At 71.8% G+C, this 49,333-nt stretch carries 33 protein-coding genes and 14 pseudogenes; 17 read left to right on the top strand and 30 right to left on the bottom strand.

Annotated elements, in window-relative coordinates; genetic code table 11:
* Window positions 1-345 precede the first annotated feature (345 nt).
* Window positions 346-892 (top strand): annotated as a pseudogene (locus ABD794_RS03350) (AIM24 family protein); the annotation flags it as partial.
* A 59-nt stretch (window positions 893-951) separates the two neighbouring features.
* On the opposite strand, the pseudogene ABD794_RS03345 reads toward ABD794_RS03350, so the two are convergent.
* Window positions 952-2,155 (bottom strand): annotated as a pseudogene (locus ABD794_RS03345) (RNA-guided endonuclease InsQ/TnpB family protein).
* Between the two features lie 246 nt (window positions 2,156-2,401).
* Here ABD794_RS03345 and ABD794_RS03340 point away from each other — a divergent pair.
* Window positions 2,402-3,178 carry an AIM24 family protein gene (locus ABD794_RS03340; protein WP_344960819.1) on the top strand — a complete coding sequence of 259 codons (777 nt, stop codon included), beginning with the start codon at window positions 2,402-2,404 and terminating at the stop codon, window positions 3,176-3,178.
* 102 nt (window positions 3,179-3,280) lie between these two features.
* Window positions 3,281-3,754, top strand: coding sequence for a MarR family winged helix-turn-helix transcriptional regulator (locus tag ABD794_RS03335; RefSeq protein ID WP_344960818.1), 474 nt, complete (start codon window positions 3,281-3,283; stop codon window positions 3,752-3,754).
* Between the two features lie 142 nt (window positions 3,755-3,896).
* Here the strand turns inward: ABD794_RS03335 and meaB are convergent, their stop codons facing one another.
* Window positions 3,897-4,853 carry a methylmalonyl Co-A mutase-associated GTPase MeaB gene (gene meaB, locus ABD794_RS03330; protein WP_344960817.1) on the bottom strand — a complete coding sequence of 319 codons (957 nt, stop codon included), beginning with the start codon at window positions 4,851-4,853 and terminating at the stop codon, window positions 3,897-3,899.
* A 12-nt stretch (window positions 4,854-4,865) separates the two neighbouring features.
* Window positions 4,866-6,089: an acetyl-CoA C-acetyltransferase gene (locus ABD794_RS03325; protein WP_344960816.1), complete on the bottom strand. Its 1,224-nt coding sequence runs from the start codon at window positions 6,087-6,089 to the stop codon at window positions 4,866-4,868.
* A gap of 145 nt (window positions 6,090-6,234) precedes the next feature.
* Here ABD794_RS03325 and mce point away from each other — a divergent pair, with 145 nt between their 5' ends.
* The 5 genes and pseudogenes from mce to ABD794_RS03300 all read left to right on the top strand — a co-directional run bounded on the left by mce (window position 6,235) and on the right by ABD794_RS03300 (window position 14,192).
* Window positions 6,235-6,675 carry a methylmalonyl-CoA epimerase gene (gene mce, locus ABD794_RS03320; protein WP_344960815.1) on the top strand — a complete coding sequence of 147 codons (441 nt, stop codon included), beginning with the start codon at window positions 6,235-6,237 and terminating at the stop codon, window positions 6,673-6,675.
* Between the two features lie 171 nt (window positions 6,676-6,846).
* Window positions 6,847-11,352, top strand: a pseudogene (scy, locus tag ABD794_RS03315) (polarized growth protein Scy).
* A gap of 123 nt (window positions 11,353-11,475) precedes the next feature.
* Entirely contained in the window at window positions 11,476-12,414 is a 939-nt protein-coding gene (locus ABD794_RS03310; protein ID WP_344960814.1) for a coiled-coil domain-containing protein, read from the top strand.
* 69 nt (window positions 12,415-12,483) lie between these two features.
* Complete coding sequence (locus ABD794_RS03305; RefSeq protein ID WP_344960813.1) at window positions 12,484-13,419, top strand: ATP-binding cassette domain-containing protein; 936 nt, start codon at window positions 12,484-12,486, stop codon at window positions 13,417-13,419.
* Between the two features lie 2 nt (window positions 13,420-13,421).
* Window positions 13,422-14,192, top strand: a complete 771-nt coding sequence (locus tag ABD794_RS03300; protein ID WP_344960812.1) for an ABC transporter permease — start codon at window positions 13,422-13,424, stop codon at window positions 14,190-14,192.
* Between the two features lie 18 nt (window positions 14,193-14,210).
* On the opposite strand, the gene ABD794_RS03295 is transcribed toward ABD794_RS03300, so the two are convergent.
* Window positions 14,211-14,525, bottom strand: coding sequence for a hypothetical protein (locus tag ABD794_RS03295; RefSeq protein ID WP_344960811.1), 315 nt, complete (start codon window positions 14,523-14,525; stop codon window positions 14,211-14,213).
* 37 nt (window positions 14,526-14,562) lie between these two features.
* Between ABD794_RS03295 and ABD794_RS03290 the strand changes: the two genes are divergently transcribed.
* From ABD794_RS03290 to ABD794_RS03280, 3 genes are all read left to right on the top strand, one after another.
* Window positions 14,563-15,381, top strand: a complete 819-nt coding sequence (locus tag ABD794_RS03290; protein WP_344960810.1) for a hypothetical protein — start codon at window positions 14,563-14,565, stop codon at window positions 15,379-15,381.
* Between the two features lie 171 nt (window positions 15,382-15,552).
* A complete protein-coding gene (locus ABD794_RS03285) occupies window positions 15,553-16,749 on the top strand; it encodes an ABC transporter ATP-binding protein (RefSeq protein ID WP_344960809.1) in 1,197 nt (398 codons plus the stop codon).
* Window positions 16,746-17,645, top strand: a complete 900-nt coding sequence (locus tag ABD794_RS03280) for an ABC transporter permease (RefSeq protein ID WP_344960808.1) — start codon at window positions 16,746-16,748, stop codon at window positions 17,643-17,645. The genes ABD794_RS03285 and ABD794_RS03280 overlap by 4 nt, the downstream gene beginning before the upstream one ends.
* A 27-nt stretch (window positions 17,646-17,672) precedes the next feature.
* On the opposite strand, the gene ABD794_RS03275 is transcribed toward ABD794_RS03280, so the two are convergent.
* The gene (locus ABD794_RS03275; protein ID WP_344960807.1) at window positions 17,673-18,011 is read right to left on the bottom strand and encodes an ATP/GTP-binding protein; all 339 of its coding nucleotides are present in this window, start codon (window positions 18,009-18,011) and stop codon (window positions 17,673-17,675) included.
* Window positions 18,012-18,227: 216 nt separating this feature from the next.
* Between ABD794_RS03275 and ABD794_RS03270 the strand changes: the two genes are divergently transcribed.
* A complete protein-coding gene (locus tag ABD794_RS03270) occupies window positions 18,228-19,253 on the top strand; it encodes an LLM class flavin-dependent oxidoreductase (protein WP_344960806.1) in 1,026 nt (341 codons plus the stop codon).
* 110 nt (window positions 19,254-19,363) lie between these two features.
* Here ABD794_RS03270 and ABD794_RS03265 read toward each other — a convergent pair whose 3' ends face one another.
* A complete protein-coding gene (locus tag ABD794_RS03265) occupies window positions 19,364-19,756 on the bottom strand; it encodes an SCO5389 family protein (RefSeq protein WP_344960805.1) in 393 nt (130 codons plus the stop codon).
* A 210-nt stretch (window positions 19,757-19,966) separates the two neighbouring features.
* On the opposite strand from ABD794_RS03265, the gene nucS reads away from it, so the two are divergent.
* Window positions 19,967-20,626, top strand: coding sequence for an endonuclease NucS (nucS, locus tag ABD794_RS03260; protein ID WP_344960804.1), 660 nt, complete (start codon window positions 19,967-19,969; stop codon window positions 20,624-20,626).
* Window positions 20,627-21,026: 400 nt separating this feature from the next.
* Here nucS and ABD794_RS03255 read toward each other — a convergent pair whose 3' ends face one another.
* The 3 genes from ABD794_RS03255 to ABD794_RS03245 all read right to left on the bottom strand — a co-directional run bounded on the left by ABD794_RS03255 (window position 21,027) and on the right by ABD794_RS03245 (window position 25,268).
* Window positions 21,027-23,609, bottom strand: coding sequence for an ATP-binding protein (locus ABD794_RS03255; RefSeq protein WP_344960803.1), 2,583 nt, complete (start codon window positions 23,607-23,609; stop codon window positions 21,027-21,029).
* A 293-nt stretch (window positions 23,610-23,902) separates the two neighbouring features.
* Entirely contained in the window at window positions 23,903-24,247 is a 345-nt protein-coding gene (locus tag ABD794_RS03250; RefSeq protein WP_344960802.1) for an STAS domain-containing protein, read from the bottom strand.
* Between the two features lie 172 nt (window positions 24,248-24,419).
* Window positions 24,420-25,268: a 3-hydroxyacyl-CoA dehydrogenase family protein gene (locus ABD794_RS03245; RefSeq protein WP_344960801.1), complete on the bottom strand. Its 849-nt coding sequence runs from the start codon at window positions 25,266-25,268 to the stop codon at window positions 24,420-24,422.
* A gap of 249 nt (window positions 25,269-25,517) precedes the next feature.
* On the opposite strand from ABD794_RS03245, the gene ABD794_RS03240 reads away from it, so the two are divergent.
* A complete protein-coding gene (locus ABD794_RS03240) occupies window positions 25,518-26,090 on the top strand; it encodes a cob(I)yrinic acid a,c-diamide adenosyltransferase (RefSeq protein WP_344960800.1) in 573 nt (190 codons plus the stop codon).
* A 119-nt stretch (window positions 26,091-26,209) separates the two neighbouring features.
* On the opposite strand, the gene ABD794_RS03235 is transcribed toward ABD794_RS03240, so the two are convergent.
* Window positions 26,210-26,767 carry a hypothetical protein gene (locus ABD794_RS03235; RefSeq protein WP_344960799.1) on the bottom strand — a complete coding sequence of 186 codons (558 nt, stop codon included), beginning with the start codon at window positions 26,765-26,767 and terminating at the stop codon, window positions 26,210-26,212.
* A 158-nt stretch (window positions 26,768-26,925) separates the two neighbouring features.
* On the opposite strand from ABD794_RS03235, the gene ABD794_RS03230 reads away from it, so the two are divergent.
* The 3 genes from ABD794_RS03230 (at window position 26,926) to ABD794_RS03220 (ending at window position 31,236) form a co-directional block, all read left to right on the top strand.
* Window positions 26,926-28,095 (top strand): sensor histidine kinase, encoded by a 1,170-nt coding sequence (locus ABD794_RS03230; RefSeq protein WP_344960798.1) that lies wholly within the window; start codon window positions 26,926-26,928, stop codon window positions 28,093-28,095.
* Window positions 28,092-28,751, top strand: coding sequence for a response regulator (locus tag ABD794_RS03225; protein ID WP_344960797.1), 660 nt, complete (start codon window positions 28,092-28,094; stop codon window positions 28,749-28,751). Before ABD794_RS03230 ends, ABD794_RS03225 begins: the two co-directional genes overlap by 4 nt.
* Before the next feature lie 193 nt (window positions 28,752-28,944).
* Window positions 28,945-31,236 carry a glycosyl hydrolase family 18 protein gene (locus ABD794_RS03220; RefSeq protein WP_344960796.1) on the top strand — a complete coding sequence of 764 codons (2,292 nt, stop codon included), beginning with the start codon at window positions 28,945-28,947 and terminating at the stop codon, window positions 31,234-31,236.
* 405 nt (window positions 31,237-31,641) lie between these two features.
* Here the strand turns inward: ABD794_RS03220 and ABD794_RS03215 are convergent, their stop codons facing one another.
* From ABD794_RS03215 to ABD794_RS03120, 20 genes and pseudogenes are all read right to left on the bottom strand, one after another.
* Window positions 31,642-32,094, bottom strand: coding sequence for a DUF2550 domain-containing protein (locus ABD794_RS03215; RefSeq protein WP_344960823.1), 453 nt, complete (start codon window positions 32,092-32,094; stop codon window positions 31,642-31,644).
* Between the two features lie 118 nt (window positions 32,095-32,212).
* Window positions 32,213-32,590 carry a F0F1 ATP synthase subunit epsilon gene (locus ABD794_RS03210; RefSeq protein ID WP_344960795.1) on the bottom strand — a complete coding sequence of 126 codons (378 nt, stop codon included), beginning with the start codon at window positions 32,588-32,590 and terminating at the stop codon, window positions 32,213-32,215.
* Window positions 32,591-32,704: 114 nt separating this feature from the next.
* A complete protein-coding gene (gene atpD, locus ABD794_RS03205) occupies window positions 32,705-34,147 on the bottom strand; it encodes a F0F1 ATP synthase subunit beta (RefSeq protein WP_344960794.1) in 1,443 nt (480 codons plus the stop codon).
* Window positions 34,148-35,068 carry a F0F1 ATP synthase subunit gamma gene (locus ABD794_RS03200; protein WP_344960822.1) on the bottom strand — a complete coding sequence of 307 codons (921 nt, stop codon included), beginning with the start codon at window positions 35,066-35,068 and terminating at the stop codon, window positions 34,148-34,150.
* A 6-nt stretch (window positions 35,069-35,074) separates the two neighbouring features.
* Window positions 35,075-36,644 (bottom strand): annotated as a pseudogene (gene atpA, locus ABD794_RS03195) (F0F1 ATP synthase subunit alpha); the annotation flags it as partial.
* A 116-nt stretch (window positions 36,645-36,760) separates the two neighbouring features.
* Window positions 36,761-37,580: pseudogene (locus ABD794_RS03190) on the bottom strand (F0F1 ATP synthase subunit delta).
* A gap of 9 nt (window positions 37,581-37,589) precedes the next feature.
* Window positions 37,590-37,967 (bottom strand): F0F1 ATP synthase subunit B family protein, encoded by a 378-nt coding sequence (locus ABD794_RS03185; RefSeq protein ID WP_425585910.1) that lies wholly within the window; start codon window positions 37,965-37,967, stop codon window positions 37,590-37,592.
* 216 nt (window positions 37,968-38,183) lie between these two features.
* Window positions 38,184-38,434: pseudogene (locus tag ABD794_RS03180) on the bottom strand (ATP synthase subunit c family protein).
* Between the two features lie 78 nt (window positions 38,435-38,512).
* Window positions 38,513-39,326: pseudogene (atpB, locus tag ABD794_RS03175) on the bottom strand (F0F1 ATP synthase subunit A).
* A 264-nt stretch (window positions 39,327-39,590) separates the two neighbouring features.
* Window positions 39,591-40,030, bottom strand: a pseudogene (locus tag ABD794_RS03170) (Cg1360 family ATP-synthase-associated protein).
* A gap of 254 nt (window positions 40,031-40,284) precedes the next feature.
* A pseudogene (locus tag ABD794_RS03165) lies at window positions 40,285-41,630 on the bottom strand (MraY family glycosyltransferase).
* A gap of 114 nt (window positions 41,631-41,744) precedes the next feature.
* Complete coding sequence (locus ABD794_RS03160) at window positions 41,745-42,188, bottom strand: hypothetical protein (protein ID WP_344960821.1); 444 nt, start codon at window positions 42,186-42,188, stop codon at window positions 41,745-41,747.
* Window positions 42,109-42,945 (bottom strand): annotated as a pseudogene (locus ABD794_RS03155) (hypothetical protein); the annotation flags it as partial. The pseudogene ABD794_RS03155 and the gene ABD794_RS03160, both read right to left, overlap by 80 nt.
* A 136-nt stretch (window positions 42,946-43,081) precedes the next feature.
* On the bottom strand, window positions 43,082-43,744 hold the full coding sequence (locus tag ABD794_RS03150; protein ID WP_344960791.1) for an arsenate reductase/protein-tyrosine-phosphatase family protein: 663 nt from the start codon (window positions 43,742-43,744) through the stop codon (window positions 43,082-43,084).
* A pseudogene (locus ABD794_RS03145) lies at window positions 43,741-44,389 on the bottom strand (L-threonylcarbamoyladenylate synthase). The gene ABD794_RS03150 and the pseudogene ABD794_RS03145 overlap by 4 nt, the downstream one beginning before the upstream one ends.
* A gap of 43 nt (window positions 44,390-44,432) precedes the next feature.
* Complete coding sequence (gene prmC, locus ABD794_RS03140; protein WP_344960790.1) at window positions 44,433-45,278, bottom strand: peptide chain release factor N(5)-glutamine methyltransferase; 846 nt, start codon at window positions 45,276-45,278, stop codon at window positions 44,433-44,435.
* Between the two features lie 49 nt (window positions 45,279-45,327).
* Window positions 45,328-46,405, bottom strand: a pseudogene (prfA, locus tag ABD794_RS03135) (peptide chain release factor 1).
* A 103-nt stretch (window positions 46,406-46,508) separates the two neighbouring features.
* Window positions 46,509-46,733 (bottom strand): 50S ribosomal protein L31, encoded by a 225-nt coding sequence (rpmE, locus tag ABD794_RS03130; protein ID WP_344960789.1) that lies wholly within the window; start codon window positions 46,731-46,733, stop codon window positions 46,509-46,511.
* A gap of 143 nt (window positions 46,734-46,876) precedes the next feature.
* Window positions 46,877-47,963: pseudogene (locus ABD794_RS03125) on the bottom strand (LCP family protein); the annotation flags it as partial.
* 362 nt (window positions 47,964-48,325) lie between these two features.
* Window positions 48,326-49,333, bottom strand: a pseudogene (locus ABD794_RS03120) (transcription termination factor Rho); the annotation flags it as partial.

Raw genomic sequence — 49,333 nt, 5'->3', positions numbered from 1 at the left:
TCCCCCTCACCGGGCCCAACCGCACGTCCACCCCTACTTTCCACCTTTTTCCACGTCACCAACCCATCCTGAACCTTCTCACATACTTAATCGCCTCCTCTCCCTCTACCCCCCGACTCTGCCACTCTTCCCCCACCAGACCCTGTCTTATCGGCCTTCTAACGCCTCAATGCCCCCCACTGCCCGTCCGCCGTCTCTTCCATGATCGGCTTTGCCCATGCCCTCTTTGCCCCAAGTACCTAAGATGCTTTCTGCCGCGCCCCGTCCCCCCCCACGGCACTACTTCCCTCATATACTCCTAATTTGCACGTGTGCTGCCCCCCCCCTTGCCGTCGTCACTGAGGTGTCCCGTTCACGCCCAGCATCACCGGCGGCCAGGGCGGTGTGATGGGCATGATCGGGCGACGGGTCGCGAACGAGGCGACGCCGCTGATGACCGTGGAGGGCAACGGCTCGGTGATGTTCGGCCACGGCGGCCACCATGTGCATGTGATCGAGCTGTCCGGCGACACGCTCTATGTGGAGGCGGACCGGCTGCTGGCCTTCGACGGCTCGTTGCAGCAGGGCACGATGTTCATGGGGTCGCAGGGCGGTGTGATGGGCATGGTGCGCGGCCAGGTGACCGGGCAGGGTTGTTCACCACGACGCTCAAGGGACATGGCGCGGTGGCGGTGATGGCCCACGGCGGCTTCATCGAGCTGCCGATCCACCCGGGCGGCCGGTCCATGTGGACCCGCAGGCGTATGTCGCGCACCGCGGCGATGTGCGCAACAAGCTGTCGACGGCGCTCGGTTGGCGGGAGTTCGTCGGCCGGGGCTCGGGCGAGGCGTTCCAGCTGGAGCTGTCGGGCAGTGGAACGGTGTATGTGCAGGCGTCGGAGGAGAAGCTTTGACCGCTCCCCCGGCTGAAGTCGAAGGATTCCAACTTCAGGGGTTCCGGGGGATTCCTGGCTCAGGCAGCCGCCCGGGGCAGCGCCCCAGAGGGTCTTACGCCGTCAGCACCAGCCGGGTTCAGACCAGCCCGGACCAGCATCACACGGGCGGAGTTCTTGTCCCTGGGGGATACGACTCCGCACGTTATGCAGGTGTACGTACGTTCCGAAAGAGGAAGTGCGTGCTTGGTTCTCGCTCCGCACGATGCGCAATCCATGGTCGTGTGCGCGGGATGAACAAGGCGCACGTCGCGCCCGTGCTTGCGGGCCACCTCGATCAGGGCTCGTTTAGTGGCACCGATGGCGGCGTCCGCCGCCTTGCGCGCCATGGTGGTCCTGGCGAGGAACTTGGGCCTGAAGTCCTCCACCGCAATGATGTCGTGGTCACGGACCACGCCCTTGGCCCACTTGCGTGCCGTGTCCTGACGCTGCCGGGCCACTTTCCTGTGCAGCTTCGCGGCCTGCTGCTGCGCCTTGCGGTACCCCCGGCTCTGCGCTCTTCCCTTGGGACGTTCTCGCCGGGACATCATCCGCTGGTAGCGGGCAAGTTGTTCGGCGGCCTTCTTACCGTGTTCGGCATGCGGAAGGTCGTGAGCGTCCGAGGTCGTGGTCGCGGTCTCCTTCACACCCCAGTCGATGCCGATCACTGCACCGGTGACGGGCAGGGGCTGCACCTCGACAGGGACGACGAAGGCGGCATACCAGTGCCCGAGGGTGTCCCGGTAGACACGCACGCTGGATGGCGCGGCAGGCAAGTCCCGCGACCAGACCACGGTCACGCCGATGCCGCCGGCCAGATGCAGTCGGCCGCCCTTCAGCCGGAAGCCTCGCCGGGTGCAGTTCAGGGTCGGGCTGTCCCTTGTCCTTCTTCTTGTACTTCGGCATCCCCGCCCGCTGCCGCACCGGTACACGATTCTTGATGTCTTTCAATGCCTTGGTACGGGACTTGCCGAAGTCACGGATGAGTTGCTGCTGAGGAACACTGGCGCCCTCCGCCAGCCATGGGGTTACGGCACGGGCCCCGGTCAACAGCCTGTCCAGTCGCGCCGGTCCACACTTCTCACCCTCACGGTGAGCCTTCTTGGACCTGGCAACGCATTCGTTCCAGATCCAGCGGCACCGGCCCCACTCCCCGATCAGCAACCGTTCAGCACCGGACGACACACGAAGCCGGTAGGTGTACCGGGCATGACCGGCACCCTCGGGCCCCTGAGACATCGCCATGACACCAGTGTGACACTACGATGCCTGCCATGGACCGTGAAGTGCGCATCACGCTCAGACTTCCCGCCGACCTCCACGCATGCTGGTCGGCGAAGCCAAGTCGTCCCGAGATCGCTCAATTCGGAGATCCTGCACCGCCTGGAAGTCGAGCGCGACGCCACCGCGGAACATGACGAACGGCCCTGACGGTAGCTTGTCCTGCTTTACTCCCCGGCTCGGAGGCCGGGACACCCTCGGAGGTCCACGATGAACGCCCCGGTCATCCATGACGCGCAGACCCTGCCCGTCAACGACAACGTCAACTCCTACGCGTTCAGCGTGGACTTGAACGGCCAGTGGTTCCTGCAGAAGGGGAAGATGGTCGCCTACTTCGGGCAGATCAGCTTCCACGGCATCGGCCACGGGCCGCTGGACCGGATCATCCAGTCCAGCTTCCACTCCCCGCTGCACGCGCAGGACTGGGTGGTGGCCGAGGGCCACGGCAAGATGGTGCTCGCGGACCGGGCGTTCGACGTCAACTCCTACGACCTGGAGGACGGCAACCTCACCGTCCGCTCGGGCAACCTGCTGGCGTTCGAGCCGTCGCTGGCGCTCAAGCAGTCGATCATCCCCGGGTTCGTGACGCTGATCGGCACGGGCAAGTTCGTGGCCGCGTCCAACGGACCGGTGGTCTTCGTCGAGCCGCCGATCCGGGTGGACCCGCAGGCGCTGGTGGGGTGGGCGGACTGCCCGTCGCCCTGCCACCACTACGACCACCAGTACATGCGGGGCGTGCTGGGCGGGGTGCGGATGCTCACCGGGTTCGGCGGTGCGTCGGGCGAGGAGCACCAGTTCGAGTTCGTGGGCGCCGGGACCGTACTGCTGCAGTCCAGTGAGCAGTTGATGGCGGAGCGGCCGACGGGGACGCCGCCGGACGAGGCGGGCGTCCCGCACGGGGGCGCCCCGTCAACCCATGCGAACCAGCCAAGTGCACCGCGTCTCCCCGGCCAGCTCGGGGACCTCCAGCGCCGCTTCGGGCTGTGAGCGGTACCCTGCGGAGTGTGACGTCGAACGCTTGACCTCTCGTTCCAGCTTCCTCAACTCCCAATTGGTTCGCTTTTCAACATTCTTAGGTAGAATTTCTCTATGGACACCGAGAACGGCACACGCTGGCTCAGCGACGAGGAACAGCGCACCTGGCGGGCCCATCTGGACGTCAGCCGACTGTTGATGCACCGGCTCGAACGGGATCTCCAGCCGTTCGGTCTGACCAACAACGACTACGAGATCCTCGTCAACCTGTCCGAGTCGGAAGACCACCGGATGCGGATGAGCGACCTCGCCGCGGCGACCCTCCAGTCGAAGAGCCGTCTCTCGCACCAGATCACGCGCATGGAGAACGCCGGGATGGTCCGGCGGGAGAACTGCGAGTCGGATCGGCGGGGGTTGTTCGCGGTGCTGACCGAGCAGGGGTGGGAGACGATGCGGAAGGTTGCGCCGCACCATGTCGCGTCCGTGCGCGAGCACTTCATCGATCTGCTCTCGGCCGAGGAGCTGAAGGCGTTGCACGCCTCGCTGAAGCCGGTGGCCGAGCACTTGCGCTCCGCGCGGGGGAAGTGACCCCGCCCCGCCCTTTCACCGTTTCCGCAGCAGCACGCTGCGCGCGCTGTCCTCAAGCGCCGGACGGGCTAATTCAGCCCGTCCGGCGTTTGAGGACACCCGCGCGGAGCGCGAAGAAACGGTGAAAGGGCGGGACCGGGGCCTATCCCTCCGTAAGGCCCGCCACCAGCTCGTCCGCGGCCGCGTACGGGTCCAAAGAACCCTCCGCCACCCGCCCCGCCAACGCCCCCAGCCGCCGATCGCCGGACAGATCCGCGATCCGCGAGCGCAGAGCCGCCACCGCGATGCGCTCGATCTCGTGCGCCGCCCGCGCCGACCGGCGCTCCGCGAGCGCCCCCCGCTCCTCCATCCACGCCCGATGCTTCTCCAGCGCCTCGACGACCTCCTCCACGCCCTCGCCCCGCGCGGCGACCGTCTTCACGATCGGCGGGCGCCAGTCCCCGGGAGAACGCGCCTCGCCCAGGCCGAGCATGTGGTTGAGCTCGCGCGCCGTCGCGTCCGCGCCGTCCCGGTCGGCCTTGTTGACGACGTAGACGTCGCCGATCTCCAGGATCCCGGCCTTCGCGGCCTGGATGCCGTCGCCCATCCCGGGGGCGAGCAGCACCACCGTCGTGTCGGCCTCCGAGGCGATCTCCACCTCGGACTGGCCGACGCCGACCGTCTCGACGAGCACCACGTCGCAGCCGGCCGCGTCCAGGACGCGGATCGCCTGCGGGGCGGCCCAGGCGAGGCCGCCCAGATGGCCACGGGTGGCCATGGAACGGATGTAGACCCCGGGGTCGGAGGCGTGCTCCGACATCCGCACCCGGTCGCCGAGCAGCGCGCCGCCGGAGAACGGCGAGGAGGGGTCCACGGCGAGGACCCCGACCCGCTTGCCGCGCCGCCGGTAGGCGGAGACCAGTGCCGAGGTCGAGGTCGACTTGCCGACGCCGGGCGAGCCGGTGAGGCCGACGACGTACGCGCCGCCGGTGAGCGGCGCCAGCGCCGCCATGACCTCGCGCAGCTGCGGGGACGCCCCCTCCACCAGCGAGATCAGCCGGGCGACGGCGCGCGGCCGGCCGGCTCGGGCCTGCTCGACGAGGGCGGGGACGTCCACCACGGGTGACTCCCCTTACTTGCCGGAACCGGAACCGGGGACGCGGATGATCAGCGCGTCGCCCTGCCCGCCACCACCGCAGAGCGCCGCCGCGCCCGTCCCGCCGCCGCGCCGCTTGAGCTCCAGGGCGAGGTGGAGGACGGTGCGGGCGCCGGACATGCCGATCGGGTGGCCGAGCGCGATGGCGCCGCCGTTGACGTTCACCTTTTCCGGGGATACGCCCAGATCCTTGATTGACTGCACCAGGACGGCCGCGAACGCCTCGTTGATCTCGATCAGATCGAGGTCGTCGACGGTCAGCCCCTCCTTGCGCAGGGCGTGCAGGATCGCGTTGGACGGCTGGGACTGGAGCGAGTTGTCGGGGCCGGCCACATTGCCGTGGGCGCCGATCTCGGCGATCCACTCCAGGCCCAGCTCCTCGGCCTTGGCCTTGCTCATCACGACCACGGCGGCGGCGCCGTCGGAGATCTGCGAGGCGGTGCCCGCGGTGATGGTGCCCTCGCGGCCGAAGGCCGGCTTCAGCTTGGCGAGGGTCTCGACGGTGGTGTCGGGGCGGACGCCCTCGTCCTTGCTGAAGACGACCGGCTCGCCCTTGCGCTGCGGGATCTCGACCGGGGTGATCTCGGCGTCGAAGAGGCCGTTCTTCTGGGCGGCGGCGGCCCGCTGGTGGGAGCGCGCGCCCAGCTCGTCCTGCTCGGCCCGGCGGATGCCCAGGCGGGTGTTGTGCTTCTCGGTGGACTCGCCCATCGCGATGCCCTCGAACGGGTCGGTGAGCCCGTCGTACGCCATGGCGTCGAGCATCTCGACCGCGCCGTACTTGTAGCCCTCGCGCGACTTCGGCAGCAGGTGCGGGGCGTTGGTCATCGACTCCTGGCCGCCGGCCACGACGATGTCGAACTCCCCCGCGCGGATGAGCTGGTCGGCCAGGGCGATGGCGTCAAGGCCGGACAGGCAGACCTTGTTGACGGTCAGCGCCGGGACGCTCATCGGGATGCCGCCCTTGACGGCCGCCTGGCGGGCGGGGATCTGCCCGGCGCCGGCCGTGAGGACCTGACCCATGATCACGTACTGCACCTGATCGCCGCCGATGCCCGCCCGGTCCAGCGCGGCCTTGATGGCCACACCGCCCAGGTCCGCCGCGGAGAACGTCCGCAGCGAGCCGAGAAGACGTCCCATGGGCGTCCGCGCGCCCGCGACGATCACGGATGTGGTGCCGGTCGAACCGTTCGTGCCAGCCATGGACGGGGCTCCTTCGGGCGGGGTTTGACGTCGGTGTCGAGGGTGATTTCGTCAATGTACTGAGCGGTACCCACGCGGTCACCGGCCCGTCGGTGTGATCGCGCGCACGTTGCGTGACCGCTCGGCGCGGCGGTGCACTGGTTCCATGCTGACGCGCATCGACCACATCGGGATCGCCTGTACCGACCTCGACGCCACCGTCGAGTTCTACCGTGCCACCTACGGCTTCGAGGTGTTCCACACGGAGGTCAACGAGGAGCAGGGAGTACGCGAGGCCATGCTGAAGATCAATGAGACCTCGGACGGGGGCGCCTCGTACCTCCAGCTCCTCCAGCCCATCCGCGACGACTCGCCCGTCGGCAAGTGGCTGGCGAAGAACGGCGAGGGCGTGCACCACATCGCCTTCGGCACCGCCGACGTGGACGGCGACGCCGAGACGATCCGGGACAAGGGCGTACGCGTGCTGTACGACGCCCCGCGCACCGGCTCGATGGGATCCCGCATCACCTTCCTGCACCCCAAGGACTGCCACGGGGTGCTGACGGAACTGGTCACCTCGGCGCCCCGTCCGGCCGAGGACCACTGACCCACACCTGCCCCGGCCGGTAGAGTGCAGGTTCGGCCGGGGTACGGGTGGGGCCCGGCCCAGGCTGTGCCGATGATCTGACACCATTTCTTCGGAAGGGCGGGCTCCGGGTTCCACCACCACGCACGGGGCCGGCCACCGACGCGACCAGGGGGACGGATGGACCGCGCAGTGCGGGGCTACGAGCGCCAGGACAGCCAGCGGGCTGAAACCGACCACCTCTCGCAATTCGAGGCCGAGATGGAGCGGCTGAAGAAGGAGCGGGAGAAGGCGGTCCAGCACGCCGACGACCTCGGCTACCAGGTCGAGGTGTTGCGCGCCAAGCTCCATGAGGCGCGCCGCGCCCTCGCGCACCGTCCCGCGTACGACGCGGCCGGTCTCGACTACCAGGCCGAGCAGCTGCTGCGCAACGCCCAGATCCAGGCGGACCAGTTGCGCGCGGACGCCGAGCGCGAGCTGCGCGAGGCCCGGGCGCAGACCCAGCGCCTCCTCCAGGAGCACGCCGAGCGGCAGGCCCGGATGGAGGCCGAGCTGCACTCCGAGGCCGTGGCCCGGCGCCAGCGGCTGGACGAGGAGCTCAACGAGCGCCGGGCGACCGTCGAGTCGCACGTCAACGAGAACGTGGCCTGGGCCGAGCAGCTGCGCTCGCGCACCGAGTCGCAGGCGCGCCGGCTGATGGAGGAGACGCGGGCCGAGACCGAGCAGTCGCTCGGCACCGCCCGCGCCGAGGCCCAGCGGCTGACCGAGCAGGCCCGTACCCGGCTGGCGGCCGCGGCCGAGGAGGCCCGCGCCGAAGCCGAAGCGATCCTGCGCCGGGCGCGCACGGACGCCGAGCGGCTGCTGACCGCCGCGTCCCAGCAGGCCCAGGAGGCCACCGACCACGCCGAGCGGCTGCGCACGGACGCGGGCACCGAGTCCGACCAGGCGCGTACGGCCGCCGCCGAGCTCACCCGGGCCGCCGAGGCGCGGATGCAGGAGGCCGACACGGCGCTGCGCGAGGCGCGCGCCGAGGCGGAGAAGCTGGTCGGCGACGCCGAGCGGGCCGCGGCCGGCCGGCTGGCCGAGGCCGAGGCGGAGAACGAGCAGCGCACCCGCACCACGCGCGCCGAGATCGCCCGGGTCGTCAGCGAGAAGACCAAGGAGGCCGAGGCCCTGCGGGCCGAGGCCGAGCAGCTGCGCGACGACGCGGCGGCGAAGGCCGAGCGGCTGGTCGCCGAGGCCGCGGAGAACGCCCGCAGCAAGGCGGCCGAGGACTCGGCGGCCCAGCTGGCGAAGGCCGCCCGGGCCGCGGAGGAGATGCTCTCCAAGGCGTCCGAGGACGCGCGGGCCACCACCAGGGCGGCCGCCGAGGAGGCCGAGCGGATCCGCACGGAGGCGGAGTCCGAGGCCGAGCGGCTGCGGGCGCAGGCCGAGGAGTCGGCCGAGCAGCTCAAGGCCGGGGCGAAGGACGACACCAAGGAGTACCGCGCCAGGACCGTCGAGCTCCAGGAGGAGGCGCGGCGGCTGCGCGGCGAGGCGGAGCAGCTGCGCGCGGACGCGGTCGCCGAGGGCGAGCGGCTGCGCGGCGAGGCGCGCCGCGAGGCGCTGCAGAAGGTCGAGGAGGCGGCGCACACCGCCGAGGAGCTGCTGGCCGAGGCCAAGGCCGACGCGGAGGAGACCCGGTCGGGCGCCACGGCCGAGGGCGAGCGCGTGCGGGCCGAGGCGGCCGAACGGGCCGCCGCCCTGCGCAAGCAGGCCGAGGAGCTGCTGGAGCGGGCCCGCACCGAGGCCGAGGAGATGGCCGAGGAGGCCGAGGACCACGCCGAGCGGGTCCGGGCCGAGGCGGACGGGGCCGCGAAGGAACTGCGCGAGGAGGCCGAGCGGGCCGCCGAGGAGCGCCGCGAGGAGGCCGCCGAGGAGCTGACGCGGCTGCACACCGAGGCCGAGCAGCGGGTCGAGGCCGCCGAGGAGGCGCTGCGCGAGGCCCGTACGGAGGCCGAGCGGCTGCGCCGGGAGGCGGCCGAGGAGGCCGAGCGGCAGCGCACGGAGGCGTCCGAGCGGGCGCGCGCGCTGCGGACGCAGGCCGAGGAGGAGGCCGAGCGGCAGCGCACGGAGGCCGCCGAGGAGGCGGCCACGGTGCGGTCCGAGGCCGAGGCGGCGGCCGAGCTGCTGCGGGCCGAGGCGGACGAAGAGGCGGAGCTGCTGCGGTCCGAGGCCCAGGAGGCGGCCGACCGGCTGCGGGCCGAGGCGAACGCGGCGGCCGAGCGGACGGCGGCGGAGGCCGCCGAGGCGCTGGAGGCCGCCAAGGAGGAGGCCGCGCGGCGCCGGCGCGAGGCCGACACGCTGCTGGGCGACGCACGCGCGGAGGCGCAGGCGGAGCGCGAGGCGGCGCACGAGCAGAGCGAGGAGTTGCTGGCCTCGGCGCGCAAGCGGGTCGCCGACGCGCAGGAGGAGGCCGAGCGCCTGGTCGAGGAGGCCGAGCAGCGCGCGACCGAGCTGGTGTCGGCGGCGGAGCAGACGGCCCAGCAGGTGCGGGAGTCCGTAGCCGGCCTGCACGAGCAGGCGAGGAGGAGATCGCCGGGCTGCGTTCGGCGGCCGAGCACAGCGCCGAGCGGACCGTCAACGAGGCGCAGGAGGAGGCGGACCGGGTCCGCGCCGAGGCGTACGAGGAGCGTGAGAGCGCCCGCGAGGACGCGGTGCGCATCCGTGCCGAGGCCCAGTCGGCCGCGGAGGCCGCCCGGGACCTGGCCGAGCGCACGGTCGACGAGGCGATCGCCGAGGGCGAGCGCGTGGAGGCCGAGGCCGCCCGCGTGCTGGAGGAGGCCCGCGAGACGGCCAACAAGCGCCGGGCGGACGCCGCGGAGCAGGCGGACGCGCTGATCGCCGAGGCCACGGCCGAGGGCGAGCGGCTGCGCGCCGAGGCGTCCCGGACGCTGGTGGAGGCGGAGGAGACCGCCGAGGCCGAGCGCGCGCAGGCGGCCGCGGACGCGGAGCGGATGCGCGCCGAGGCGCGGACCCTGGTGGACGAGGCGCGGGACGCGGCGGACGCGCACCGGGTCGAGGCCGCCGGGCAGGCGGACGCGCTGCTGGCCAAGGCGACCGCGGAGGCGGATCGGCTGGTCTCGGACGCGTCGGCGCGGGCGCAGCAGATGCGCACCGACGCCTCCGACGCGCTGGCGCAGGCCGAGCAGGACGCGTCGCGCGCCAAGGCCGAGGCCCGCGAGGACGCGAACAAGATGCGCGCGGACGGCCGCGCGGAGGCCGAGCGCATCGTCAACGAGGCGGCGGAGCTGACCTCTTCGGCGCAGGACGACGCCGACCGCATCGTCGACGAGGCGCGGGAGGCGGCCAACCAGCGCCGTACGGAGGCCGCGCAGCAGGCGGACGAGCTGATCGCCGAGGCCACGGCCGAGGCGGAGCGGATGGCCGCCGAGGCCCGGGCCGAGGACGAGAAGCTGCGCGCCGAGGCGGCCCGCAACGCCGAGGAGGCGCGGCGGGCGGCCGACGAGCACCGGGCGCGGGCCGCGGCCGAGGCGGAGCGGACGGTCGCGGACGGGAAGGCGGAGGCCGAGCGGCTGCGGGCGGACGCCGCGGAGGCGCTGGAGACGGCCCGTCAGGAGGCCGCGCGGACGGCCGACGAGGCGCGGGACGCGGCCAACAAGGCCCGTACGGAGGCCGCGCAGCAGGCGGACGAGCTGATCGCCGAGGCCACGGCCGAGGCGGAGCGGATGGCCGCCGAGGCCCGGGCGGCGCTGGCGGCGGCGCAGGAGAACGCCAACAGCACGCGCGCCGACTCGGCGAAGGTCAAGGCCGACGCGGTGCTGGAGGCCGAGCGGGTGCGCGCCGAGGCCCGTGAGGCGGCCGAGCACACGGTCGACGAGGCGCGGGACGCGGCCGCCCAGCGGCGTACCGAGGCCGCCGAGCAGGCGGACGCGCTGATCGCCAAGGCGCAGGAGGAGGCGGTCAAGACCGCCGCCGCGGCCGAGGAGCAGGCGGACGCCATGGTCGGTGCCGCCCGCCGGGAGGCCGAGCGCCTCGTGGCGGCGGCCACGGGCGAGGGCAACGCGCTGGTGGAGCAGGCCCGTACGGACGCGGACACACTGCTGGCCGAGGCCCGCGGGGGACGCGACCGCCATAAGGGACCGGGCGGACGAGCTGCGGACCCGCATCGAGAGCGAGGTCGAGGAGCTGCACGACCGCGCGCGCCGGGAGGCGTCCGAGGCGATGCAGTCGGCGGGCGAGCGCTGCGACAAGCTGGTCGCGGCGGCGACCGAGCAGCTCGCGGAGGCCGAGGCGAAGGCCAAGCAGCTGCTGTCGGACGCGAGCGGCGAGGCGAGCAAGGTGCGCATCGCCGCGGTGAAGAAGGCCGAGGGGCTGCTGAAGGAGGCGGAGCAGAAGAAGACCACGGCGGTGCGCGACGCGGAGCGCATGCGTACCGAGGCCGCGGCCGAGTCGGAGCGCCTGCGCACCGAGGCCGAGCAGGAGGCCCGGCGTCTTGTCGAGGGCGGCCGTGGCGAGTTGGAGGCACTGGTGAAGCGCCGCGAGGACATCCAGGCGGAGATTTCCCGTGTCCAGGACGTGTTGGAGGCGTTGGAATCATTTGAGTCCCCCGGGGCAGGCGGCTCCAAGGAGGGCGGGGTGAAGGCGACGGCCGGTGCCGGCGCTACTCGTTCGGGTGGCAAGCAGGACCGGAAGTAGCCACTCATTCGAGGGGAGAAATTCCCAATCCCCCAACCCAGTACGCGAATCCGCTCCATCCGACGCCGCTCACCGCCCTAGGATTCCCTTATCACCTCACCGGTCTCTTTCGACAGGAACCTCATGAGCGACACTTCCTCCCCCTTCGGCTTCGAGCTCGTGCGGCGCGGATACGACCGCGGCCAGGTGGACGACCGCATTACCAAGCTCGTCGCCGACCGTGACAGCGCGCTGGCGCGCATCACCTCCCTGGAAAAGCGCATCGAGGAGCTGCACCTCGAGACGCAGAACGCTCAGGCACAGATCAACGACGCGGAGCCGTCGTACGCGGGGCTCGGCGCGCGCGTCGAGAAGATCCTGCGACTGGCCGAGGAAGAGGCCAAGGACCTGCGGGAGGAGGCCCGCCGGGCGGCCGAGCAGCACCGTGAGCTGGCGGAGTCGGCGGCGCAGCAAGTGCGCAACGACGCCGAGTCGTTCGCCGCCGACCGCAAGTCCAAGGCGGAGGACGAGGGCGCGCGGATCGTCGAGAAGGCGAAGGGGGACGCCGCGACGACGCGCGCCGAGGCGCAGAAGGACGCGCAGTCCAAGCGCGAGGAGGCGGACGCCCTCTTCGAGGAGACGCGCGCCAAGGCGGCCCAGGCCGCGGCCGACTTCGAGACCAACCTGGCCAAGCGGCGCGAGCAGTCCGAGCGCGACCTGGCCTCGCGGCAGGCGAAGGCGGAGAAGCGCCTGGCGGAGATCGAGCACCGGGCCGAGCAGCTGCGCCTGGAGGCCGAGAAGCTGCGCACGGACGCGGAGCGCCGGGCGCGCCAGACGGTGGAGACCGCGCAGCGCCAGGCCGAGGACATCGTGGCCGATGCCAACGCCAAGGCGGACCGCATCCGCAGCGAGTCCGAGCGCGAGCTGGCGGCGCTGACCAACCGCCGCGACAGCATCAACGCCCAGCTGACCAACGTCCGCGAGATGCTGGCCACGCTGACCGGCGCGGCGGTGGCCGCGGCCGGGGTGCCGGGCGACGACGAGCCGATCTCGCGCGGGGTCCCGGCACAGCAGAGCCGCTAGAACGGCGCACGGCGGTGGGAGGGCCCGCCTCCGGTGGCGGGGCGGGTCCCCGGCCCGTACCGTGAGTGAATGATCGAGCTGGAGGATCTGACCAAGCGCTACGGCGACCGGCTCGCCGTCGATCACCTCACCTGCACCGTCCGCCCCGGCATCGTCACGGGCTTCCTGGGTCCCAATGGCGCCGGCAAGTCGACGACGATGCGGATGATGCTCGATCTCGACAACCCGACCGGTGGCACGGTCCGCATCGACGGCCGGCACTACCGGCAACTGCACAACCCCCTGCGGACGGTGGGCGCCCTGCTGGACGCCAAGGCCGTGCACGGCGGCCGCAGCGCCTACAACCACCTGCTGTGCCTGGCCCGGAGCAACGGCATCCCGCGGGCGCGGGTGGCCGAGGTGCTGGACGTGGTGGGCCTGACGTCGGTCGCGAAGAAGCGTTCCAAGGGGTTCTCGCTCGGCATGGGCCAGCGGCTGGGCATCGCCGCGGCGTTGCTGGGCGATCCGCGGATCCTGATGTTCGACGAGCCGGTCAACGGCCTTGATCCGGAGGGCATCCACTGGATCCGGACGCTGATGAAGACGCTGGCGGCGCAGGGGCGTACGGTCTTCGTCTCCTCGCACCTGATGAGCGAGATGGCGCTCACCGCCGACCACTTGATCGTCATCGGCCAGGGAAAGCTGCTGGCGGACACCTCCATGGCCGACTTCATCGCGCAGAACTCCCGTTCCTTCGTGCTGATGCGCTCGCCGGAGCAGGAGCGGCTCAGGGACGTGCTGTCGGGCGCGGGGATCACGGCCGTGCCGGATGCGGAGGGCGCCCTGGAGGTGACCGGCGAGGACGCCGCGCACCTGGGCGAGCTGGCCGCGCGGCACCGGATCGTCCTGCACGAGCTGAGCCCGCAGCGGGCGTCGCTGGAGGAGGCGTTCATGCGGCTGACGGCAGGCTCGGTGGAGTACCACGCGCACGCCGACGCACATGCCGACCAGGGCGCGGGAGGCTGACGATGGCGGTGGTGACGCAGGTTCTGCACTCGGAATGGACGAAGATCAAATCGGTGCGTTCCACGGTGTGGACGCTCGGGATCGGATTCCTCGTCACGGTCGCGCTCGGAGCGCTGATCAGTGCATTGGTGAACAGCAAGTACGGCGATCTCACGACGGCGGAACGGCTGACTTTCGATCCGACCTATGTCAGTTTCGCCGGTATGGGACTCGGCCAGCTCGCATTGATCGTTTTCGGGGTGCTGGTGGTCTCCAACGAATACAGCACCGGAATGATCCGCACCTCGCTCGCGGCCGTTCCGCAGCGCGGCGTCTTTCTCTTCAGCAAGATCGCAATTGCCGCGGCGCTCGCGCTGGTCGTCGGTATGGCCACCAGTTTTCTGACGTTCTTCGTCGGCCAGGCGATGCTCGACGGACACCGGGCGTCCTTCGGCGATCCGGGGGTGGCGCGCGCGGTGGTCGGCGGCGGGCTCTACATGGCGCTGATCGCGGTGTTCTCCATGGGCGTCGCCACGATGCTGCGGGGGCCCATGCTCTCGCTGGGCATCCTGATGCCCTTCTTCTTCCTGATCTCCAGCATCCTGGCCACCGTCTCGGCGACCGAGAAGATCGCCGAGTATCTGCCGGACAAGGCCGGGCAGAAGGTCATGCAGGTGGTGCTGGCCGACGACAAGGCGCCGTACGGGCCCTGGGGCGGCTTCGGGATCATGGTGCTGTGGGTGGTCGCCGCACTCGCCGGCGGGTACCTGGTGCTGAAGAAGCGCGACGCGTAGTGCCCTTCCGGCGGATCTTCACGGGCCCGGGGTGCCGCGCACGGTGCCCCGTCGCCGGTGGCCGCGCGGACGCATCCGCCGCGCGGGCCGTCCTTGGCCGCGCGGGGCGCGCCACCGGGCACGGGCACGGGGAGGTACGGCGGCCGCGACGCGCCACTGCGCGGCCCGTCGTCCGCCGCGCGGGGCGCACTGCCGGGCACGGCTCGACCGGTCGTCGTCCTGCCTTGGGACTCGGCGGGGCGCGGTGGCCGCGACGCGCTGCTGCGCTCGCGGGACGCGCTGCCGGGCACCGGTCGTCGCCCCGGCGGCACGCTCCGGGGCATGACGTGCCACGGCGGCCGTCCCCTCCCCCGCACCCGCCGGACCGGCCGTGACCGGCCGCCGGCTGCGCGACCTCGGCCTGCACTCCGTCCCGTTCCTGCGGCCGCTGGAGTATCCCGGCCGGCCGGCGCCGGAGCCCTGTCTGCTGCACGGCGACGAACTGCTGCCGCTGCGGGCGGGCGAGGGACCGCTGGGCACCTGGCCCGTCGCGGACGGCGCCGGGCCGCTCGACGCCGTGCTCGGCGCCCTGGGCGCGGCCCCCGTCGGCCGGCGCCACCCCGTGGTGGCCGTGGGCTCCAACGCCTCGCCCGCCCAGATCGGGCACAAGCTCGCCGCGGCGGGGCTGCCGGCCGTGGTACCCATGGTCCCGGTGACGGTGCGCGGCATCGGCGTGGGCTGCTCGGCGCACATCGGCCGCGCCGGGTACGTGGCCGCGGCCCCGTACGCGGACCCGCAGGCCGAGCGGCCGCTGGTGGTCGGCTGGCTGGACGCGGCGCAGCTGGCCGTCGTGGACGCCACCGAGGTGCACTACCGCAGGGTGCTGCTGCCCGGGGCGGCGTACCCGATGACGCTGCCGTCCGGCCCGGGGCCGGACGGCGCCTATGTGTACGTCTCGCGCCACGGCGTCCTGCTGGACCCGGCCACGGGCCGCCCGCGGCCGGGCGGGGGCGACCAGTCGGCCCTGCTGCGGGCGCTGCTGGCCGCCTCGCCACGGCTGCGCGGGCTGCTCGGGCCGGATCCGGTGAGCTGGACCGAGCGGGCGCGCGGCGACGACGCGGTGCGGGAGCGGGGAGCCCGGATCTTCGCGGAGGAGGGCTGGGTCCGCACGGAGGAGGGGCTTCCGGCGGCGTCCGGGCCGTCCTCGTGAGCCCCGTCACGGCGTACCCGTGAGCGGCCCGACGGCGTCGGCGTGAGCGGCGCGACGGCCCCTCCGGGAGCACCGCGGCAGCGGCCTCGCATTCCGCGATTCCGTCACCCTCTCGTTAACCTCTAACCCGAACGGGGGCATGTGCCCCGACCATCTCGCGAGGGGCGGAGAATGATCGAGGCAGTCGGCCTGACGAAGCGCTACGGCGCCAAGACGGCCGTGCACAACCTGACGTTCCAGGTGAGGCCGGGCACGGTCACCGGCTTCCTGGGGCCCAACGGCTCCGGGAAGTCCACGACCATGCGCATGATCCTCGGCCTGGACGTGCCCACCTCGGGCCGGGTCACCATCGGCGGCCGTCCCTACCGGGAACTGCCCAACGCCGCCCGGCAGGTCGGTGCCCTGATCGACGCCAAGGCGGTGCACGGCGGGCGCAGCGCCTACAACCACCTGCTCTCCCTCGCACAGCTCGCCGGCATCCCGCGCACCCGGGTGGACGAGGTGCTGGGCGTCGTCGGCCTCCAGGACGTGGCCAAGCGGCGCTCGAAGGGCTTCTCGCTCGGCATGGGCCAGCGGCTGGGCATCGCCGCGGCGCTGCTCGGCGACCCGCAGGTGCTGCTCTTCGACGAGCCGGTCAACGGCCTGGACCCCGAGGGCATCCTCTGGGTCCGCAACCTGATGAAGCGGCTGGCCGCCGAGGGCCGCACGGTCTTCGTCTCCTCGCACCTGATGAGCGAGATGGCGCTGACCGCCGACCACCTCATCGTCATCGGCCGCGGGCAGCTGCTGGCCGACATGAGCGTGCAGGAGTTCATCGCCGCGAACTCCGCCGGTTTCGCCCGGGTCCGCACGCCGGACGGCGAGCCGGAGGGACGCGAGAAGCTCACCTCGGCGCTGGTCGAGGCGGGCGGCCAGGTGCTGCCCGAGCCGGACGGCGCGCTGCGCGTCACCGGTCTCGCCCTGCCCCGCATCAGCGACCTCGCGCACACCGCGGACATCCGGCTGTGGGAGCTCTCGCCGCACCAGGCCTCCCTGGAGGAGGCGTACATGCGCATGACGCAGGCCGCCGTCGACTACCGCTCGACCCAGGACCCGCGCGCCGGCTTCCAGCAGCCGCCCCCGGGGTACGCGATGCCGGGCGCGCCCGCGCCGCAGGGCTGGGGCGGGCCGGGCGGCTACCCGGTGCTGCCGGGCGAGCAGCCCAACCCGTACGCGCAGCAGCCCGTACCGCCGCAGCAGCAGCCGCACCAGGCACCGGTCGCCCCGCCGGCCCCCGCCGCGCCTCCCGCCCCCGCCGCCGCTCCCCAGGACGCGGCCGCACCCGCCCCCGCCGACCTGACCAAGCGTGACAGCGAGGACGCCCGATGACCGCCCCGATGACGCCCCCGCCCGCCGCGCCCGCGCCGCAGGGCCAGGCTCCCGCCCAGCCGTACTGGCCCGGCCAGGCCCCGGCCGGCGGCTATGTGTCGCCGATCCCGGTGCGCCAGGCCACCCTGGGCGACGCGATCACCGCCGAGTGGACCAAGATCAAGTCGCTGCGCTCCACGATGTGGACGCTGGGCACGATGCTGGTCGTCGTCATCGGCATCGGCACCCTGATCGCGCTGGTCACCTACAACGTCTCCGACGAGGCCGACTTCAACGAGGACTCCCAGATCCTGGGCATGGGCTTCGTGGGCATCCTGCTCGGCATGATCCCGCTGCTCACCCTGGGCGTGCTGACGATCTCGTCCGAGTACGGCACCGGCCTGATCCGCACCACGCTCACCGCCTGCCCCAGCCGGGGCCGGGTGCTGGGCGCCAAGGCAATCGTCTTCTTCGCGCTGACCTTCGTGCTGACGCTGGTGGCCACGACGCTGGTGGCCATGCTGGACGCCGGCCTGCTGGCCGACCGGACGCCGAACGGGGTCGGCGGCTCCGAGTGGCTCAAGGCCACCCTCGGCGTCAGCCTCTACGTCGCGACGCTGGGCCTGTTGTCGCTGGCCGTGGGCGCGCTGCTGCGGCACTCCGCGGGCGCGATCACCGGCATGCTGGGCCTGGTGCTGCTGCCGCCGCTGCTGTCGCTGTTCATGATGTCCGAGGCCGTCCGGCCGGTCGGCAAGGCGCTGATCACCTACTCGATCCCCAGCCAGCTCGCCGTCTTCTACGGCGCCCAGATCGGTGACGACGGCCCCACCGGCTGGACGCCGCTGTGGATCGTCATCGGCGTCACCGCCCTCGCCCTGGGCGGCGCGTACGCCGCGATGACCAAGCGCGACGCCTGACGCGCCGCACCCGCACCTCAATAACCCTCAATAACGCGGGGCATTACGGGACCGCTGGAGCCGCGCGCTCCGGCGGTCCCTCGCGTTCCAGCAGGACTTGTGCCAGTGCCGCCGGTCCTCGACGCCCGCGCCGTACTGCGGCCACACCACCAGGTGCGGAACGCCGGGCGGGATCTCCTGGTCGCAGCCGGGGCAGCGGTAGTGCTTGGCCGCGGCGCCCCCGCCGATCATGCGGACCGACCACTCCTCGCCCTGCCAGCTCTCCGTCTGCTCCAGGCCGTAACGCACCGCGCCGGTCTCGTGCGGGGACGGCGCGGCGGCTTGCCGCATGGCGCCGCCTCGCGGGCGGTTTCGGCGCGGGGACACGGGTCACCTCGGAGGTCGGGGCGGGCTACGGGCCGTGACCAGGGTACGCGTCACGGTCACGGCCCCGGCCCGGTGTACCGGGGCCCCTACCCACCCGCCCCCTCCGATCATCATGAAAACTTCCTGAACGCCCGTACCTTCCGGGACCGGTCAAACGTTAATTCGCCGAGGGATGGCGCAGGACCGCCAGCAGGACCGCCAGGAGGCAGACACACGATGCGCGTTGGAGCGTTCGTCCTGGCCGCGCAGTTCCCCGGCCAGGGCCACGGCGAGGCCCTCCACCGGGCGGTGCGGACCGCGGAGGTCGCCGAGGAGGCCGGGCTGGACGCGGTCTGGGTGGCCGAGCACCACTTCGTCCCCTACGGCGTCTGTCCGTCCGCGATCACGCTGGCCGCGCTGCTCCTGGGCCGGACCCGGCGGATCGGGGTGGGCACCGCCGTGAGCGTGCTCCCCACCACGCACCCCGTGACCCTCGGGGAACAGACGGCGCTGCTGCACCTCACCTCCGGCGGCAGGTTCACCCTCGGGGTGGGCCGCGGCGGTCCCTGGGTGGACCTGGAAGTGTTCAACGCGGGCCTCGCGGCTTACGAAGAAGCGTTTCCCGAATCCCTCGAACTGCTGATGCGCTGGCTGCGCGAGCCCCGGGTGGGGGCGTCCGGCGAACGGTTCGCCTTCCGCGAGGTCCCCGTCGTCCCCCGCGCCGACGACCTCTTCGGCCACCCCGGCCCCCCGGTGACCGTCGCCTGCACCTCGCCCGCGAGCGTCCGGCTGGCCGCGCGGCACCGCCTCCCGATGCTCCTGGGCATGCACAGCACCGACGAGGAGAAGGCGCGGATGGTGGCCCTGTGGCGCGGCTGCGCCCTGGAGGCGGGCGCCTCCCCCGAGGAGGTGGCGGACCCCGGGCACGTGGCGGCCGGCGTCGTCCAGATCGGGGACCGGCGGCCCGAGGCCGCGGAGACCCTGCTGAAGGCCATGCCCGGCTGGCTGCGCCAGGGGCTCGGGGCGCACGTCACCGTCGACGGGCGGGAGCGCCGGATGCGGGACCCGCAGGACTACACGGAGCTGCTCTGCCGCATCCACCCGGTGGGCCCGCCGCGGCTGTGCGCGGACCGCCTCGCGGCCACGGCCGAGCGCACCGGGGTCAGCCGCTTCGCGCTGCTGGCGGAGGGCTCGGGCGACCTCGCCGCCACGGAGGAGAACCTGCGCCGCCTGGGCACCGACGTACTCCCGCTCCTCTCCTGACCCTGTCTCTGGCCCCGTCGTTCCCCGGACTCACAGGCTCCGGGGGAGCTGCCGCTCCCGTACGGTCGCAACCCCCGCATGCGGGGCGGCAGCAGCGCCGAACGGCCGGATCAGCAGTCGCGCAGCTCCGGGGACTGGTTGAGCACCTGGCTGCGCACGGAGGTGAAGCGCTCCAACCGCGCGTCCACCGAGGTGTCGAGCGGGAAGACCGCCACCCGGTGGCAGTTCTGGAAGGCCAGGCGGACCCCGAAGTGCCGCTGCAGCGCCCCCCGGATCGCATCGCTCGCCAGGACCCGGAGGAGCTGGCCGCGGTGGAATTCGGAAGGCGGAGGGGTGAGGTTGTCGGCGAACTCACCACCGTCTTCCCTGAGCCGGGTCACGAGCGAGTCGATCAGCTCCCATGCCCAGGGCAGGGAGGTCCGGACGCAGTCGACGAATTCCGCTTCGTCGACCTCGCCTCGCTCGGCCTGTTCAAGGAGGGCCGGTGAGACGTCGAGCGACATGGGTGTCTCCTCTCGCGACCCCGCGGGCGGGGTCTTCGGGATGGGCGAGCGGACGACGACGCCCTGTGCCCGTACGACGACCGCCCGCTTCAACGGTAATCCGGCCACTGCTGCCCCACCAGGAGAACGTACCGACAACTGGCCAACGGCGAAGGGGACGGTCCAGGGCGAATCGCGTCCGGTGCCGGGAGTCGAGTAGCGTGGCCCACCATGCGTCTCGTCATCGCCCGTTGCTCCGTGGACTACGCGGGCCGGCTCACCGCCCACCTGCCCTCCGCCCCCCGTCTGATCCTGGTCAAGGCCGACGGCAGCGTCTCGATCCACGCGGACGACCGGGCCTACAAGCCCCTCAACTGGATGTCCCCGCCGTGCACCCTCAAAGAGGCCGAGGGCGTCTGGACGGTGATCAACAAGGCGGGCGAGAAGCTCATCATCACGATGGAGGAAGTCCTCCACGACTCCTCGCACGAACTCGGCGTGGACCCCGGGCTCATCAAGGACGGCGTGGAAGCGCACCTCCAGGAGCTCCTCGCGGACCGCATCGAGACCCTCGGCGAGGGTTACACCCTCATCCGCCGCGAATACCCCACGGCCATCGGCCCGGTGGACATCCTCTGCCGCGACGCGGACGGGCAGACGGTGGCCGTCGAGCTCAAGCGCCGCGGCGAGATCGACGGCGTCGAACAGCTCACGCGCTACCTGGAGTTGCTCAACCGCGACCCGCATCTCGCGCCGGTGCGCGGCATCTTCGCGGCGCAGGAGATCAAGCCGCAGGCGCGGGTGCTGGCGACGGACCGCGGGATCGGGTGCGTGGTGCTGGACTACGACGCGCTGCGCGGCATCGAGGACGACAAGCTCCGCCTGTTCTGAGGGGTTTGCTCCCCGCCCCGCAATCCGTTTTCGCAGGGGCTGCGCCCCTGCACCCCACCGGGGGCTGCGCCCCCTGGCCCCCGAAGCGCCCTGCGGGCGCTGTCCTCAAACGCCGGACGGGCTGCTAGCGCGGGCACGAATCCAGCCCGTCCGGCGCTTGAGGACAACCGCGCGGAGCGCGGTTGCGGGGCCCGGGGCAGAGCCCCGGAAGCGGGGTGCAGCGGCGGAGCCCCGGCGAACGCGGCGCAGCCGCATTGCGGGCCCGGGGCGCAGCCCCGAAGCGGGGTGCAGGGGCGCAGCCCCCGCCCACCGCGCGGAGCGCGGTGCCGGGCCGAGGGGCGGCGCCCCGGAAGAAACGGTGAAAGGGCGGGCCAGGGGCAAACCCCGCCCGTCAGGGCGACTACCTGCCCGACCCCGAACCACCCACCGCACTCGTCGACGACCCACCCCCACCCCCGGGCGAGTGCGACGACGGCGGAGGCGGCGTCTCGTGCCCGTCGCCCGTCGGCTTCGGGTCGGTCGTCGGCGGCTTCGGATCGCCCGTCGGCCCGGGATCGTCCGAAGGCTTCGGTTTGCCCGTCGGCCCCGGATCGCCCGTCGGCGGCTTCGGCTGCGGCGACTCCCCCGGCGTCCCCGTCCGCGTCTGCGACGGCGTCCCGGACGGCTTTCCGCTCCCCGACGGCGACGGCGTCCCCGTGCCGGACGGCGTCCCGCTCGGCTCCGGGGACTCCCCCGGCGTCCCCGACCGCTCCGGCCGGGCCGACGACCGTCCGCCGGACACCGGCGCCGGACCGTCGTTCCCCACCTGCGGCCGGTCGGCGCTCATCCCGCCGTCGCCGTCCTGCTGGGACGCGGACGGCCCGGTCTTGACGTCCTTCGAGTCGGCGCCGCCCCGGTTTCCGTCGCCGGACGTGGCGCCGAGCGTGACGACGGTGCCGAGGACGGCCGCGAGGACCACACCCGCGCCCGCCGCCACCAGGTTCCGCCGGGCACCACCGGAGGTCAGCTTCTGCGCCCACGCCTGTACGCCGGCCGCCCGCCGGCCGGCCACGGGACCGCCCGCCGCCGCAGCCGACGGCGAGGCCACCGGAACCTTGCGGAAGGCAGCGGTCGTGACCCGGTCCGGGTCGGGGACCGGCCGCGCCGCCGGCCGGACCGCGGGCGGCGTCGCCGACTGCTCGCTGCGCGCCGCCGGCACCTCCTCGCCCCCGGGCGTCTGCGGCATCCGGGACGTCCGCCCGGCCGCCCCCGGCACGCCGGGCCAGGCACCTGCGGCACCAGCCGCACCAGCAGCCCCGGCCACACCCGTCGCACCCACCGCACCCGTCGGCCGGACCGGCGCCACCGGCCGCGACCGGTCCGCCACCAGCGCCAGCGCCCGCCGGCTCGCGACCGCGCCCCGCTTGTCCGCCAGCACACCGCGCAGCCCGGTGGACGCCTCCAGCTCCGCGCGGGCCCGGTCGAGGTTGCCGGTGCACAGCGCCAGCACGCCCAACTCGTGGTGGAAATACGCTTCTTCGCCGACCTCCCCGGCCAGCCGCGCCGCCTCCTGCCCGTGCCGCAGCCCCCGCTCCCAGGCGCTCCAGTGCAGGGCACCGGCGAAGGCCGGCGCCGCGGTGCGGGCCAGCAGCACCGCCGCGGCCGGCTGTCCGGGCGCGCCGCCGGACACCAGGGCCGCCAGCGCCGCGAGGATCGTGTCCGCCTCGGCGGCGATCCGCTCCGGGGCGACGGACGGATGCCCGGCCCACCAGGAGTAGTGCTGGGCGACGGTGAGTACGAGCCCGGCCGGCTCCGCGGCTCCCTCGCCGGACAGCTGCCCGGCGACCCCGGCCGCCAGCCGGTAGCGCGCGCCCACCGCGGTGATCAGCCCGGCGGCGGCCAACTCGCCCACGGCGGCGTCCGCGTGGGTGTCCCCGACGAGCGCCGGCAGCTGTGCCTGGTGGGGCACCTCGCCGCCGAGCGCGAGCGCGAGGCGCAGGGTGTCGCGGGCGGACGGGCCGAGCCGGGCGGCCAGCGGTACGGCCGGGGCGACGCCCCGGGGCAGCCCGGCGAGCCCGACGGCCGGCTCCGCCGCGGGAGCGCCGTCCTCGGGGATGCTGAACGGCCGCTCGTCCGTGGCGACGGCGGCCTCGGCCACCTCCTCGTCCCGCAGCCGCAGCACCGCCCCGGCCTGGACGAACCGCAGCGGCAGCCCGTCCGACTCCACCCACAGATCGGCGGCCCAGTCGGCCTCCTCGTCGGTCAACGGCCGCCCGACGGCGGCCTCCAGCAGCTCCAGGCAGTCGGTGCGGTCGAGCCCGCCGAGCAGGACCTCTTCCACGTGGGCGTCCTCGGAGGGCGCCGCGACGCCCGGCACCGCGGCGAAGAGGAAGGCGCACTCGGGGGTGGCGTCCAGCAGCTCGTCGAGCGCTGCGCCGCCGAACTCCAGGTCGTCCAGGACGACGACGGCGCCGATCTCCCGTACGACGGCGAGCAGTCCGGCCCGGTCGGGCCGGTGCAGCGGCGCGTGGTGGACGGCGGTGAAGAGCTCGTGCAGCAGGTCCGCGGTCGTGCGATGACGGCCGTTCAGCCGGACGACCCCGTCGGGGGCCAGGTCCGCGCAGTCGGCGGCCACGGCGTCGAGCAGTGCGGTGCGCCCCATGCCTCTGGGGCCGGTGAGGCGTACGGTGCGTCCGCGCGACAGCAGTTGACCGAGTCTCCCGCGGACCTCGCCACGGCCCACGAGGGGCAGCGCGGACTCGGGCGGCGCGGCGGCCCGGTCCCGTTCGGCGCGGTCGTCGGCGGCGCGGCGCTCCGCGGGGGCGGGCAGCCGGCCGGGCGGGCAGGGCTCTATCTCGCTGCCGTCCACGGGGTTGACGGTCAGCAGGTAGTCACCGGCGACGAGCTGGACGACCCGGGCGGGTGCGGGCTCGCGCGCGGCGTCCTCCCCGGACGCGTCCGCGTCCGTGCGCGGTGCCTCGGGTTCCCGGTTCGTCGGGTCCATGGTCCAAGCCCCCAGTCGCGTGGCGTGCCGTCGTGTCTCCCGGCCTTGTCCGGGCGCTGCGACCTCGGGTCCGGCGCCCGCCACGGGCTCCACGGGCTCATGGAGGGACGGGAAACCGAACAGACCTTGGGACAGTATCTCCGACGGGAAGGGCGGCGCGGCGCCCCGGGCGGCACAGTCTCGTGACGATGGCGGACCCCCGTCTGATGACCTTTCCGCACTCCGGGCTCAGGAGGCGTGCGGACGCGGCCTCGGCGGCCCTGTCCCAACGGCCCCGTCCCGACGGCCCCGCGTCAGCGCGCGCGGTCGCACGCCGGGAGCGACGCCGGGGGCTCCGGCTGCGCGCCGTCCTCGAAGGCGAGGATGCGGTGCAGCCTCGTGGCCACCAGGACGCGCCGCATCCGGTCCGGCACCCCGCGCAGCACCAGCCGCCGGCCGGTGCGCCCGGCCCGGCGGTGGGCCCCCATGATGACCCCGAGACCGGTGGCGTCCCAGGAGTCGAGCTCGGTCAGGTCGAGGACGAGGTCGCCCCGGCCGGCGTCGAGGGCGGAGTGCAGGACCGTTCGGGCGTCCGCCGCGTTGCGGACGTCGAGGCGGCCCCCGACGACCAGTTCGGCGTGGTCGCCCCTGATGTGCATATGCGCTCCCCTGGGTGCTGCGGTGCGGTGGGATGTGACGGTGGCTCGAAGGCTGCGGTCTCTCAAGAGGTCTCTAAAGAACTGACTGCCTCTCGCACAACAAAGTTGCCGCCCGTTAGCAAACCAACACCCAATTCACACGGTGGAGTGAACGGGGTTTTGTGCCCACCGGTCAGTACTGGTAAAAGCCCTGACCGCTCTTCCGGCCCAGGTCCCCCGCGTCGACCATGCGGCGCATGATCTCCGGCGGCGCGAACTTCTCGTCCTGGGTCTCGGTGTAGATGTTGCCCATCGCGTGCAGCAGGATGTCCAGGCCCGTGAGGTCCGTGGTCGCCAACGGGCCCATGGCGTGGCCGAATCCGAGCCGGCAGGCGACGTCGATGTCCTCGGCCGACGCGACCCCGGACTCGTAGAGCTTGATCGCCTCGCCCACCAGCGCCGTGATCAGACGCGTGGTGACGAAGCCGGCCACGTCCCGGTTGACCACGATGCAGGTCTTGCCGACGCCCTCGGCGAACTCCCGTGCGGCGGCCAGGGTTTCGTCGCTGGTCTTGTGCCCGCGCACCAGCTCGCACAGCTGCATCAGCGGGACCGGGGAGAAGAAGTGGACGCCGACGACCCGCTCCGGTCGGCTCGTCGCCGCCGCGATCTTGGTGATCGGGATGGCCGAGGTGTTGGACGCGAGCACGGCCCCCTCCCCCATCAGCCCGTCCAGCGCGCGGAAGATGTCCTTCTTGACCTCCACGTCCTCGAAGACGGCTTCGACGACGACATCCGCGTCGGCGGCCGCGTCCAGGTCCGTGGTGGCCGTGATCCGCGCGAACGCGGCGTCCGCGGCCGCGGCCTCCAGCTTCCCCTTCGAGACGAACTTGTCGTACGACGCCCGGATCCCGTCGGTCCCCCGCTTGAGGGCCTCGTCCGTCACGTCCCGCAGCACGACGTCCCAGCCGGCCTGGGCGGACACCTGAGCAATGCCGGAACCCATCAGCCCGGCCCCGATGACGGCGAGTTTCTTGGCCACTGGTGTCCCCTTCTCCCTGTTCACTTACGGCTGTTCACACACGGCTCTGCGGCGGACCTTAGCGCCCGCCCGCACGCAGGAGGAGGGGTTAGAGATGCGCGTCACGTCCCAAATGACGGACATCACACTGGACAGCACTACCGAGGGGAACACACGTCACATTCGCGCCAGATGCTCTCCGGATGCGCACCGGAGCGTCCGGCGGCGGAGGCGGCGCACCGGCCGCCGGGCCGGACTACCCTCGGACCCATGGTCAACCTGACGCGCATCTACACCCGCACCGGCGACAAGGGCACCACCGCCCTCGGCGACATGAGCCGCACCGCCAAGACCGATCCGCGCATCGCGGCGTACGCGGACGCGAACGAGGCCAACGCGGCGATCGGGGTCGCGCTGGCGCTCGGGCAGCTGCCGGAGGAGATCGTGCCGGTGCTGGTGCGGGTGCAGAACGACCTGTTCGACGTGGGGGCCGACCTCGCGACGCCGGTCGTCGAGGAGCCCAAGTACCCGCCGCTGCGGGTGGAGCAGTCCTACATCGACCGGCTGGAGGGGGACTGCGACCGCTTCCTGGCGGGGCTGGAGAAGCTGCGCAGCTTCATCCTGCCGGGCGGCACGCCGGGGGCGGCCCTGCTGCACCAGGCGTGCACGGTGGTCCGCCGGGCGGAGCGGTCCACCTGGAAGGCGATGGAGGTGCACGGCGAGACGATGAACCCGCTCGCCGCGACATATCTGAACCGGCTGTCGGACCTGCTGTTCATCCTGGCGAGGACGGCGAACAAGGAGGTCGGCGACGTCCTCTGGGTGCCCGGCGAGAACCGCTGACCCGACGACGGCCCGGCCCGGCCGGGGGTCCGGGGGTCGCCCCCGGACAAGCACAGCATCCTGGCGAGGACGGCGAACAAGGAGGTCGGCGACGCCCTCTGGGTGCCCGGCGAGAACCGCTAGACCCGGGAGCCGTCCGACGACGACGGCGCCCGCTTCGGCCAGAGCGTGTAGCTCAGCGCGATGACGACGTTGATGCCGATCAGCATCAGCATCGAGCTCTGCCAGCCCCGCAGGGAACTCGTGTCCCCGGAGCCCCCGACGTACCAGATGGCGGCCTGGAGCAGGGCGAGCGCGACCGACGCCGCCAGGATCCACTTGCCCGCCGTCCGCCACTCGTGGACGGCCCGGGCCCTGCCGTACCTCGGCGGCTTGACCGGCGGCGGGCCGCCCGCGAAGCGGTGGGCCACCCGCTGGTCGACCCACTTGATCGTGGAGTGGCCCAGCCCCACGGAGAAGCCGATGTAGACCGCCGCGATGCCGTGCTTCGTGCTCGCCTCGGCCCCGTTCCGCAGGTCGATCGCGGTGACGATCAGCAGGACGACCTCCAGCAGCGGCTCCAGCAGCAGCACCGCCGCCCCCGCGCGCGGCATCCTCGCCAGGTAGCGCAGGCCCAGGCCCCCGGCCAGCAGGATCCAGAAGCCCACCTCGCAGGCGACGATCAACGTGACGATCACGGCCCTCTCCTTCCCTCCCTCCCAGGCTCCCCGTGTCCGGCCGCCGTTTCGTCGTCGCGGACGGCGATTCGCGACTGCATCCTTCGATGTACCCGGGCCACCGCCCGGCGGCCCGGCGGCGGACGACCGCACCCCGCCCCACGTGCTGTGATGGACCCATGCCCCGCCCTCTCCTCCCCCACCGCGACGACCTGCTGATCGCCGCCGCCGGAGTGACCGGCGGCCTGGTGCTGTACGCGCTGGGGCTGGCCAGCCGGCCGGTCTCGGCCGGCCTGCCGGGACGGCTGTCGCTGCTGGCGCTCGCGGTGATGGCCGGGGCCGAGCTGCTGCGCCGCCGGAAGCCCCTCGTCGGGCTCGCCGTCGGGACGCCCGCGCTGGTGCTGGACCTGTGCTCGGGCAATCTGACCACCACCACGGTGATGTTCACGGACCTGGTGTACGCGGCCGTGCTGTACGGCCCCCCGGCCGCGTACCGCCTCCTCCCCCGCGCCTGCGAAGTGCTGTCCGTGACCGGGATGCTGCTGGCCGTCGCGCTCCTCCGGAGACCCGAGGCCGTGCTGATCGGCCTCGCCCTGGCCGTCGTCACCATCGCTCCCGCCTGGACCGGCGTCGGCGTCCGCCGCCACCGCGACGCCGCCGGGGCCGCCCGGCTGGCGGCCGAACGGACCGTCCTGCTGGCCGAGATGGACCGGCGCCAGGCCGTCGGCGCCGAACGCGCGCGGATGGCCCGCGAGTTGCACGACCTGGTCGCCGGCCACCTGTCGGCCATCGCGATCCACTCCACGGCCGCCCTGTCGATCAACGAGGAGCGGGCGTCCCGCGAGGCGCTCGGCGTGATCCGGGAGAACAGCGTCCAGGGGCTCGCGGAGATGCGCCGCCTGATCGGCCTGCTCCGCAGGGCGGGCGACGCGGACGAACCGGCCCCCACGCCCACGCTCGACGGCCTCGACGCCCTGCTGGAGCGGGCCCGCGCCACCGCCCCCGGCTTCCGCTTCGCGCTCCGCGACGGCCGCGGCCCGGGCCCGCTGCCGGCCCCCGTCGAACTGGCCGCCTACCGCGTCGTCCAGGAGTCGCTGACCAACGCGGTCAAGCACGCCGCGCCCGGCGCGGTGACCGTGGAACTGGCCCGCGACGACGGGACGTTGACCGTACGCGTGACCAGCCACCTCGGCGAGGGCGAACGCCCGCCCCGCGCCCCCGGGTCCCACGCGGGGCTGATCGGGATGCGGGAGCGCGTCGCCCTGCTCGGCGGGGAGTTCGCGGCGGGCCCCGAGGGCGGGCAATGGCACGTACGGGCGGTGCTGCCCGTGGACGAGGAGACCAAGTGACCACCACCGTAAGGATCGTCGTCGCCGAGGACCAGGCCGCCGTCCGCTCCGGCCTCGTGCTGATCCTCCGCTCCGCGCCCGGCGTCGAGGTCGTCGGGGAGGCGGCGGACGGCGAGGAGGCCGTGCGGCTGGCGCGCGAACTCCGGCCCGATCTCGTCCTGATGGACGTCCAGATGCCACGCCTGGACGGCATCTCGGCCACCCGGCAGATCACCGGCGAGGGCCTGGCCGACGTCCTCGTCCTGACCACCTTCGACCTGGACGAGTACGTCTTCGGCGCGCTGCGCGCCGGCGCGGCGGGCTTTCTGCTCAAGGACAGCGAGGCCGCCGACCTGGTCGCGGCGGTACGGACCGTGGCGCGCGGCGAGGGACTGATCTCGCCGGCCGTGACGCGGCGCCTCATCTCGGAGTTCGCCCGGCGCTCGCCCGCGCCGGCGGCGGACGCCCCGGCCCTGGAGACGCTCACCCGGCGCGAGCGCGAGGTGCTGGTGTGCCTGGGCGAGGGGCTGTCCAACGCGGAGATCGCCGGACGGCTGGGCATGGCCGAGGCGACCGCGAAGACCCATGTCAGCAGGTTGCTGGGGAAGTTGGAGCTGCGGAGCAGGGTGCAGGCGGCGGTACTGGCCCAGGAATGGGGTCTGGTCCAGACCTCTTGACCATTGGTACGGACCTTCTTACGCTCCCCTCACAGCTGTGGTGAGCGAGCACCGCAAACACACCCCCCAACCTCCCCCCAGCACCCCGTGTTTCGCATGCTCACCTCGCTGCTCACAGGTCACGGAAGTAGCTCCATCCCCACCCTCTCCGGACCTCACCCGAGGAGCACCCTTGAACAGACATACCTCCCGGTTGACCAGAATCACCGCCGCGCTCGGCGCGCTGCTGCTCCCGGTCGCGGCGCTCGTCGGCCTCGCCGCACCGGCCAACTCGGCCTCCGTCGCAGGCCCTTCGGCGACGGCGACCTTCGCCAAGACCTCCGAATGGGGCGGCGGCTACCAGGGCGAGTGGACCGTCAAGAACACCGGCACCACGACGATCGACGCCTGGACCGTCGAGTGGGACTTCCCCGCCACCACCACGGTCGGGGCCTACTGGGACGCCCTGATCACCAGCTCCGGCTCGCACTACACGGCCAAGAACCGTGAGTACAACGGCTCCATCGCCCCCGGCGCCAGCGTCACCTTCGGCTTCGTCGCCGCGGGCGACGGCGCGCCGGCGGGCTGCAAGCTCAACGGCGGCGCCTGTGACGGCTCTTCGACGGACACCCCGCCCAGCGCACCCGGACAGCCCGCCTCGGCCGGGGTGACCGCCGACAGCGTCTCGCTGAAGTGGGCGGCCGCCACGGACGCCAAGGGGATCAAGAACTACGACGTCTACCGCGGCAAGGACAAGGTCGCGACGGTGGCCAAGCTCGCGTACACGGACACCGGCCTCACGGCCGACACCGAGTACACGTACACCGTCGTCGCCCGCAACGTGAACGACAGGACCGGACCGGCGAGCCCCTCCGCCACCTTCCGCACCACGAAGGGCGGTTCGGACAAGCCGCCGTCCGCGCCCGGCACCCCGCAGGCGACCGCCGTCACCGACACCTCGGTCGCCCTCAAGTGGACCGCGGCGACCTCGGACCGGGGCGTCAAGGAGTACGACGTCTACCGCGGCACGGTGAAGGCGGCGACCGTCGCCAAGCTCGCGTACACCGACACCGGGCTGACCGCCGGCACCGACTACACGTACACCGTCGTCGCCCGGGACACCGCCGGCCAGACCGGGCCCGCCAGCACGCCGCTGACCGTCCGGACCACCGGCGGGGGCGGCGACCCGCAGCCCGGCGCGGCCGCCGTCAAGGCCGGGTACTTCGTGCAGTGGGGCATCTACGGGCGCGGCTACACGGTGAAGTCCCTGGACACGACGGGAGCCGCGGCCAAGCTCACGCACATCAACTACGCCTTCTCCAACATCGACCCGAACAACCTCACCTGCCTCAACGGCGTCACCAAGGCCACCGGGTCCAACCCCCAGGACCCCAGCCAGGGTGACGGCGCGGGCGACTCCTGGGCCGACTACGAGAAGGGCTTCGGAGCCGGCGAGTCCGTGGACGGCGTCGGCGACAGCTGGGACCAGCCGCTGGCCGGCAACTTCAACCAGGTCAAGAAGCTCAAGGCCAAGTACCCGAAGCTCAAGGTCCTGATGTCGATCGGCGGTTGGACCTACAGCAAGTACTTCTCGGACGTCGCGAAGACGGACGCGTCCCGTCAGAAGTTCGTGAAGTCCTGTATCGACATGTACATCAAGGGGAACCTCCCGGTCACCAACGGCCGTGGTGGTGCCGGGGTCGCGGCCGGGATCTTCGACGGCTTCGACATCGACTGGGAATGGCCGGGCTCGGACGGCCACGCCGGCAACCACGTCTCGAAGGACGACAAGGCCAACAACACCCTGCTCTTCGCGGAGTTCCGCCGCCAGCTGGACGCGCTGAGCGGGTCCGGCGGCCAGAAGTACCTCCTGACGGCCTTCACCCCGGCCGACCCGGCGAAGATCGACGCCGGCTGGGACATCACGACCAAGGACGGTACGCCGAGCGTCTTCGACTACATGGACTACGCGAACGTCCAGGGCTACGACTTCCACGGCTCGGGCAGCGACAACAGCTGGGAGCCGAACCGCACCGGTCACCAGGGGAACCTCTACCCCGACCCCAAGGACCCCTACACGACCAAGTTCAGCGTCGAGAAGACCGTCCAGACGTACCTGGACGCGGGCGTCGACCCGCGGAAGGTCGTCCTCGGCCTGGCCTTCTACGGCCGCGGCTGGCAGCAGGTCGCGGACGGCGGCGCGAACGGCGCCTGGCAGAAGGCGAACGGAGCGGCCCCCGGCCAATTCCCCGAGGAATCCGGCACCCGCGGCTACGACAACCTGCTGGCGTCCGTGGCGGGCCTGAAGATCTACCACGACGAGACGTCGGTGGCGACGTACGGATTCACCGGTGACAACGGTCAGTGGTGGACGTTCGACGACGCCTGGTCGATCGGCAAGAAGACGGCCTGGCTGAAGTCCAGGCGCCTCGGCGGCGCAATGATCTGGGAGATGTCCGGCGACAGCGGAACGCTGATGACGGCCCTGGACAACGGCCTCCGCTGACGCGGGATTTGCCCCCGCCCCGCCCTTTCACCGTTTCCCGGGGCAGGCCCCCGGCCCCGGCCCGCACTCCGCGCGGTAGGGCGGGGCGGGGCTCCGCCCCCGCACCCCACCGGGGGCTGCGCCCCCGGGCCTTCATTCAGGGCTCCGCCCCGGACCCCCGCAATGCGGCTTCGCCGCATTGTCCTCAAACGCCGGACGGGCTGAATCAGCCCGTCCGGCGTTTGAGGACAGCGCCCGCAGGGCGCTTCAGGGGTCCAGGGGGCGAAGCCCCCGGGTTGGGGTGCAGGGGGCGAAGCCCCCGCCGCCGCGCGGAGCGTGGCCCCGCGCGGCACGCACGCCGCGGGGGTCCCGCAGGGGCGCAGCCCCTGTGAAAACGGATTAGGGCGGGGCGGGGAGAGAAAACCCCTACGCCACATTCACCCGCTGCCCCGGCGGCGCCGCCTCCAACCACGCCAGAAACCCCGTCAGCGCATCCTCGCTCATCGCCAGCTCCAGCCGCGTCCCCCGATGCGAACACATCAGCACGACCGCGTCCGACAGCAGCGCCAACTCCTCGTCCCCCAGCGGCGCCCGCCGCTCCAGCACCTCGATCGACGCGCGCTCCAACAGCCGCCGCGGCCGCACCGCGTACGAGAAGACCCGGAACCACTCGATCCGGTCACCGCTGTAGCGCGAGACGCCGTACACCCACCCCTTGCCGGCCGGTTCACCGGTCCGTTCCGCGGAGACGTCCCACCGCAGGCTGCAGTCGAAGGTGCCCCCGGACCGCTGGATGAGCCGCCTGCGCAGCCCGAAGACGAAGAGTCCCAGCAGGACCAGCAGCACGACGATGCCGCTCACGAGCAGAGCGAGGACCATCACGACCGACCTCCTCGCATCATCTAGAGCAACCGCACCTGTATTGCCTCAGCCGCGGACCGCCCTGGTTTGTTCCAGGCGGTCCGCGGCTGAGGGACGTACTTCAGTGGGCCGCGGCCTAGTGAGGGCCTGCGGCCGCACGCATCCGGACTTCCGCGCGGCGCTCGGCGGCCGCGTCGGCCTCCGACTTCGCGCGCTCGAGCGCCCGCTCCGCGCGGGTGACGTCGATCTCGTCCGCCAGCTCGGCGATCTCCGCGAGCAGCGACAGCTTGTCGTCCGCGAAGGAGATGAAACCGCCGTGCACCGCGGCGACGACGGTCCCGCCGTCGGCGGTCCTGATGGTCACCGGGCCGGACTCCAGCACACCGAGCAGCGGCTGGTGGCCGGGCATGACGCCGATGTCACCCGATGTGGTACGCGCGATGACCAGAGTGGCCTCGCCGGACCAGACGCTTCGGTCCGCCGCGACCAGCTCGACGTGCAGCTCAGCAGCCAACGTGGCTCCTCGGGTCTCCACCCGCCGGGTCCGGCGGGCGTTGGGTCAAAGAATAGGGGACGTACGGTCCGGGGGCGGGGGCGCCCCGCCCCCGGACCGTGAGCATCGGAATGCTCAGGAGACGCCCAGCTCCTTGGCGTTGTTCTTGAGGTCCTCAAGACCACCGCACATGAAGAACGCCTGCTCCGGGAAGTGGTCGAACTCACCGTCGCAGATCGAGTTGAACGCGGCGATGGACTCGTCCAGCGGAACGTCCGAACCGTCGACACCGGTGAACTGCTTCGCCGCGTGGGTGTTCTGCGACAGGAAGCGCTCGACGCGACGGGCGCGGTGGACGACCAGCTTGTCCTCTTCGCCCAGCTCGTCGATACCGAGGATCGCGATGATGTCCTGGAGGTCCTTGTACTTCTGCAGGATGCCCTTGACGCGCATGGCGGCGTCGTAGTGGTCCTGCGCGATGTAACGCGGGTCCAGGATGCGGGACGTCGAGTCCAGCGGGTCGACCGCCGGGTAGATGCCCTTCTCCGAGATCGGACGCGACAGAACGGTCGTGGCGTCCAGGTGGGCGAAGGTGGTCGCCGGAGCCGGGTCGGTCAGGTCGTCCGCGGGGACGTAGATCGCCTGCATCGAGGTGATCGAGTGACCACGGGTCGAGGTGATGCGCTCCTGGAGGAGGCCCATCTCGTCGGCCAGGTTCGGCTGGTAGCCCACCGCGGAGGGCATGCGGCCGAGCAGGGTCGAGACCTCGGAACCGGCCTGGGTGAAGCGGAAGATGTTGTCGATGAAGAACAGCACGTCCTGCTTCTGGACGTCACGGAAGTACTCGGCCATGGTGAGGCCGGCCAGCGCGACGCGGAGACGCGTGCCCGGCGGCTCGTCCATCTGACCGAAGACCAGCGCGGTCTTGTCCAGAACGCCCGACTCTTCCATTTCCTGGATGAGGTCGTTGCCCTCACGGGTGCGCTCACCGACGCCGGCGAAGACGGAAACGCCCTCGTGCAGCTTGGCCACACGCATGATCATTTCCTGGATCAGCACGGTCTTGCCGACACCGGCACCACCGAACAGACCGATCTTGCCGCCCTTGACGTACGGGGTCAGCAGGTCGACGACCTTCAGACCGGTCTCGAACATCTCGGTCTTCGACTCGAGCTGGTCGAACGCCGGGGCCTTGCGGTGGATGGACCAGCGCTCGGTGACCTCGGACTCGGCCTCGGGGTCGTTGAGGATCTTGCCCAGGGTGTTGAACACCCGGCCCTTGGTGACGTCACCGACGGGGACGGTGATGCCGTCGCCGGTGTCGGTCACCGCGGCCTGGCGGACCAGGCCGTCGGTGGGCTCCATGGCGATCGCGCGGACCAGGCCCTCGCCCAGGTGCTGCGCGACCTCGAGCGTCAGGGTCTTCTTCTTGCCGGCGTCGGCCGGGTCGGAGACCTCGACGGTCAGAGCGTTGTAGATCTCCGGCATCGCGTCGACGGGGAACTCCACGTCGACGACCGGGCCGATGACCCGGGCGACGCGGCCCGTCGCGGCGGCCGTCTCAACAGTGGTGGTCATTTATCGGTCACTCCCCGCGGTCGCGTCGGCCAGGGCGCTCGCGCCTCCGACGATCTCGCTGATTTCCTGGGTGATGTCGGCCTGTCGGGCCGCGTTGGCAAGCCGCGTGAGCGACTTGATGAGGTCTTCGGCGTTGTCGGTCGCCGACTTCATCGCCCGGCGGCGGGCCGCGTGCTCGGAAGCGGCGGCCTGCAGCAGGGCGTTGTAGACACGGGACTCGACGTACCGCGGCATCAGCGCGTCGAGCACCGCCTCGTCCGACGGCTCGAACTCGAACAGCGGAAGGATCTGGTCCTTCGCCGCCGCGTCCTCGGCCTCCGTCTTCTCGAGGGTCAGCGGCAGCAGCCGCTTGTCCACCGGGGTCTGCGTCATCATCGACACGAACTCCGTGAAGACGATGTGCAGCTCGTCCACGCCGCCCTCGGCCGTGTCCGCAAGGACGGCCTCGATCAGCGGGTCCGCCACCTTCTTGGCGTCGGCGTAGGTCGGGCTGTCGGTGAAGCCCGTCCACGACGCGGCGACCGGGCGCTCCCGGAAGCCGTAGTAGCCCACGCCCTTGCGGCCGACGATGTAGTGGACGACCTCCTTGCCCTCCGCGCGCAGCCGCTCGGTGAGCTGGTCCGCCGCCTTGATGGCGTTGGAGGAGTAACCGCCCGCCAGACCGCGGTCGCTCGTGACGAGCAGCACCGCGGCCCGCACCGGCTGCTCGACCTCGGTCGTCAGCGGGTGCTTGGTGTTGGAGCCGGTGGCGACGGCGGTCACGGCCCGGGTGAGCTCACTGGCGTACGGAGTGGACGCGGCCACCTGGCGCTGTGCCTTGACGATGCGCGAGGCGGCGATCATCTCCATCGCCTTGGTGATCTTCTTGGTCGCGGAGACGGACTTGATCCGCCTCTTGTAGACCCGGAGCTGGGCACCCATGCTCAGCCCTCGCCCCAGCAGCTTGCCGTCCGCGGTCTGGAACTGCTGCTTGAAGGACGCGACGGCGTCGCCGAGCGCCTGCAGCGTGTCGTCCGACATCTTGCCGCCCTCGACGATGCTGGTCATCAGGCCCTTGTGCGCCTGGTGCAGGTAGTCGAGGAGCTCGCGCTCGAAGCGGCGGATGTCCTCCACCGGGACGTCGTCCATCTTGCCGGTGGTGCCGGACCAGATGGAGACGACCTGGTCCTCGGTGGCGTACGGGGCGTACTGGGTCTGCTTCAGCAGCTCGACCATGCGCTTGCCGCGCTCCAGGGCCGCCTTGGAGGCCGCGTCCAGGTCGGAACCGAAGGCGGCGAACGCCTCCAGCTCACGGAACTGGGCGAGGTCCACGCGGAGCCGGCCGGACACCTGGCGCATGGCCTTGTGCTGGGCGGAACCACCGACACGGGAGACCGAGATACCGACGTTCAGGGCCGGGCGCTGGCCGGCGTTGAACAGGTCGGACTCCAGGAAGCACTGGCCGTCGGTGATGGAGATGACGTTGGTCGGGATGAACGCCGAGACGTCGTTCGCCTTGGTCTCGACGATCGGCAGACCGGTCATCGAGCCGGCGCCCATCTCGTCGGAGAGCTTGGCGCAGCGCTCCAGCAGGCGGGAGTGCAGGTAGAAGACGTCGCCCGGGTAGGCCTCGCGGCCCGGCGGACGGCGCAGCAGCAGGGAGACGGCACGGTAGGCGTCGGCCTGCTTCGACAGGTCGTCGAAGACGATCAGGACGTGCTTGCCCTGGTACATCCAGTGCTGGCCGATGGCGGAACCGGTGTAGGGGGCGAGGTACTTGAAGCCCGCCGGGTCGGACGCCGGGGCCGCGACGATGGTCGTGTACTCCAGGGCGCCGGCCTCCTCCAGCGCACCGCGCACGGACGCGATGGTGGAGCCCTTCTGGCCGATGGCGACGTAGATGCAGCGGACCTGCTTGTTCGGGTCGCCGGTGCGCCAGTTGGCACGCTGGTTGATGATCGTGTCGATCGCCAGCGCGGTCTTGCCGGTCTGGCGGTCACCGATGATCAGCTGACGCTGGCCACGGCCGATCGGGGTCATGGCGTCGACGGCCTTGTAGCCGGTCTCCATCGGCTCATGGACCGACTTGCGGACCATGACGCCGGGGGCCTGCAGTTCGAGGGCGCGGCGGCCCTCGGTCTTGATCTCGCCGAGACCGTCGATCGGGTTGCCCAGCGGGTCGACGACGCGGCCGAGGTAGCCCTCGCCCACACCGACGGAGAGCACCCTCACCGGTGCGCTGCACCGGCTGGCCCTCCTCGATGCCGCTGAACTCGCCGAGGACGATCGCGCCGATCTCGCGCTCCTCGAGGTTGAGGGCGAGGCCGAGGGTGCCGTCCTCGAACTTCAGCAGCTCGTTCGCCATGGCCGAGGGCAGCCCCTCGACCTTGGCGATGCCGTCGCCGGCCAGGCTGACCGTACCGACCTCCTCGCGCGAGGCCGCGTCCGGCTTGTACGCCTGGACAAAGTTCTCCAGCGCGTCCCGGATCTCCTCCGGCCGGATCGTGAGCTCCGCCATCTGGGTTCCCTGCTCTCCTTGTTGGGCCCGAAGTATTTCTTCCCCGGGGGGCTTCCCCCCTGGGACACCGTCGGCCCAACTCGGGCCGTCAGTCATGCTCTTGAGTTGGTGGCTGGTCAGCCGGCCATCCGGCGGCCCGCGTCGGCGAGCCGGTCCGCGATGGTTCCGCTGATGACCTCGTCGCCGATGCGCACCTGGATGCCGCCGAGGACCTCCGGGTCGACGTCCAGGTTGAGGTGGACGTGCTTCCCGTAGATCCGGGCGAGGGCGTCGCCGAGGCGCTGCTTCTGCCGGTCGTTCAGCGGCACCGCGGAGGTGACCTCCGCGACGACGCGCGGCCACGGCGGTCCGCGGCCAGCTTGGAGAGGGCGGTGAGCCCCGCTTCCAGGCTACGGCCTCGCGCGGTGCGGTGACCAGCCGGGTGACCAGCCGCTCGGTGACCGGGTTGGCCCGGCCGCCCAGCAGCGTGCGCAGCAGCTCGGTCTTGGCGGCCTTGTCGGCGACCTTGTCGGTCAGCGCGGCGCGCAGACCGGGGTTGGACTCGACGATGCGGCCGAAGCGGAACAGCTCGTCCTCGACGTCGTCCAGCTGGCCGGCCCGCTGGGCGGCGACCAGGTCGGCGCTCGCCGCGAGCTCCTCCAGCGCGTCCACCAGGTCGCGCGAGGACGACCAGCGGGAGCGGACCAGGCCGCTCACCAGGTCGGCCGCGTCGCTGCCGACCTGTCCGCGCAGCAGGCGCCCGGCCAGCTCGGCCTTGGCCTCGGCGGGCTGCGCCGGGTCGGTGAGGACCCGGCGCAGCGACACCTCGCGGTCGAACAGCGCGGTGACGGAGGCGAGGTCCCCGGCGAGCCCCGCGGCGTCGGCCGAGGCGCTGTCCACCAGCGCGTCGAGGTTCTCGCGTGCGGAGGCCAGGGCCTCGCGGCTCGCTCCGTTCATCGGGTGACCTCAGCCTTCGTGGTGTCGGCCGGCTTGGCCTCGAGCGCGTCGAGGGAACCGGTCGATGGTGCGTTCCTGCCGGGCGGAGTCCTTCATGGACTCGCCGACGATCCGGTCGGCCAGGTCGATGGCCAGCTGGCCCACGTCCTGCCGCAGCGAGGCCGCGGCGGCCTGGCGGTCGGCCTCGACCTGGGCGTGAGCCGGCAGCAACGATCTCTCACCGCTGCTCCGCTCGCCCTCGGCCCGCATCTCGACGACCATCGCGGCGCCCTGCTCCTGCGCCTCCTGGCGCAGGCGCGCGGCCTCGGTGCGTGCCTCGGCGAGCTGAGCCCGGTAGTCGTCGAGTACCTGCTTGGCCTCCTCCTCGGCGGCCTTGGCCTTCTCCAGGCCGCCCTCGATGGCCGCCCGGCGCTCGTCCCAGGGTCTTGTTCAGACCCGGGAGGAGCTTCTTGCGAGGAAGACGAGGACGATGAGGAAGGCGAGCAGGCCGATGACGAGCTCCGCATCGGCGGGAGGAACGCGGGTTCTTCTCCGAGGCCAGGGATGCTGCCAGGGCGATCACATCAGTGCCTTTCGTCGCGTCAATGGTGTCGTCTAGCCGGATCAGCTGGCGTAGACGAAGCCCATGACGAGGCCGATGAGGGCGAGCGCCTCACAGAGGACGAAGCCCAGGATCTGGTTGGCGCGGATCAGACGCGGCCGCCTCGGGCTGGCGGGCCAGGGCCTGGGTGCCGTTGCCGAAGATGATGCCGACGCGACACCGGGGTCCGATGGCCGCGAGGCCGTAACCGATGGAGGCCCAGGTTGCCCTTCAGGGAAACGCCGTCGGCAAGGGTCTGGAGCGCAGCGGACATGCCGTTTCTTCCTTCTCTTTCACGGACCGGTGGGGGTTGGCCACACCGGACGTCTGGGGGTCTGTAGGGGCGGACTGCTCAGTGGTGCTCGGCGAGAGCGCCCTGGATGTACGAGCAGGCCAGGAGGACGAAGACGTACGCCTGAATGGGCCTGGATGAACATCTCGAAGACGGTCAGCAGGATGACCATCACGAAGGAGACGCCGGCGTAGGCGATGACGATGCCGTTCAGCAGGTACCAGCTGGCGATGGTGAAGATCAGCAGCAGGACGTGGCCGGCGAACATGTTCGCGAAGAGACCGGACCGCGTGGGTGAACGGCCGGATCAGCAGGTTGGAGAACAGCTCCAGGACCATGACCAGCGGGAGGACCCAGCCGAGTTCCTTGTTGTAGCCGGTGATGTTCTTGAAGCCGCCGACAAAGCCGTGGCGCTTGAAGGTCAGCGGCACCCAGATCAGGTAAACCAGCAGGGCGAGACCGGCCGGGTAGGCAATGATCGACGTCACCGGGAACTGGGCGACCGGGACGATCGACCAGAGGTTCATGATCCAGATGAAGAAGAACAGCGAGACCATGAGGGGGACGTACTTGTCGCCCTCCTTCTTCCCCAGGGCCTCGTAGACGATCCCCTTGCGGATGAAGTCGTAGCCCGCCTCACCGACCATCTGGAGCTTGCCCGGCACCACCTTGGCGCGGCCGAAGGGCGGCCCAGAGGAAGACGAGCACGACGACCGAGCTCAGCACGGCCAGCAGCATCGGCTTGTTGACCTCGATGCCGCCGATCTTGAAGAGCGGCTCGAAGACGAAGGAGTGAAGGCCCGGTGTCGGGAAGCCGCACCCATCGAAGAATGTGGCAGTCGGTCTCGAAGGCGAGCATCTGGTCAGCACTCACCGCGAGCTCCTTCAACATGGCGCATAGGTACGGCAACCTCGTTGTGTCGGCGCGGCAAGCAGCCACGGAACGGCACTGGACTGGTCTTACGGTTAGGGGTGCGGCAGGTCGGCCGGTGGCCGGTGGCCACCGCAGGCATCAGCTGGGCGGACCGCCGAATCGCTCCCGCAGGGAGCGGGGCTCCGGCCGTCTGCGTCCGCTGCACCTCAGATGGCACCGGACGATAGCAGGTGAGCAAGCGAGCACTTATTCCGGCCCTACCTGTCATGACCGGGACTCCGCCGGCGCGGGCTTCTTCGCGTCGGCGGCGGCCTCGGGATCGACGTAAAGGATCTCATCTTCATGTGGGCGCGCAGCTGGGCCGCGACCCAGACGAGGGTCGCGGCGAGCACCGAGAAGGCGAAGGAACGGACGTTGAAGAGCGTGGTGTCCTTCAACAGGCCGAGGAGTACGGCGATCACCAGGAACTGCACGGCGTAGAGCGCGAGTCCCATCATCTGGAACACCTGCGGCCACTGCCGGGCAGTGCGCTGGAGCATGTACAGACCGAGCGACATGTTGGCCAGGGCGAGCGCGGTGCCCGCGACCGCTCCGACGGCCCCCTTGCCCCCCGCGAACGCGAAGGCGGCGGCAACGGCGACGACCCCCGCGACAGCGGTCGGTACGGCGCACTGAAGTAGCGTTCGGGCGTCGTTGGCCTGCATGAAGGGTCTCTCCGGCGGAGTCGGAAGCAACGATTCGTCGGGGACGAGGCGTATCCCGGGGTTCGGCGCGTAGAAGCGCGGCGAAGAGCCCGTTAGAGGTATTGCACTAGGGTCCTTCGGCTCTGCCACCGGTTTCGTGAACGGTATCACAAACTATTTGATGAGGCCTTTACCTATATCGTGTGCTGCCTGTCACACGCAAGAGCGAAGCCGCCCGTCAGCGGGCTGACGAGCGGCTTCTTCTCTGCTAGCGGCTAGCGGCGGCCGCTGATGTTCCGTACGTCGCGGAACCGCGAGCGGTCGCCGATCGCCGTCGCCCCGTGCAGGCCCGCGGGGACGGGCTCGCGCTCGTCCGACAGGTCCTGCTCCCCGGCGGCCGCCGGGATCCCGGCGGGCGGGGTGCCCTTGCGCCGGTAGCGCGGCGGCACCAGGTGCTCGGCCCAGCGCGGTGCCCGCGGGGTGAACCGCGGCATCAGCAGCAGCACCAGGCCCACCGCGCTCAGGGCCACGATCACCAGCAGGATCCGGCCGCTGGCCTCGGAGTTCACCGAGTACGCCACCGTGCCGAACGAGATCAGCGCCGACCAGAAGTACATGATCAGCACCGCCCGGCTGTGCGAGTGGCCGATCTCCAGCAGCCGGTGGTGCAGATGGCCTCGGTCGGCGGCGAACGGCGACTGGCCGTTCCACGTCCGGCGCACGACCGCCAGCAGCAGGTCCGCCACCGGCACCGCGATGATCGTCAGCGGCAGCAGCAGCGGCATGTAGACCGGCACCGTGGCCTGCACGGTCGCCTTCTCGGAACCGGTGAAGGAGCCGAGCAGGTTCGGGGTCGACCTGGCCGGTGATGGAGATCGCGCCCGCGGCCAGCACCAGGCCGATGAGCATCGACCCCGAGTCGCCCATGAAGATCCGCGCGGGGTGCATGTTGTGCGGCAGGAAGCCCAGACACATGCCGATGAGGACCGCCGCGAAGAGCGTCGCCGGCGCGGCCGCCTCCACGTTGTGCCCGTACCAGAGCCGGTAGGCGTAGAGGAAGAACGCCGCCGCCGCCAGGCACACCATGCCGAGGCGAGGCCGTCCAGGCCGTCCACGAAGTTCACCGCGGTTGATGGTGATGGACCACCAGGGCGACGGTCAGCAGCGTGCCCCTGCATGGGGGTGAGCGCCACCGTGCCGATGCCCGGGCACCGGCAGCCAGAGGATGTCAGTCAGCCCCTGGAGCACCATCACGCCGGCCCGCGCGATCATACTGGCCGCACGCAGCTTGACCAGGGCGTCCCACGCCCCACTTGTCGTCCAGCACGCCGAGCAGCCAGAATCAGCCCGGCCCCCGGAGAGCAGGGCTCTGGGCTCGTTGGACGTCTCGAAGACGGGCTTGAGGTTCGACAGGTGCGAGGCGACCAGCAGGCCCGCGCACAGGCCGCCGAACATGGCGATCCCGCCGAGCGCGCGGCACGCGCAGTCGGTTTCGCGGTGCACGTCGCGCGCGCGCGATCTCCGGCATCGCGCCGGCCATGATCGCGAACTTTCGCACCGGCCCGTGAGCAGGTAGGTGACCGCCACGGTGACGCACAGCGTTCAGCAGGTATTCACGCACGGGCTGCCCCCAGGGATCTCGCTGGACATCACAGCCCACCACCATATGCGCGCGTGGTCCCGGATCCGTGAATGGAGATGAAGACGTTCACCACCCCCTGATGGTTGCAAACGATCAGTCCCGCGCAGGAATAGGGCGGGAACGCGGTCGCCAGTGCGGCGACCTGCTCCCGGAGCCGGCCGGCCGGCTCCGTGCCCCGCAGCTGCGCGCCCCATCAGGGCGGCCACCCGGTCCATCTCCGGAACGCCCATGCCCTGGGTGGTGACCGCCGCGGTGCCCAGCCGCAGCCCGCGCGCCGAGCCCCTGGCCCAGGCCGCAGACGTCGAGCACGATCCCGGCGCCGGCCAGCCGGCCGCGGGCCGCGTGGCGTCCAGACCGAGCGGGCCCGTGTCGGCGGTCCCCAGGTGGGTGTCCGTGCCCCGGTGGCGACGGCCAGGCCCTCCTCGGCCAGCGCGGCGGCGAGCGCCCGGGCGTTGGCCACCACCTGATGGCGTACGCGGTGAACGCCGGCGTGGCAGCCTCCCCGAAGGCGACGGCCTTGGCGGCGACGGTGTGCATCAGGGCGCCGCCCTGGACGAACGGGAACACCCGCCCGGTCGACGCGGTCCGCCAGCCGCGCCCCCGCACAGCAGCATCCCGCCGCGCGCGGCCCGCGCAGCACCTTGTGCGTGGTGGCGCACACCACGTCGGCGTACGGCACAGGGTTGGGCGCCGCTCCCCCGGGCGACCAGGCCGATGGGTGTGCGCGGCGTCCCACGATGAGGTGCGGCGTCCCACCTCGTCGGCGATCTCGCGGAAGAGCGCGTATGTCGGGGTGGCGCGGATACGAGGTCGAGCCGCAGACGATCGCCCGGGGCCGGTGCGCCAGGGCCAGGGCGCGCAGCCGGTCGTAGTCGATGAGCCCGGTGTCCGGGTGGACCCCGTAGCCGGTGAAGTCGAACCAGCGGCCCGAGAAGTTGGCCGGGGAGCCGTGGGTGAGGTGCCCTCCCTCCCGCAGGCCCATGGCCAGCACCTTGTCGCCCGGCCTGAGCAGCGCCGCGTAGGCGGCCAGCACGGCGGACGAGCCGGAGTGCGGCTGGACGTTGGCGTGCTCGGCCCCGAACAGCGCCTTGGCCCGGTCGGTGGCGACCCGCTCGGCCAGGTCGGCCACCTCGCAGCCGCCGTGGTGACGGGCGCCGGGATAGCCCTCGGCGTACTTGTCGGCCAGCGGCGAGGCGAGCGCCGCGAGGACCGCGGGCGAGGTGAAGTTCTCCGCGGCGATCAGCTGGAGACCGGTGGCCTGCCGCTCGGCCTCGGCGAGCAGGATGCCCGCCATCTCGGGATCCTGCCGCAGCAGCGCCTCGGACGCCGTCCGGGCGGCGCCGGGGGGTACGGAGGTGACGGACATCGCGGGCTCCGTGCGGTGGGCGGGTGAGCCGTGCTCACCACCCAATGTAGGCCCGCGCCCGGGGCTATGCAGGGTGCCGGCCGTCCGGAATGCCGGTGAGCGCGGTGAGGACCGGGTCGAGCGCCTGGCTGATCTCGTCCCCGATGGAGCGGAAGAAGGTGATCGGCGCGCCGTACGGGTCGTGGACCTCGTCGGCCTCCGCGTCCGGCGCCAGCAGCCAGCCGCGCAGCGCGGCCGCGGCCTGGACCAGGGCGCGGGCGCGGGCGACCACCCCGCCGGGGTGGACGGGGTCGGGGAGGGTCACCGGGTCGATGGCCCGCACCAGCCGGGTGAACTCCTTGAGCGTGAAGGTGCGCAGGCCCGCCGAGTGGCCCATGGAGATGACCTGGGCGCGGTGGTCGCGGGTGGCGGTGAGGACCAGGTCGGCGCGGATGACGTGCTCGTCCAGCAGCTCACGGCCGGTGAAGCCGTGCGCGTCGGCGCCGAAGTCGGCGAGCACGGTGGCCGCGTGCGCCTCCATGGGCGCGCCCTCGTGGCCCCAGGTGCCGGCGCTCTCCACCACCAGGCCGCCGGCGCCCGGGTCGCCGAGGCGCTCCATCAGGGCATGGCGGGTCAGCCGCTCGGTGATGGGCGAGCGGCAGACGTTGCCGGTGCTGACGTGGAGGATGCGGAAGATGTCGGTGCTCGTCTCCGGTCCCGCTATGCCACGCCCCTGCGGGGCGATCAATTCGCCACCTCGAGGTCGGGTACCACCTCGCGGAGCTGCTCCGCGCTGATCGCCCCGGCGCGCAGCAGCACGGGCACCTTGCCGGTGACGTCGACGATGGAGGACGGCACGTCGGCCGGGGTGGGGCCGCCGTCGAGGTAGACGGAGACGGAGTCGCCGAGCATCTCCTGGGCGGCGTCGCAGGTCTGCGGGGCCGGGTGGCCGGTGAGGTTGGCGCTGGAGACGGCCATGGGGCCGAACTCGGTGAGCAGCTCGATGGCGACCGGGTGCAGGGGCATGCGGATGGCGACGGTGCCGCGGGTCTCGCCCAGGTCCCAGGTCAGCGACGGCTGGTGGTTGGCGACCAGGGTGAGCGCGCCGGGCCCAGAAGGCGTCGACGAGCTCCCAGGCCTGCTCGGAGAAGTCGGTGACGAGCCCGTGCAGGGTGTTCGGGGAGCCGACGAGGACGGGCGAGGGCATGCCCCGGCCACGGCCCTTGGCCTCCAGGAGGTCACCGACGGCCTCGCGGCTGAAGGCGTCCGCACCGATGCCGTACACGGTGTCGGTGGGCAGCACGACCAGCTCGCCGCGGCGGACCGCGGCGGCCGCTTCGCGCAGACCGGTCCTGCGGTCGGTCGCGTCGCCGCAGTCGTATCGCCGAGCCATTAGCCAACCTCCTCGAACGGGAAATCTGTGTCAGTCGCCGTCGTCACGGCATCGCCTTCCGGGCCGTCGCGAACCGGGGCCGGTTGTTGAGGTCGGGGTGGTCGGCCGCGTCGGCCCAGCCCCGCTCCTCGGTGAAGATCCACGGCACCTGGCCGCCCTGGGTGTCGGCGTGCTCGATGACGACGACACCGCCGGGGCGCAGCAGCCGGTGGGCGGTGCGCTCCAGGCCGCGGATGGTGTCGAGGCCGTCCTCGCCGGAGAAGAGGGCGAGCTGCGGGTCGTGGTCGCGGGCCTCGGGGGCGACGTACTCCCACTCGGTGAGCGGGATGTACGGCGGGTTGCTGACGACCAGGTCCACCTGGCCGTCGAGCTCGGGGAGCGCGGTGAGCGCGTCCCCGTGGTGCAGCTGGACGCGCGAGCCCTCGACGTTCTTGCGCGCCCAGGAGAGGGCGGTCTCGTCGAGCTCGACGGCGTGCACCCGGGCGCGGGGCACCTCCTGGGCGAGGGCCAGGGCGATGGCCCCGGAGCCGGTGCACAGGTCGACGATGAGCGGCTCGACGACGTCCATGGCGCGCACGGCGTCTATGGCCCAGCCGACGACCGACTCGGTCTCGGGCCGGGGCACGAAGACGCCGGGTCCGACCTGGAGTTCCAGGTAGCGGAAGAAGGCGCGGCCGGTGATGTGCTGGAGCGGTTCGCGGGCCTCGCGGCGCGCGACCGCCTCCCAGTAGCGCGCGTCGAAGTCGGCGTCGGCGACGAGGTGCAGTTCACCGCGTTTGACGCCGTGGACGAAGGCGGCGAGCTCCTCCGCGTCGAAGCGCGGGGAGGGCACGCCGGCGTCGGCCAGCCGCTGGGTGGCCTGGGCCACCTCGGCGAGCAGCAGGTTCACTGGACCTTCCTCCTGTAGCGCTCCATGACTCCGTACGCTCCGTGCGTGATTACTGGGTGGCGGCGAGCTTGGCCGCCGAGTCGGCGTCGACGCAGGCCTGGATGACCGCGTCGAGGTCCCCGTCGAGCACCTGGTCCAAGTTGTACGCCTTGAAACCGACGCGGTGGTCCGAGATGCGGTTTTCCGGGAAGTTGTAGGTCCGGATCTTCTCGGACCGGTCCACGGTGCGCACCTGGCTGCGGCGGGCGTCGGCGGCCTCGGCCTCGGCCTTCTCCTGGGGCCGCGGCGAGCAGCCGGGAGCGCAGGATGCGCAGGGCCTGCTCCTTGTTCTGGAGCTGGCTCTTCTCGTTCTGGCAGGAGGCCACGACGCCGGTCGGCAGGTGCGTGATGCGCACGGCCGAGTCGGTGGTGTTGACGGACTGGCCGCCGGGGCCGGACGAGCGGTAGACGTCGATGCGCAGGTCGTTGGGGTTGATCTCGACGTCGATCTCCTCGGCCTCGGGCGTGACGAGCACGCCGGCGGCGGAGGTGTGGATGCGGCCCTGGGACTCGGTGGCCGGCACGCGCTGGACGCGGTGCACGCCGCCCTCGTACTTCAGCCGGGCCCAGACGCCCTGGCCGGGCTCGGGGGTGACGTTGCCCTTGGTCTTGACCGCGACCTGGACGTCCTTGTAGCCGCCGAGCTCGGACTCGGTGGCGTCGATGATCTCGGCCTTCCAGCCGACGCGCTCGGCGTAGCGCAGGTACATCCGCAGCAGGTCGCCCGCGAAGAGGGCGGACTCGTCGCCACCGGCGCCGGCCTTGACCTCCAGGATGACGTCCTTGTCGTCGCTGGGGTCGCGCGGGATCAGCAGCAGGCGGAGCTTCTCGGTGAGCTCCTCGCGCTGCTTCTCCAGCTCCTTGACCTCGGCGGCGAAGTCGGGGTCGGCGGCGGCGAACTCGCGGGCCGTCTCGATGTCGTCGCCGGCCCGCTTCCAGGAGCGGTAGGTGCCGACGATCGGGGTCAGCTCGGCGTAGCGCTTGTTGAGCTTGCGGGCGTTCGCCTGGTCCGCGTGGACGGCGGGGTCGGCGAGCCGCTGCTCGAGGCCGGCGTGCTCGCCGACCAGTTCCTCGACTGCCTCGAACATCTTGATTCCCTGGCTGAGTGACGGACGGACCTGCTGGACGACAAAGCGCCGGTGCGGCCCTCCCCCGCCACCCGGGAGAGGGCCGACCGGCGCAAGCGGGCCGCTACTTCTTGGCGGACCCGGCGTTCTTGCCGAAGCGGGCCTCGAACCGCGCCACACGGCCACCGGTGTCGAGGATCTTCTGCTTGCCCGTGTAGAACGGGTGGCACGCGGAGCAGACCTCGGCACGGATGGTGCCGCCGTCGATGGTGCTACGCGTGGTGAACGAGTTGCCACAGGTGCAGCTGACCTGGGTCTCGACGTACTCCGGGTGGATGTCGCGCTTCAAGGGTTCTCCTAGTTTCGGGAGGGCACCGGGTCGCAGGGCGGGATTGCCCTCCGTGAACCGGGGCCGACGTACCAGTCTGCCAGTCCTGGCCGTATCCCCCAAAACGGGGGGTGGGGCCCCGGTATTCCCGGGGCCCCGGCCGTCTACTTGACGACGCCGTCCGCGTCGGTCTTCGTCCCCTCGCCGCCCTTGAGGGCGGACTCGGGGATGGGCTTGTCGTCGTGGAGCGCCTGCCAGACCTGCTTGGCCTGGGGCAGCGGCGCGACCCGGTTCTTGTCCAGCAGATCGGCGCCGACCGGCAGGGTGGTCATGTGCATGTCGCTGGAGCCGATGCCCTTGAGCCCGTTGGCGAAGGAGAGCAGCTTGTTGACCGAGGCCAGATCGGAATCGGTGGTGAGCGCCTTGGTGGCGGTGTCGGCGATCCCGTAGAGCTTGGCCGGGTTGGTGAACAGCCCGACGGACTTGACCTGGTCGATCAGCGCCTTGATGAACGCCTGCTGCAGCTTGATGCGGCCCAGGTCGCTGCCGTCGCCGACGCCGTGCCGGGTGCGCACCAGCCCCAGCGACTGCTCGCCGTCGAGCCGGTGGCTGCCCGCGGGCAGGTCGAGGTGGCTGTACGGGTCGCGGATCCGCTTGGTGGTGGTGACCTCGACGCCGCCGAGCTTGTCGATGAGCTTCTGGAAGCCGGCGAAGTCCACTTCCAGGTAGTGGTCCATGCGGATCCCGGTCATGGCCTCGACGGTCTTGACCGCGCAGACCGCGCCGCCGACCGAGTAGGCGTCGTTGAACTGGGCCCGCTTGACGGCCGGGCTCACCTTGCCGTCGAGCGTCCTGCACTCGGGGCGGGGAACCATGGTGTCGCGCGGGATGCTGACGACGCTGGCCTTCTTGTGGCCCGCGTAGACGTGGACGATCATCGCGGTGTCGGAGCGGGCGCTGCCCTCGTCCCGGCCGTACTGGCCGTTCGCGCCGGCCCGCGAGTCGGAGCCGAGGACGAGGATGTCCTGCGAGCCGTTTGTCCACGTTGTCGGGGCGGTCGGTGCCGAGGGCGGAGTTGATGTCGACGCCGTGCAGGTTGCCGTTGAGCTTGAAGTAGGCGTACCCGACGCCCGAGCCGCCCAGGACGACCACCGCCGTGGTCGTCCAGAGGGCTATTCGCCAGCCCTTGCGGCGCTCGCGGGGCTTGCGCCGGCGGCCACGGGGCCCGCCGGGCCGCCGGCGGCGCGCACCGGCCCTCGTACCCTGGTCTCGTCCGCCATACGTTCCTCAGTCCTCCGCTGGTTCGGCTTCCCCCCTGCCGTCGTGGAACTCAGACGGCGAGGTCTGCGACAGGGTTGCACGGTGCCGTGTGAGGGCTTTCTTAGGAACGGGCCGGGAATCGCGGCGCCCCGATCTTTCTCGCACCCCCTGCCACCTGCGTTTTCACCCGTTACGACGGGACTTGCGCGGGGTGCGTGCGAGGCGGTGCCCCTGTGGCGGAAGTCTCAGAAGGTCACGAGGAGGACTCGGCAAGATCACGACGACGACAAGGCGACAAAAAGCGGAACCCCCCGTCGCTCTCGCGACGGGGGGTTCCGCTCCGTACGGGACCGTCAGTCGTTGCCGTTGCCGGGCGCGGGCGCCGTCTTGGCGATCTGCATCAGGAACTCGGCGTTGGACTTCGTCTGCTTCATCTTGTCGAGGAGCAGCTCGATGGCCTGCTGCGAGTCCAGCGCGTGACAGCACACACGGCGGAGCTTCCAGACGATGGCCAGCTCGTCGGCGCCGAGCAGGATCTCCTCCTTGCGGGTGCTGGACGGGTCGACGTCCACCGCGGGGAAGATGCGCATGTCGGCGAGCTTCCGGTCGAGCTTGAGCTCCATGTTGCCGGTGCCCTGAACATCCTCGAAGATCACCCGTCCATGCGCGAGCCGGTCTCGACCAGCGCCGGTGGCCAGGATGGTCACGACGAGCCGCCGTCCTCGATGGTGGCCAGCGCGGCGCACGAGAACTCTATCGGTCGGCGTAGAAGCGCGGTCGAGTCGTACACACACCGGACAGGAATGCGACCGGAGTACATAGCCGGGGCGGCCCGGTGTGGCGCGGCGCACCAGGCGGGATGATGGAGTCGAGCAGCACGACGCACGTCGTGACCCAGCTCGACAGAGGCGCTTGCGCGCGCTCGATGGAACCAGCACACTCGGACCGCACGTAGGATCGTGGTCCCTCGGCACGGCGTCGTAAGGTCGAGGAGATGACCAATCGCCTTGATGCCGCAACACGTCTGTGCATGTCGGTGACCTCATTCCGGACGCTCGTCGACCAACAGGACGACCATCAGATGGCACACTCGGGTTGTATGGTGGTGATCGCGTTGGCGTACTACGCCTGCATGATCATGGTGACTTGCCGGTCTTCGGCGGGGCCCCACGATGCAGACCGCGCTGGCCCCTGTGCGATGGGGGCGACCAGCATCGATGATCTCGGGTCGTCAGAACACCGGGAGTCGGTCTCACAACCGCCAGGTGCGGATCCTGCTGCGTACAGCGACGGGTGACAGCCTTGTGGAGAAACTCGGGCCGCCCGACGGCCGTACGGGTCGCCATGACCGGAGTGCACCA

This window comes from Streptomyces thioluteus (assembly GCF_039535865.1).
The sequence above is the reverse complement of the archived record's forward strand: the minus strand, read 5'-3'. Positions and strand labels throughout refer to the sequence as shown.

Bases quoted from the DNA above. Each gene is read 5' to 3' on its own strand.
- ABD794_RS03340 (WP_344960819.1), top strand. From the start codon at position 2,402: ATGAACGCCCCGGTCATCCATGACGCGCAGACCCTGCCCGTCAACGAC.
- ABD794_RS03335 (WP_344960818.1), top strand. From the start codon at position 3,281: ATGGACACCGAGAACGGCACACGCTGGCTCAGCGACGAGGAACAGCGC.
- ABD794_RS03325 (WP_344960816.1), bottom strand. From the start codon at position 6,089: ATGGCTGGCACGAACGGTTCGACCGGCACCACATCCGTGATCGTCGCG.
- mce (WP_344960815.1), top strand. From the start codon at position 6,235: ATGCTGACGCGCATCGACCACATCGGGATCGCCTGTACCGACCTCGAC.
- ABD794_RS03310 (WP_344960814.1), top strand. From the start codon at position 11,476: ATGAGCGACACTTCCTCCCCCTTCGGCTTCGAGCTCGTGCGGCGCGGA.
- ABD794_RS03305 (WP_344960813.1), top strand. From the start codon at position 12,484: ATGATCGAGCTGGAGGATCTGACCAAGCGCTACGGCGACCGGCTCGCC.
- ABD794_RS03300 (WP_344960812.1), top strand. From the start codon at position 13,422: ATGGCGGTGGTGACGCAGGTTCTGCACTCGGAATGGACGAAGATCAAA.
- ABD794_RS03285 (WP_344960809.1), top strand. From the start codon at position 15,553: ATGATCGAGGCAGTCGGCCTGACGAAGCGCTACGGCGCCAAGACGGCC.
- ABD794_RS03280 (WP_344960808.1), top strand. From the start codon at position 16,746: ATGACCGCCCCGATGACGCCCCCGCCCGCCGCGCCCGCGCCGCAGGGC.
- ABD794_RS03270 (WP_344960806.1), top strand. From the start codon at position 18,228: ATGCGCGTTGGAGCGTTCGTCCTGGCCGCGCAGTTCCCCGGCCAGGGC.
- ABD794_RS03265 (WP_344960805.1), bottom strand. From the start codon at position 19,756: ATGTCGCTCGACGTCTCACCGGCCCTCCTTGAACAGGCCGAGCGAGGC.
- nucS (WP_344960804.1), top strand. From the start codon at position 19,967: ATGCGTCTCGTCATCGCCCGTTGCTCCGTGGACTACGCGGGCCGGCTC.
- ABD794_RS03255 (WP_344960803.1), bottom strand. From the start codon at position 23,609: ATGGACCCGACGAACCGGGAACCCGAGGCACCGCGCACGGACGCGGAC.
- ABD794_RS03250 (WP_344960802.1), bottom strand. From the start codon at position 24,247: ATGCACATCAGGGGCGACCACGCCGAACTGGTCGTCGGGGGCCGCCTC.
- ABD794_RS03240 (WP_344960800.1), top strand. From the start codon at position 25,518: ATGGTCAACCTGACGCGCATCTACACCCGCACCGGCGACAAGGGCACC.
- ABD794_RS03230 (WP_344960798.1), top strand. From the start codon at position 26,926: ATGCCCCGCCCTCTCCTCCCCCACCGCGACGACCTGCTGATCGCCGCC.
- ABD794_RS03215 (WP_344960823.1), bottom strand. From the start codon at position 32,094: ATGGTCCTCGCTCTGCTCGTGAGCGGCATCGTCGTGCTGCTGGTCCTG.
- atpD (WP_344960794.1), bottom strand. From the start codon at position 34,147: ATGACCACCACTGTTGAGACGGCCGCCGCGACGGGCCGCGTCGCCCGG.
- ABD794_RS03200 (WP_344960822.1), bottom strand. From the start codon at position 35,068: ATGGGTGCCCAGCTCCGGGTCTACAAGAGGCGGATCAAGTCCGTCTCC.
- ABD794_RS03160 (WP_344960821.1), bottom strand. From the start codon at position 42,188: ATGCACACCGTCGCCGCCAAGGCCGTCGCCTTCGGGGAGGCTGCCACG.